Source organism: Thauera sp. (genome assembly GCF_047601425.1).
In the GTDB taxonomy this organism is placed as follows: Bacteria; Pseudomonadota; Gammaproteobacteria; order Burkholderiales; family Rhodocyclaceae; genus Thauera.
Window position 1 is genome coordinate 1,351,205 of sequence record NZ_JASGJL010000001.1, and the last position, 56,579, is coordinate 1,407,783.

A 56,579-nucleotide genomic window follows, 5' to 3' on the forward strand; every position below is an offset into this window, starting at 1 on the left:
GCGATGGGCGTCTATCTGAAGTCCCTGCCCCCGGGCAAGGACGACCTGCCGATGCAGATCGCCCGGGGCCCGGCGCCCAACATCGTGCCGCTGCCGGCCGGCATGGGCGCGGCACCGGAAGACGACGTGCCGACCACCATCTTCATCACCCGCGGCGGCCTGGGCTACCTGCAGTTCTGCGCCGACTGCCACCGCGCCAACGGCAACGGCGTGCCCAACGTGTTCCCGCCGCTGGCCGGCAACCACACGCTGCAGTCGCAGGACCCCGCGACCCTGGTCCACATCATGCTGACCGGCTGGCGCGCGCCGATGACCGAAAGCCACAAGCGCCCGCTGTACATGCCAGCCTTCGCCCAACTGGGCGACCAGGAAATCGCCGACATCCTGAACTTCACCCGCCGCAACTGGGGCCGCGGCGATGCGCGTGAAGTGCTGGCCAGCGACATCGCCAACGGCCGCAAGCACCTCGGCGCCAAGGGCATCAACGAGCGGCCGTTCGAGACGCCACGCCTGGCCGACATGCTGAAGGAACCGAACGCCGAACAGCTCGTGCTCGGCGCCCGCCTGAACATCGACTCCGCCCGCATGCTGCCCAACCACGTCGGCGCGGCGATGAACTGCGCAAGCTGCCACCTAAACGCCGGTACCGTCGCCGATGGGTCGCCCTATGTCGGCGTGTCGGCCTTCTTCCCCAGCTACGGCGCCCGCGCAGGCCGCGAAATCACCCTGGAAGAGCGCATCAACGGCTGCTTCCTGCGCTCGATGAACGGCAAGGCGCTGCCCAAGGAAGGCGAGGAGATGAAGGCCATGGTCGCCTACTTCGACTGGATGAAGCGCGAGACCAAGCCCGAAGACCGCGTCGAAGGCCGCGGCATCGGCAAGATCGACCGCAGCATCGTGCCGAACCCCGAGAACGGCAAGCTGGTTTATGCCGAGCAGTGCGCGATCTGCCACGGCGACGAAGGCGAAGGCATCAAGGACGCCAGGGGCCGCTGGGTCTACCCGCCGCTGGGCGGCGACCACTCCTTCAACATCGGCGCCGGCATGGCCCGCATCTACACCGCCGCGGCCTTCGTCAAGCGCAACATGCCGATCGCCTTCCACGACGGCTTCCCGCTCGGCCAGGGTGGCCTGACCGACCAGGAAGCGGTGGACGTGGCAGCCTGGTTCAGCCACTTCGACCGTCCGGACTTCCCGCCGAAGGTCAAGGACTGGCCCAAGGGCGGCAAGCCTTCGGATGCCCGCTACTGACGAGGGTTTGAGGACTTCTCCTGCGTGAGCTTGGGCCGGCGGAAACGCCGGCCCTTTTCATTCATGGGATTTCGCTTGATCCACACGCAATGCCTTGTCGAAATGCGTCGTGCCATCACCGCTTGCAAAGACCGTGAAGCCGGAGCCTTCCCAGAAGCTGATGGCTTCCGATCGATCGCTGCTGGCATGCAGGTAAAGCGTCTCGAAACCCAGGCGGCGGGCTTCGCTCTCGGCAAAGCTGCTCAACCAGCGCCCGAGCCGCTGCCCGCGATGCTTCCCACCGACATAGACACGCACCAGTTGCGCGACATTTCCGGCATCCGGGTAGCGTGCCGAAAAAGCAGCGGCCAGATCCGGCTTGCGGGCAAGGCAATACAATCCGGCAGTGGCGACGATCCCGCCATCAGCCGTCGTCAGGGCCCAGAACGCCCCGCGCTCATACGAACCGAACCATGATCCCGCACCTTCATCCGCCAGAAGATCGAGATCGGCATGCCAGTCGGCGCGATAGCCGGTGCCGTAAACCTCCTTGATGGTATCGAGACAAAACCGGCGCACCGCCGCACGCCGGCATTGCGGGGCAACGGGCACGAACATGCAGCTCAGGCCGGACGGCAGGCCCGTCTTTGTCGACATGGAAAGTCCTTCCATTCAGGCATGGATTCGAGCGCCCCCCTCGCCGCTCAGTCCAGCGCTTCGGGATCCGCGCGCAGGAAGAGCCGCGCCAGTTCGGCGGCAGAGGAAATACCGGCCTTCTCCATCACGTGCTGGCGATGGATATGCACCGTCTTCTCGCTGATGCCCAGTTCGGCGGCGATCAGCTTGTTGGGCAGGCCGCGCGCGACCAGGTGGGCCACTTCCTGCTCGCGCGGCGACAAGTGGGCAAGCGCGGCGCGGGCGCCGTCGCGCCGCTGCGCTTCGTCGAGCATCGTGGCACAGCGCTTGATGGCCTTGGCCACGGCGTCGATGATCGCCTGGTCGTCGAAAGGCTTCTCGATGAAATCGCAGGCGCCGCATTTCATCGCCTGCACCGCCATCGACACGTCGGCGTGCCCGGTCATGAACAGGATCGGCGCATCGAAGCCGCGCTCGCGCAGCACCTGCTGCAGCTCCAGCCCGCTCATCGCCGGCATGCGGATGTCGAGCAGCAGGCAGCAGGGATGCTCGGGACAGTTGCAGGCGCCGATGCCGGCAAGGAATTCCTCCGCCGAACCGAACAGCCGCACCGGCCAGCCTTCGGCCTCGAGCAGGAAGCGCAGCGAGCGGCACAGCGCGGGGTCGTCGTCCACGACGTAGACGACCGGGTTTTCAGTTTGAAGCGGCATGGCAAGGCAGGGAGAAGGAGAAGCGCATGCCGGACGGTATATTGCTTTCGGCCCACAGGCGACCCCCGTGTGCTTCGACGATGGTCTTGCAGATCGGCAAGCCGAGGCCAAGACCGTCCGGCTTGGTGGTGAAGAAAGGTTCGAACAGACGGGATTGCTGCTCCGCCGTCAGACCGCAGCCCTGGTCGATGACATGCACCAGCAGGCGCTTGTCGGCGGTTTCCAGGCGGATGGTGACGGCCTGGCGTTCCGGCGGCAGCCCTCGTCCGGCATCGATCGCGTTTTTGACCAGGTTCAGCAGCACCTGCTGGATCTGCGGTCCGTCGGCCAGCACCTCGCAACCGGGCGGCAGCTCGTTCTCGCAGACGATCAGGGGCGCATGCAGCAGCATGCCTTCGATCAGTTTGCGTGTACTGTCGGCCAGCGCCGGCATGTCCGCCGGCTCGCGCACCGCCGTACGCTTGCGCGCGAAGTCGCGGATGCGGCGCATGATGCCGCCGGCCCGTTCGGCCTCGCTGCCGATCTCGCCGCAGGCTTCGACCACCGCCGCGTCGGTCAGGCGGCCGTCGGCGTGCCGGCGCAGCAGGCTGCGGGCATAGTTGCCGATGGTGGTCAGCGGCTGGTTGATCTCGTGCGCCAGGCTGCCCGACAGCTCGCCGAGGATGGACAGGCGGGACAGGTGCTCCATCTGCTCCTGATGGCTGCGCACCCTCGCCTCGGCTTCGTCACGGGCGCGCAGCGAGGCGCGCAGTTCGGCGGTGCGGCGCTGCACCAGGTGTTCGACCCGCACCGTATGCACGCCCCAGGCGGTCAGCACCAGGGCGAGAACCAGCAAGGCGGGCCAGAAACGGCGCAGCAGGCCCGCCAGCGTGACATCGCGCAGATGGGCGTATGGACCGGTTCGCAGTTCGCGGTACAGCTCATGCACCGTCTGGTAGTCGGCCGGCACCGTCCACGCCATGCCGGTGTCGGCAGGCATCGACAGCAGGGCCTGGGCCACCTGCTTGGACAGGCTGTGCCCGATGCCGCGCGTCACCGCGATCGGCCAGTCCGGGTACAGCGGCGTGCTCAGGCCGCAGGGAAAAGCCGCCGCGGTGGTGTCCACGCTTCGGCGATCGCCGAGTACCCGGAAGTCCTCCAGCCGCAGCACGCCGCGCGCTGCGGCCTGCTCGATGAAGCAGCTGCGCACCACGCCGGCATCGGCTTCGCCGCGCTGCACGGCGGCAACGATGCGCATCATGGGCACGCCGAGGAAATGGATTTCCTTGAAATGCGACTCAGCGTCGATACCCTGCGCCAGCATCTCCCGCACCACCAGCAGGTAGCCGCCGAACGCGTCCGGCGCCATCGCCGCCAGGCGCTTGCCGCGCAGGTCGGCCAGCGTCTCCAGGTCGGCACGGTCGCTGCGGACGATCAGCGCTGAACCGGTCCCCTTGTCCGGTGACAGCGCCTGCGGGGAATCCAGCGTGGCGATCCGGCTCAGGCCGAACTCGTTCTCCATCGCCACGTAGTAGCCGGGGTTGGTGACGACAAGATCGACGCGCTGCTCACGGATCGCCGCGCGCAGGCTGTCGGCGTCGAAATGTTCGAGATTGAAGCGGTAGCCGGGAACGCGTTCGTTCAGGAAACGGGTCAGCGGCGCCCAGTCCAGCGCTGCTGCCAGTTCCCCCTGGTAGGCGAGGACGCCGATGGTGACGTCCTGGGGACTGCCGCCGTTTTCGGCCTGCACCGGGCCGGACAGCAGGCTGAAGCCGGACAGGATCAACAGACAGAGCCGAATGGCCCGCTGCAGCACGGCCTGGCCGTGAAGCCCGGCTGACGGCTGTCGCCGGTGCAGCCGCATCCCGCTGTAACCGCCGTCGTGCCACATCGGCTAGCTATCCGGCATTGAACGCTCGGACACGCCGAAAGCCGCGCTTCCTCCGCCTGCACCCATTCCCATGCCGCCGCCACCGCCGCCCCGGGCACCGCCCGCAGCCGCACGGCCGCCCGTGCCCGACGGCCGTGCGGGGCCTTGGGCAGGGATTGCCGCATCGGCCGGGACCGGCGCCAGATCCAGCGCCTGGCGGATGAAGTCACGCAGGGAGACGACCAGCTCGTCGGTATGGACGTGCTCACCGGCGACCAGCTGGCGGCTCGCCGCAGCGGCAAGGCGCACCTGTTCTTCGGTACCGAGCAGGATGACGTCGGACAGCGCCGCTTCCACCGCGTCCCGAATCCGCCGGGTGCGCTCGGAACTGGACGCCTGCTGCGCAGCGCTCTCGCCCTCGTCCTCCGCACCGGTTTCGCGACGAAGATCGCGCATGTGGGTGGGGTCGACGGTGAGCGTGCCGGTGAAGGAGCCACCCAGCGTCTTGTAGGCAGCGATCAGCGTCTTCAGGCGTTCGTTGATCTGCCGGTTCACCCGCTCACGCCGCTGCTGGATCGAGAACATCATGACCAGCCGGATACCCATGCTGATCAGCGTGAACAGCGCAAGGCCGATGACGGTCAGCAGCAGGTCGGGCCAGGAGGTGAAGTCGAAGAAGCGCACTTGCGTTCCGGAAGAGTCGTTATCGACGGAAGCACCGGCCTGGGCGCATCCACCGCCCGCATCGAAGCCCTGTCGCAGCCTGGCCGATGAACCGGCCACGGCTGCCGTTCCGCAAGCAGGACCTTACTGCAGCGCTTCCATCCTCAGGCGCGTGACCTTGCCCTGCACCACCGGCAGCGCCTCGATCCGGCCGATCGCAGCGTTGGCGTTGCGCTCGACGGTCTGGTGCGTGAGCATGATGATGTCGGTATGCGATTCGCCTTCCGCCGCTTCCTTCTGCAGCAGCGCTTCGATCGAGATGTCGCTGTCGGCCAGGATGCGGGTGATGTCGGCCAGCACGCCGGGCTTGTCCTCGACCCGCATGCGCAGGTAATAGGAAGTGACGACGTCCTCGATCGGCAGCACCGGCACGTCGCGTACCTGGTCGGGCTGGAAAGCGAGGTGCGGCACGCGGTGCTCGGGGTCGGAAGTGTGCAGGCGGGTGATGTCGACCAGATCGGCGATGACGGCGGAGGCGGTCGGCTCGGCGCCCGCGCCCTTGCCGTAGTACAGCGTGGCGCCGACGGCGTCGCCCTGTACCAGCACCGCGTTCATCGCGCCTTCGACGTTGGCGATCAGGCGCTTGGCCGGGATCAGCGTCGGATGCACCCGCAGCTCGACGCCCTGCTCGCGGCGGCGGGCGATGCCGAGCAGCTTGATGCGGTAGCCGAGCTGCTCGGCATAGGTGATGTCGACCGAATCCAGCTTGGTGATGCCTTCGACGTAGGCCTTGTCGAACTGCATCGGGATGCCGAAGGCGATCGCGCTCATGATCGTCGCCTTGTGCGCGGCGTCCACACCTTCGATGTCGAAGGTCGGGTCGGCCTCGGCGTAACCCAGCGCCTGCGCTTCCTTCAGCACCTCGGCGAAGGGCAGGCCCTTATCGCGCATCTCGGACAGGATGAAGTTGGTGGTGCCGTTGATGATGCCGGCCAGCCACTGGATGCGGTTGGCGGTGAGGCCTTCGCGCAGCGCCTTGATGATCGGGATGCCGCCGGCCACCGCGGCCTCGAAGGCCACCATCACGCCCTTCTTCTGCGCCGCGGCGAAGATCTCGTTGCCGTGCACCGCGAGCAGCGCCTTGTTGGCGGTAACGACGTGCTTGCCGTTCTCGATCGCCTTCAGCACCAGTTCCCTGGCCACGCCGTAGCCGCCGATCAGCTCGATGACGATGTCGATTTCCGGATCGCTGACGACCGCGAAGGCGTCGTCGGTCAGCCTGGCTTCGCCGCCGGTGACCTTGCGCGCAAGCTCCAGGTTCTTGTCGGCCACCGCGGTGATGCGGATCGGACGGCCCGCGCGGCGGGAAATTTCCTCTGCGTTGCGCTTCAGGACGGTGAAGGTGCCGCCGCCTACGGTACCGATGCCCAGCAGGCCAACATTGATCGGTTTCATGCAGTGTGTTCCGTGGTGTGTGAAATGTGTCGGTCGGGAGCGCCGCGCAGCATCAGGCGCTGCGGCGCTTGCGGTAGTTCTCGAGGAATCGGGCGAGGCGGCTGATGGCCTCGCGCAGGTCGTCCTCGTGCGGCAGGAAGACCATGCGGAAGTGCTGGTTGTCCGGATAGTTGAAGCCCGAGCCCTGCACCAGCATCACGCGGGTGGCGCGCAGCACTTCCATGAAGAACTGGCGGTCGTCCTCGATCGGATAGACCTTGGGGTCGAGCCGCGGGAACATGTACAGCGCCGCCTGCGGCTTGACGCAGGTGACGCCCGGGATCGCCGTGATCAGTTCGTAGGCGATGTCGCGCTGGCGGCACAGGCGCCCGCCGGGCTTCACCAGGTCGTTGATGCTCTGGTAGCCGCCCAGCGCGGTCTGGATGGCCCACTGGCCCGGCACGTTGGAGCCGAGCTTGAGGTTGGCCAGCATGTTCAGGCCTTCGATGTAATCCTTGGCATCGTCCTTCGGCCCGGAAATCACCATCCAGCCGGCGCGGTAGCCGCAGGAGCGGTAGGCCTTCGACAGCGAATTGAAGGTCAGCGTCAGCACGTCGGTGGACAGGCTGGCCATCGACGTGAACCTGACGCCGTCGTACAGCACCTTGTCGTAGACCTCATCGACCATCAGCACTAGGCCGTACTCGCGGGCGATCTGGACGATGCCTTGCAGCACGTCGTCGGGATAGATCACGCCGGTCGGGTTGTTCGGGTTGATGACGACGATGCCGCGGGTGCGCGGCGTGATCCGCGCGCGCATGTCGTCGAGGTCGGGCAGCCAGCCCTTGTCCTCATCGCAGCGGTAATGCACCGGCGTGCCGCCGGCGAGGCTGGCCGACGCGGTCCACAACGGGTAGTCCGGCATCGGCACCAGCAGTTCGTCGCCGTCGTTGAGCAGCGCGTTGGTCGCCATCACGATCAGTTCGCTGGCGCCATTGCCGAGGTAGATGTCCTCGAGGGTCACGCCCTCGATGCCGAGCTGCTGGGTGTAGTGCATCACCGCCTTGCGCGCGGCGAAGATGCCCTTGCTGTCGGAATATCCCGCCGAATCCGGCAGATTGCGGATCATGTCCTGCTGGATTTCCTCGGGCGCATCGAAGCCGAACGGGGCCATGTTGCCGATGTTCAGCTTGATGATCTTCTGGCCTTCGTCCTCCATCTGCTTCGCCGCGTCCACGATCGGGCCGCGCACGTCGTACAGCACGTTGTTCAGCTTGACCGACTTGCGGATCGGACGCGCGACGGCGGCGCCCGGCTCGGCCCTGGCGGCCGGTTCGGGGCTGGGCGTTGCGAGTTCGACTGGCTTGTCCGCTTTCATGACTGACCTTTTCGTGCAGGGAGGGAAGGACGGCGGGGAAGAATCCCGGGGATTTACCCCTTGCCGCAAAAGATTGTTATCTTAGCCGCGCTGCCGCACTGCGGCAATTTCCCGGCTCGCACACGAGGCTGCAATGAGGGCCGCATCGAATACCTCATCGAGGCAATGACAAGCGACGAACGATGAAGCTCTACCAGGACAGCAACGACAAGTTCAACGTCGTCACCGGTTATGGCGACGACCACGTGATGGTCAACAAGGTGCGCCACGACGGCAACCTGATCGTGACCGCGGACAGCATCCACACCGGCTGGGCCGCCACTGCCCGCGGCGACCTGGCCGCATTGACGGCCGACGACCTGGCGGCCGTGGCCGAGCTGCGGCCCGAGATCCTCATCGTCGGCACCGGCCGGCGCCAGCGCTTTCCCCCGCCCGCCCTGCTCCGCCCGCTGATCGAGGCCCGCATCGGCTTCGAATTCATGGATCTGCCTGCCGCCTGCCGCACCTACAACATCCTGGTCGGCGAAGGCCGCTCGGTCGCGGTCGCGCTGCTGTTCGACGCCGCGGACTGATCGTCTCCGCTTCGCCCGCATCCCGGCCCAGCGCTCAACAAGCCGCACGGCCGTCGCCGGGCGGACGATTGCGGGCGAAACCTCGCTCCGTTACCCTGCGTCGAAACCCAAGCACGCATGGCAGGGCCACCGCACCCCGCCACCAAGCACGGAATGCCTCTCTTTCCGCTGCGCCCGACACGCGAAGAACATACGGAGAACCGCATGAGCCTTGCCCCCGACTTCACCCTGGCCGCCACGGGCGGCCGCAGCATCACGCTGTCCGGACTGCGCGGCCGCAAGGTCGTGATCTATTTCTATCCGAAGGACAACACCCCCGGCTGCACCAACGAAACCAAGGACTTCGGCGCCCTGCATGGCGAATTCGCCGCCGCCGGCTGCGAAGTTTTCGGCATCAGCCGCGACAGCATCAAGAGCCACGAGAACTTCAAGGCCAAGCTCGAGCTGCCCTTCGAGCTGGTCTCCGATCCGGACGAAGCGGCCTGCGAAGCCTTTGGCGTGATGAAGCTGAAGAACATGTACGGCAAGCAGGTACGCGGCATCGAGCGCAGCACCTTCGTGATCGACGCGGAAGGCTGGATCGCGCGTGAATGGCGCGGCGTGAAGGTACCCGGCCATGCGGCAGAGGTGCTGGCCGTCGTGCAGTCCCTCTGATCCTCGGCGCCCAAGCGTCCCCTTCCCCATTCGAGTCCAGACCATGCCCCCGACCGCCAAGACCAAGGTAGCAAAAGCACAGGCCAAGACCCCGAAAGCCGCCGCGGCCACTTCCGCCAAGCGCGGCAAGACGGTGAAGAAAAACGCCTGCAAGCTCTTCGTGCTGGACACCAACGTGCTGATGCACGACCCCACCAGCCTGTATCGCTTCGAGGAGCACGACATCTACGTGCCGATCATGACGCTGGAGGAGCTGGACAACAACAAGAAGGGCACGACCGAAGTCGCGCGCAACACCCGCCAGGCCAGCCGCATGCTGGACGAGATCGTCAACACCGCGCCCGACGGCATCGACGAAGGAATCGCGCTCGACCTGCCCTCGCGCGGGCTGGCCACCGGCCGCCTGTTCCTGCAGACCGAGGCGATCGACGCCACGCTGCCCGCCGCCCTGCCGACCGCGCGCGGCGACAACCAGATCCTGGCGGTGGTCACCTACCTCGCCGAGCGCCATCCCGAACGCGAAGTCATCCTGGTGTCGAAGGACATCAACATGCGCATCAAGGCCCGCGCGCTCGGGCTGGCGGCGCAGGACTACTTCAACGACAAGGTGCTCGAGGACACCGACCTGCTGTACTCCGGCACGCGCGAACTGCCGGCCGACTTCTGGGAAACCCACGGCCGCGGCATGGAGTCGTGGAAGGAAGAAGGCCATACCTATTACCGCGTGGGCGGGCCGCTGGCGCCCGACATGCTGGTCAACGAGTTCGTGTACGAAACCGCCGGCGACAATCCGCTGCAGGCCTGGGTCAAGGAACGCGACGGCGGCAAGGTGCTGCTCGAGACCCTGGTGGACTACAGCCACCAGAAGAACAACGTGTGGGGCATCACCGCGCGCAACCGCGAGCAGAACTTCGCGCTGAACCTGCTGATGAACCCGGACATCGACTTCGTCACCCTGCTGGGCCAGGCCGGCACCGGCAAGACCTTGCTGACGCTGGCCGCCGGCCTCACCCAGGTGCTGGAAACCAAGCGCTACTCCGAGATCATCATGACCCGCGTGACGGTTTCGGTAGGCGAGGACATCGGCTTCCTGCCCGGCACCGAGGAAGAGAAGATGGCGCCGTGGATGGGCGCGCTGGAGGACAACCTCGACGTGCTCAACGGCACCGCGGGCGAAGGCGGCGACTGGGGCCGCGCCGCCACGCGCGACCTGATCCGCAGCCGGATCAAGATCAAGAGCCTGAACTTCATGCGCGGGCGCACTTTCCTGAACAAGTTCCTGATCATCGACGAAGCGCAGAACCTGACGCCCAAGCAGATGAAGACCCTGATCACCCGCGCCGGCCCCGGCACCAAGGTGGTGTGCATGGGCAACATCGCCCAGATCGACACACCCTACCTCACCGAAGGTTCGTCGGGTCTGACCTTCGTCGTCGATCGCTTCAAGGGCTGGGCGCACTCGGGCCACATCACGCTGCAGCGCGGTGAACGCTCGCGTCTGGCCGACTACGCTGCCGACGTGCTGTAAGGCATCGCCGGCGGGCGCGCAAACCGCCGCAGATTCGCGGCAGTTTGCGCGCGGACAAACCATTGTTGCGGCGGCCCCCTATAATCGGCGCACCTGACCGACGACAGAGCCGTCATGATCGCCAATGCCGCCGACCTGCTGGTGGGAGCCAGCACGGATTTCCTGCGCCACTTTTCGCCCTTCGACCGCATGGAGGCCGACGCCCTCGCCTTCCTTGCGGAACGTGCCGCGCTGGCCTTCCACCCGCGCGGCAGCGAGATCCTGACCCCCGAGATGGGGGTGCCGCGCCATTTCCACATCATCCAGCGCGGCAAGATCCAGGCCCGGCAGGCCGAACCTGCCGTGCTGACCGAATACACCAGCCTGCCGCTCGGTCCGGGCGAATGCTTCCCGATCGGCGCGGTTTCCGCCCAGCGCCCGTCAACCAATGCCTACGTGGCGATCGAAGACAGCTTCTGCTTCCAGATCGGCGCCGACGACTTCCTGCAGCTGATGGAGATGAGCCCGGCCTTCCATCTGTTCTGCACGCAGTACATCGCCAGCCTGCTCAACCAGTCGCGCCAGCAGCTGCAGACCACCTTCGCACAGCGGGCGGCCGAGCAGCAGACGATGACGACCTCGCTGGGCCAGCTGATCAAACACGAGCCTGTCTGCGTCACCGCCGACGTGCCGACGCGCACGGTGCTCGAACAGATGAATGCGCAGCACATCGGCTGCATCGCGGTGGTCGACCCCGAGCGCCATCCCATCGGCATCCTGACGCAGAGCGACCTGCTGCCGCGCGTGATCCTCGCCGCCTTCGACCTGGACAACCCGATCGGCGAGCTGATGACGGCCAACCCGCACCAGCTCGCCGTCACGGCTTCGGCCTACGACGCCGCACTGGCGATGGCCACGCACGGCATACGCCACATGCTGGTGGTCGACGCCGAAGGCCGGCTCAGGGGCGTCGTCTCGGAACGCGACCTGTTCACGCTGCAGCGCATCGGCCTGCGCCAGATCCGCGCCGGCATCGACAACGCGGCGGACATCGAATCGCTGCAGCGCGCGAGCAAGGACATCCGCCAGCTTGCCCTCAACCTCATCGCCCAGGGCATCGGCGCCGAACAACTCACCCAGTTCATCTCGACGCTCAACGACGCACTGACCCGCCGCATCATCCAGCTCGCGCTGGAGAACCATGACCTGACCGGCATCAATTTCGGCTGGATGGCTTTCGGCTCCGAGGGCCGGCACGAACAGACGCTATCCACCGACCAGGACAACGGCATCATCTGGCAATGCGCCGACTGGGAAAACCCGGTATCGATCCGCAGCAGGCTGATCGCCTTCGCCAGGGAGATCAACGCCAACCTTGCCCTCTGCGGCTTTCCGCTGTGCCAGGGCAACATCATGGCAAGCAATCCGGAACTGTGCCTGACACTCGACGAATGGAAGTCGCGCTTCGGCGCCTGGATCCGCGAACCCGACCCGGAAGCCCTGCTCAACGCCTCGATCTTCTTCGATTTCCGTGTGCTGTACGGCAACGAACGCCTCGGTGACCAGCTCCGCAGTTGGCTCAACAAGACCGTGCGCGGCAACGCCGCCTTCCTGCGCATGATGGCCGCCAATGCGCTGTCGGTGACGCCGCCGCTCGGCCGCCTGCGCGACTTCGTCGTCGAGGAGAACGGCTGCATCGACCTGAAGAAATCCGGCGCCCGGCTGTTCGTCAACGTCGCCCGCATCATCGCCCTGCGCATCGGCATCGACTCCAGCAGCACTGCACAGCGCCTGCGCCAGGCCAGCGGCAAGATGGGCGTATCCACCGACGAAGTGTCGGCGATCATCGACGGCTTCCACTTCATCCAGCTGCTGCGCCTGCGCTCCCAGCACCTCGAGACCGAGCATGGCGCGCCGGACGACAACCAGGTCGATCCCGACACCCTCAACGAACTCGACCGCCGCATCCTGAAGGAAGCTTTCCGCCAGGCGCGCAAACTGCAGATTCGCATCAAGCTCGATTACCAGCTATGAGCTCCTGGATAAGCCGTTTTCTCGCCCCATCGTCCACAGAAGAGCCACTCTCGGACGAGGGTACCCTGGCCCTTCAGCGCTGGGCTGAGCAGGCGCCGGCCGACACCGGCACGGCGCATTTCGAGACCCGTTACGTGGTCGTCAACACCGAGGCAAGCGGCCTGGACGTCGACAGGGACCGGCTGATCGCCGTCGCCGCGCTGGCCGTGGACGGCGGCCTGCTCGCCCCACGCGACAGCTATTACGGCACCCTCGCGCCCAACCCTGCATCCACTCTGGCCGAGCTGCTTGGCGTGGCCGGCAAGGCGCCGCTGGTCGTGTTCAACGCCGCCCTCAACCGCAGCCTGCTCGAACACGCGTTCGACAAGCATCTGGGCATCGAGTCGGACGATCTGTGGATCGATCTCTACTTCCTGCTGCCCGCGCTGTTTCCGGAGCGCATCGAGCGCCCGGCAAAGCTCGCAGCCTGGATGGAGAGCTTTGGCATCGAGACCTTCCAGCGCCACCATGCCCTCGGCGACGCCTGGGCCATTGCCCAGCTGTTCCTTGCCGCGCAGGCCCGGGCCGCGGAACAGGGCGCGCATACGCCTCGCGCACTCGCCGAGGTCGAACGCAGCCAGCGGCAGTATCGCAACCGGCTGTAGGCGGAAGCGCCTACAGTGCTGCCCAAGGCTTTGTCCAGTGCGCATGCCACATGCTTGTTTACAAGCATGTTACATCTGCGTATATTCCGCCGAATGCAAATTCGCCCGTTCTTCCTCGTGCTGACCCTTGCCCTTTCGGGGGTCCAGACCGCGCACGCGGAGGAGCCCAGGCAGCAGATGATGGTGGATGCTGCGGCGGACGACGGCAGTGACTACGGTTCGGCCGCCGAACAGCTCGTCGATCAGGCCCTTGCATACCTCGGCGTACGCTACCGCTTCGGCGGCACCTCCCCCGAAACCGGCCTCGACTGCAGCGGCCTGGTATTGAACGTCTTCCGTAACGCGATCGGCTTCGACCTGCCGCGCACAGCCTCCGAAATGTCCCGGATGGGCGACAAGATCGGCCGGCAGGAGCTGAAGCCGGGCGATCTCGTCTTCTTCAATACCATGCGCCGCGCCTTCTCCCACGTCGGCATCTATCTGGGCGACGGCAAGTTCGTGCATGCGCCGTCGTCTGGCGGCAAGGTCCGCGTGGAGGCGCTTTCGAGCAGTTACTGGTCCAAGCGCTTCAACGGCGCCCGCCGCCTGGTCGACGAAGACAGCAGCACCGGCACGGACAGCTTCACCCCCCTCCGCTGACCTGATTCCGGCTTGCTCGGCCCCTTGCCGGATGTGCCCGAGCCATCTCCAGCAATACGTCGGAAAAGCAAAAGGCGCTCGATTGCCTCCCGCACGAGGCAATCGAGCGCCTTTTCATCGCATGTGGCCAAGCCGGCAGGCCGGCCGAGAGTCCGGCACCGTTCCTGCAAGCATCCTCAGTGTTTTTGTCGACACTTCTTTGCCACGGTGCACGTCGAACACTTCTCCGCCATGCGCTGGCCCAATGCCTGCTGCAGCGCGCAGGTCGAGCGCCTGCAGCACACGAACATCACACCTTCGCGGTTGGCGGCCTCACGGAAGCGCTGCATGACGTTGTGGCCGATGAAATCGGTAAACAGGATCACCATGCCGATTCCTGCCGGCAGGGAGCTGCTGCGGCGCTGGTGAGTCGTGTCCCGGCCACTGACATGGCCGGCGATGCGAATGCCGAAGTTCGACAGGATGTCGGGAATGTTGCCGAGACGGTCTGCGCCAACGAGAAGTGCGTCCATGTTCCAGATCCGATAGTTGCGAATGATTATCAATATTAAGACACGAAATCGGCCACTTTGCAACTGCGAACTCTTCTCGTTTAATATTCGGGCTTCAACGATAACCATGGAAGACTGACGCACATGATCAAGAAGGCCACTGTCGTCGCCCTGCTCTCCGCGTTCACCCTTGCAGCCCCGAGTGCGTACGCGGCTGACACCGAACTGAACATCTACTCAGCCCGCCACTACCAGACCGACGAAGCCCTGTACGGCAACTTCACCAAGCAGACCGGCATCAAGGTCAACCGCATCGAAGCCAAGGAAGACGAACTGCTTGAACGCATCCGCAACGAAGGCGCCAACAGCCCGGCGGACATCTTCGTCACCGTGGACATTTCCCGCCTTGCCGCTGCCGACCAGATGGGCATCTTCACGCCGGTGAAGTCGGCGGTGCTGGAAGAACGGATTCCGGCCAATCTGCGCACCGAGCGCTGGTTCTCGTTCTCGCAGCGCGCGCGCATCATCGTCTACAACCCGGAGCTGGTTCAGGCCGGGCAGGTCCAGACCTACGAACAGCTCGCCGATCCGGCGCTCAAAGGCAAGGTGTGCACCCGCTCGGGCAGCCACCCCTACAACCTGTCGCTGGGTGCCGCGCTGATCAAGCACAACGGCGAGGAAGCCACCGCCAAGTGGGCCAGCGGCGTGGTGGAAAACTTCGCCCGCGCGCCCAAGGGCGGCGACACCGACCAGATCAAGGCCGTCGCGGCCGGCGAATGCGGCGTGACGATCGCCAACAGCTACTACCTTGCCCGCCTGATGAATTCGCCTCGCCCGGTGGATCAGGAAGTGGTCGCCAAGGTCAAGGCGGTGTGGCCCAACCAGCAGACCTGGGGTACCCACGTCAACGTTTCCGGTGCCGGCATGCTGAAGACCGCTCCGCACAAGGAAGCCGCGGTCAAGTTCCTCGAGTACCTGGCTTCCGACGAGGCCCAGGCCTATTTCGCCAACGGCAACAACGAATGGCCGGTCGTGCCGTCGGTCAAGGTCGACAACGCCGCGCTCGACAAGCTGGGCGCGTTCAAGGCGGATTCGATCCAGATCGGGGAACTGGCCGACACCGTCGCCGACGCACAGAAGATCTACGATCGTTCGGGCTATCGCTGACAGACAGGACCAGCGGACGAACCCCGATCATCTTCGGGGCGTTCCTCGCTGACGGGCTTCGTGCTTCAGGGCACGAAGCCCGTTTCCTTTTCGCCCTCGGCCCCGCTGCTGCACGCCCGCCCCGCCAGCACCGCACGATTGCGGCCAGTACGCTTGGCCTCATACAGCGCCTCATCGGCGCGGGTGAAGATTTCGTCGAAGCCTTCTGCTTCAGGATCGAGCATGGCGACACCGATGCTCACGGAAAAGCGCAAGGGCCTGCCATCGACGATGGCCGGATTCGACTCGATCAGTTCGCGCAGCCGCCCGGCCGCGCGCAGCGCGCCCGCATCGCCCTCGATGCAGGGCAACAGGACGCCGAACTCCTCGCCGCCCAGGCGGGCGAACACATCGGCCTCGCGCAGATGGAGGGAAACCAGTCCGGAAAAGTGCCGCAACACCTCATCGCCGGCCGCATGCCCGTGTGTATCGTTGATGCGCTTGAAGTGGTCCAGGTCGAGCAGCAGCAGGCAGGCCTGCGAACCATGACGGCGTACCCGGCCCAGTTCGCCATTGACCATCTCGGCGAAATTGCGCCTGTTCCACAGACCGGTCAGCGGATCGCTGGTCGCCAGCAGCAACAGGCTCTCCTCCATCGCCTTGCGCGAACTGATGTCCTGATGCAGGCCGACGGCACGCATGGGCTTGCCTTCGTCATCCCGCTCCAGCACACGCCCGGAATCCTGCACCCACACCCAGCGGCCGTCGGCATGGCGGAGACGGTACTCAGCGCGGTAGGACTCGGTTTCTCCCCGCAGATGGCGTTCCAGCGCGGACTGGATGCCGCTCCAGTCGTCCGGATGCACGAGCACCTCCCAGGACGACACATCCGGCTCGAGCTCCTCGAGCTGCCGACCCAGCATGGATGCCCACAAGGGACTGAAGGACATCCTGCCGGACGGAATGTCCCAGTCCCACACGCCGAGCGAAGCGCTCTCCAGCGCCATCAGCAGGGCGCGCTGCTCCATCAGCGCCATGGGCGGCTCCCTGCGGCAAACGGCACGCAGAGCGCCAGAGCCCGGCGAATCGGCGCAAACCCGGGCGCTTCGCCGGCCGTGCGGGCCAGCGGAGCGGGGGCATGAGTGGGCTTCGTTGCAATCTGCATGTTTTCGCATCGTCCGAAAATGACGGGCGGGTCAAACCGGCAAAAGCGCCTCGCCGGCAAGAAATCTCCCGCGCGATTATCCTCGATGCGAATCAGCCGGGAAAGGCATCAGCATCACGCTCGTGCGCGTCTTCCTTGCAGCCAGCCCGGATCAGTCCTTTCGCCTGCCGCTCTTCAGGATCTGGCGCGACAGCACGATCATCGGCAGCAGGCCGACGACGACGATGGTCAGCGCCGCGGTCGAGGCCTCGGTCAGGCGTTCGTCGGCCGCCAGGGTGTGCGCCTGCGTCGCCAGGGTGTCGAAATTGAACGGCCGGATCACCAGCGTGGCCGGCAGTTCCTTCATCACATCGACGAACACCAGCAGCGCCGCCGACAGCAGGCTGCCGCGCAGGATCGGCACGTGCACCCGGCGCAGCGTCGCCCATTTGCCGAAGCCCAGGCTGCGCGCGGCATCGTCCATGCTGGGCGTGATCTTGCCCAGGCTGGATTCGACCGCATGCAGCGCCACCGCCAGGAAGCGCGCGAGATAGGCATAGACCAGCGCGGCGATGCCGCCGGTCAGGATCAGGCCCGGATTGACGCCGAACACCGCCTGCCAGCCCTGCGCCAGCCAGGCGTCGAGCCGCGTCACCGGGATCAGCACGCCGACCGCGATCACCGAGCCCGGCACCGCATAGCCGAGGCCGACGATGCGGTTCAGCGCCGCCGGCAGCGAAGACCGGGCAAGCCGCGCCGCGTAGGCCAGCACCACTGCCAGCACCACTGCGATCATCGCCGTCACCGCGGCCAGCACGAAACTGTTGCGCGCCAGCTGCAGGAAGCGCGGGCCGAACTGGGCATCGCCTTCGGCGAAGGCCATCTGCAGCAGCAGCCCGGCCGGCAGCAGGAAACCCAGCAGCAGCGGCATGAAGCAGGCGAAGCTCGCCAGCAGCCCCCAGCCCGGCGACAGGCGCTTGCGCGCCGGCGCGCCCTGCTGGCGCGAGGTGTTGTTGAAGCGTGCCCGCCCCCGGCTGGCGAACTCCAGGCTCAGCACGATGACGACGAAGGCCAGCAGCGCGGCGGCAAGCTGGGCCGCGGCGACGCGGTCGCCGAGCGAAAACCAGGCGCGATAGATGCCGGTGGTGAAGGTCTGCACGCCGAAATACGACACGGTGCCGAAATCGGCCAGTGTTTCCATCAGCGCCAGCGCCGTGCCGGCCACCACCGCCGGCCGCGCCAGCGGCAGCGACACGCGCACGAAGCAGGCCCAGGGCCCGAGCCCCAGCGAACGCCCCGCCTCCAGCATGCCGCCGGCCCGTTCCAGGAAGGCGGCACGGACCAGGATGTAGGCATAGGGATAGAGCACGAACATGAACATCGTCACCGCGCCGCCGACCGTGCGCACGTCGGGGAACCAGTAGTCGCCCGCGCGCCAGCCGAACAGCTCGCGCAGCCCGGTCTGCACCGGCCCGACGAACTGCAGGAAGTCGGTATAGACATAGGCCATCACGTAGGCCGGCATTGCCATCGGCAGGATCAGCGCCCATTCGTAGAATCGCCGCCCCGGGAAATCCAGCATCGTCGTCAGCCACGCCGTGGTGACGCCGATCGAAGCCACGCCCAGGCCGACGCCGAGGCACATCACCACGGTATTGACGACGAACTCGCCCAGTACCGTTTCGCTGAGATGCGTCCAGGTTTCGCTCGTCCCCCCCGTGAAGACGTTGGAGAACACCGACAGCACAGGTGCGGCGATCAAGGCCGCGATGATCACCGCGGCCACGGTCAGAGATGACCAGCGCAGGCCCGTTGCGGCCTGCCCTCCCTTGTTGTTCATTCGAATTCCGTCGTTGTCGGACCCGGGCTGCCGCCGTCTGGTCCCTTGCAGAAGAGGAGAATTATAATTGATCGCATTTGCTGCGCGTCGCAATGCAATAATCCACCCTCTCCATCGCCCGACAATCCGACATGGCCCATCTCCAGCTCACCGACATCGACCTCGCCTTCGGCTCCCACCGGATCGTCCGGAAGCTGTCCTTCAGCCTGGAAAAAGGCCAGATCGGCTGCCTGCTGGGCCCATCGGGCTGCGGCAAAACCACCGTGCTGCGCTGCATCGCCGGTTTCGAGAACGTCGCCGCGGGCGAGATCCGGCTCGACGGCCAGGTGGTCAGCACCGCCGGCGAGCATCTGCCCCCCGAACAGCGGCGCATCGGCATGGTTTTCCAGGACTACGCGCTGTTTCCCCACCTGACCGTGGCGGACAACGTCGCCTTCGGCCTGCGCAAGGAAAACGTCGAGGCGCGCAAGACGCGTGTCGGCGAGCTGCTGAAGCTGGTCGGCCTCGGCGACCAGGGCCGCAAGTATCCGCACGAGATGTCCGGCGGCCAGCAGCAGCGTGTCGCGCTCGCCCGTGCGCTGGCACCCCGCCCCAGCCTGCTGCTGCTCGACGAGCCGTTCTCGAACCTCGACGTCGAGCTGCGCGAGCGGCTGTCCCACGAGGTGCGCGACATCATCAAGGCCACGGGCACCACTGCCATCCTGGTCACCCACGACCAGCACGAAGCCTTCGCCGTCGCCGACGAGATCGGCATCATGCACGAAGGCCGCATCCAGCAATGGGACACGCCCTACAACCTCTACCACGAGCCGGCCAACCGCTTCGTCGCCGACTTCATCGGCCAGGGCGTGTTCGTCGACGGCCAGATGCTGGACGAACGCCGCGTCCGCATCGAACTCGGCGTGCTCGACAGCCACGTGCCGCTGTCCTGCGGTGAGCAGAAGGCATGCAGGCCCGACGAGCCGGTCGAGGTGCTGCTGCGCCCGGACGACGTCGTCCACGACGATGCCAGCCCGCTGAAGGCCGAAGTCCTGCACAAGGCCTTCCGCGGCGCCGACATCCTTTACACCCTGCGCCTGGCCAGCGGCGCCCGGGTGCTGTCGCTGGTGCCGAGCCACCACAACCATGCGATCGGCGAACGGATCGGCATCCGTCTGGACGCCGACCACGTCATCACCTTCCAGGACGCACGGGCAACCCAGGCGGCCTGAGCGCGGCATGATTCCCTGGCTGGACGGCCCGCCCGGTTTTCCGCCGGTCGAGCGCGCACTTCGAGAACCGAACGGCCTGCTCGCCGCCGGCGGCGGGCTGAGCCCGGAATGGCTGCTCGCCGCCTACAGGCAGGGCATCTTCCCCTGGTTCAACCCCGGTGAACCCATCCTGTGGTGGAGCCCGGACCCGCGCCTGGTGCTCGCGCCCGAGCAGATCCGCATCAGCCGTTCGCTGCGCAGGATCCTGCGCCGGCGCGATTTCGAGATCCGCTTCGACACCTGCTTCGGCACCGTCATCGACGCCTGTGCGGCGCCCCGCGCGCCCGGCCTCGGCACCTGGATCACACCGGAAATCCGTGCCGCCTACTGCGCCATGCACGAACTCGGCCACGCCCACAGCGTCGAAAGCTGGCGCGACGGCCGCCTGGTGGGCGGGCTGTACGGCATGGCGCTGGGGCGGATCTTCTTCGGCGAGTCGATGTTCTCGCTCGAATCGAACGCCTCGAAGGCAGCGCTCGCCCACCTCGCCCGCTTCCTGCACATGCGCGGCTATGTCATGATCGACTGCCAGATGACGACGGCCCACCTGTTGTCGATGGGTGCAGCCGAGATTCCACGCCGCCAGTTCAGCGACATCCTCGCGAATCACGCCTCGGCCGGCACCACAGCGGCCCGCTGGCCGGCGGACGCCGCGCAGCACATCGACTGGGGCTAGCAACACGGCAGGGAGCGAAGATGCAGAAAGACTACCCCTATGCCCTGATTCAGTTCTACGCCACCGCACCCTATGCCTGCTCCTACCTGGCGGGCCGCAATGCGCGCTCGCAGGTCGCCACCCCCGGCCACCTGATCGACACCCAGGTATACGGCGAACTGGTGCGGCGCGGCTTCCGCCGCAGCGGCGTGTTCACCTACCGGCCCCATTGCGACACCTGCCACGCCTGCGTTCCGGTGCGCATCCCGGTGAAGGATTTCCGCCCCGACCGCAGCCAGCGGCGCGCCTGGGCGCGCCACGCCGGACTGCGGGCAGTGGAACGGCCACTGGCCTTCGTCGAAGAGCACTACCGCCTCTACCAGCGCTACCAGGCCACCCGCCACGCCGGCGGCGGCATGGACCTGGACAACCGTGAGCAATACACCCACTTCCTGCTGCAGACCCACGTCGACACAAGACTGGTGGAGTTCCGCGAGGGCGATGCCCTGTGCATGGTCAGCATCATCGACCGCCTGGAGGACGGCCTGTCCAGCGTCTACACCTTCTACGAACCGGAGCTGGCCAGGGGATCGCTCGGTACCTACGGCATCCTGTGGCAGATCGAAGCCTGCCGCCGCATGGATCTGCCCTATGTGTATCTCGGCTACTGGATCGGCGAGAGTCCGAAGATGGCCTACAAGGCGCGCTTCCATCCGCTGCAGGCGCTGCGGGCCGGCCAGTGGGTGGCAATGGAAACCGTGACCGGAGGCGGTACCCCTCAGGCGTCCCGCCAGGCGCCCGACTCCGATGCCAGCACCCCCGGCACCATCGCCTGACACTCACCGAATCGCTACAATCCGCCGATGCTCTACGACATTGCCCGCCCCCTGCTGTTCTCGCTCGATGCCGAGACCGCCCACGAATACGCCATCCATGCCCTGAACCTCGCCGGCCGCGTGCTGCCCGCCGGCCAGCCCGAACCGGCCGAGCCGGCCGAAGTCATGGGCCTGCGCTTCCCCAACCGCATCGGCCTCGCCGCCGGCCTCGACAAGAACGGCGAAGCCATCGACGGCCTCGCCCGCATGGGCTTCGGCTTCATCGAGATCGGCACCATCACGCCGCGCCCGCAGCCCGGCAACCCGCGTCCGCGCATGTTCCGCCTGCCCGAAGTGCAAGGCGTCATCAACCGCATGGGCTTCAACAACCACGGCGTCGATGTGCTGCTCGCCCACGTCAGGGCAGCCAGGTTCCGCGGCATCCTCGGCATCAACATCGGCAAGAACTTCGACACCCCGATCGAGAATGCCGCCGACGACTACCTCGCCTGCCTCGACAAGGTCTATGCGCTGGCCAGCTACGTCACCGTCAACATTTCCTCGCCCAACACCAAGAACCTGCGCCAGCTGCAGGGCGAATCCGAACTCGACGACCTGCTCGGCCGCCTCAAGGCCGCCCAGACCCGACTGGCCGACAGCCACGGCCGCTACGTGCCGCTGACGCTGAAGATCGCCCCCGACCTCGACGAAGCCCAGGTCATCAACATCGCCGATGCGCTGCGCCGCCACCGCATCGACGGCGTCATCGCCACCAATACCACCATCGCCCGCGACAAGGTGCAAGGCATCCCCTACGGCGACCAGCAAGGCGGCCTGTCCGGCGCACCGGTGTTCGAGGCCTCGACCGCCGTCGTCCGCCAGCTCGCCACGGCACTCGCCGGCGAACTGCCGGTCATCGCCGCCGGCGGCGTGCTCAACGGCAGCAATGCGCTTGCCAAGCTGGACGCGGGCGCAGCCCTGGTGCAGGTCTACAGCGGCCTGGTCTATCGCGGCCCGGCGCTGGTGCGCGAATGCGTGCGCGCCACGCGCAACTGGAAAGCGCCTTCCGCCTGAACCAGGCGATCGCAGCCGGCTCAGAAGCTCGAGCCCGGCTGCTGCAGAAACTCGATTTCCTCGGCGCTGGACTCCCGCCCCAGGATGGCGTTGCGATGCGGATAGCGGCCGAAACGGTCGATGATGGCCTTGTGGCGCAATTCGAAATCGTGGCTGTCCTGCGGCGCCCAGCGCCCGAACAGGCGCTCTGCCTCCACGTGGATCAGCCGCGACTCGCTGTGCATGTACGGCATCAGCAGGAAGGCACGCTCGGCAGGCCCGAGCTCATCCAGCGCGCCGCCTGTGACGGCTTCCTGCGCCAGCACCAGCGCCATGCCGTCCTGTGCGAAAGCGCGCGGCGTGCCACGGAAGATGTTGCGCGAGAACTGGTCGAGCACGATGATCTCGGCCAGCCGGCCGTGGGCGCTGCCGCGCCAGCCATGGCATTCACCCCGCGCCGCGCTTTCCAGCAAAGCCCCGTAACGTTGGCGAAGCCAGGCATCGAAATCCGCCTCGACCTTCCACCACTGTGCCGGCTGGATGTCCTCGAACCAGAAATGCAGGATTTCCTCGTGCATGCTTGCCTCCTTGCCGTGAATCACATGACGGCACAGCTTACCCGGCCAAGCCGGCAGCAGGCCTGGTCGATGGCGCATCTTTTCATGGCCGCTCCAGAACCCTCGGCCCCGCTCCTTGGCTGCAACTGGCAATCAGGAGCTCAAACCCCGCCATTACGGTTTCTTCAGCAGTTCATGACTTCATCTTCACCAGCTCAGGGGTAATTTCGCCATCGCCCGGCAAATTTTAATGCGGTGAGGCAACGGTTTTCCGTGCCATCCAATTGACACGCCTGGCATGGAAAATCTATTCATTCCTCTCCCCTGGAGCTGCAGGTGATCCCTTTCAAGTCACGACTCGTGCCTGGAAGCCGCTGGGTTTTACTGACAGCGATGATCCTCGCCTCGTTTGGCGCCAGTGGCTTCTTCCTGCACGCCCCGTCGACACTCCAGAGTCTCGCGGAAAACTCCGATAGCCGGTCGGAGCTGCTGAAGAACTGGCGCAATGGCGATGTGATTGTCCTGGTGCGCCACGCCGAACGCTGCGATCGCTCCGACGCGCCATGCCTGTCTTCCGCCGATGGCATCACCGTTCGTGCCCGCTCCGTGGCCAGCGATCTCGGACACAGTTTCGACGCGATGGGACTCGCCAATACCGACATCGCCAGCAGCCCGTTGCTGCGTGCCCGACAAACTGCCGAGGGCATGTTCGGCAGCACTCCCGCCGAAGAGGAATGGCTGTTCCATTGCCGCGGCGCGATGCTCGCGCGAGCCCTGCGGTACAAGCAGCCTCATCGCAATCTGATCCTCGTGACGCACAGCGAATGCATCAGGGATCTCGAATCCGCGATGAGTAATCCGTATCCAGCCATAGCGGACTATGCGTCGTCCGTCTTCGTGATCGATAACGGCCGCGAAGCGCCTTCTCTGCTGGGCTACCTCGATGCCGACCAATGGCATGCGGTCGTTTCCACCCGTTGATACAAAAACCAAGGACTGCGGAATGTTTCCGGTTTCTCGTCGTCGTTTTTACCTGCTCAACCTCGGTATTCCGCTTTTCCTGGCCGCGCTGATATTCTGCATTTTCGATCTGACCAGTCTGGACGTATGGATCAGCAACCATCTCTACGATCCCGTCACCCAGACCTTCGTACTCCAGCACGACCGCACTTTCGAAAAGCTGACGCACAAGATGCCGCGGATCCTTCCGGACTCCATGGGCACATTGTCGATCGTCGGGATGATCCTCTCGCTCCTGTGGCCGCTGCTCCGGCGAGCAAGTGGAGGGCGGGAGATCGGGTGGCTGGAGAGTACCCGGCTGGCGCCGATGCTGCGCTGGTTTTCAGACCATCGCCGCGACTTTCTCTTTCTGGTGGTGTCGGTCGCGGTGACCACCGGGATGATCCATTATTTCAAGGCCCACACCAGTGTCTGGTGTCCTGTGCAGACCACGCTCTATGGCGGCGTAAACGAGCACCGAGAATGGTTCGAGACCTTCAATCTCCTGCATGACGTGGGCGGCGGGCGTTGCTGGCCGGGCGGCCACGCATCCAGCGGCTTCACGCTCATCGCGCTGTATTTTGTCGGCCGCCGTCACTGCTGGAAGTTCACCAGGCAACTATTCATCGCCGTCATGATCTTGGGCCTGATCTATGGCAGCACCCGCGTCCCGCAGGGGTGGCACTTCGTCTCGCACACACTCTGGTCGGGCGTTCTGGTGTGGTTGAGCATGTTCGGAACTGCGTTGGCATTCTACGGGCGTGAGCAGTTGAGCAAACCCTCATCGAACAAGCGCCACCTGCCGCATCAAGAACCGGCAGGAAGTTCTGCGTCGGCACGAGCCGCGGCCTGAAAACCCGGCGACGCGCCATTCGAGCGATTTATAATGCCGGCATTGCCCCATCCCTCCAATTGAAATGGGGTTCATCACCTGGCGTCTGCAGCAAGCATGGATTTCCATGGCCCTCCTCGCCACCAAGCGGCTGTTGAATGAGGCTTCCTGCGCCCACGATGAAAACCGCTGACCCCGCATTGCCGCGCGCCGGCTGGCGTGCCGTGCCCGGCAGTGTCTGGGCGCTGGGCTTCGTCTCCATGCTGATGGACATTTCTTCCGAGATGATCCATGCGCTGCTGCCGATCTACATGGTCACGGTGCTCGGCACCTCCGTGCTCGCCGTCGGCCTGATCGAAGGCGTCGCCAATGCCACCGCCTCGATGGCCAAGGTGTTCTCCGGCGCACTGAGCGACCGCTTCGGCAGACGCAAGCTGATGGCGGCCCTGGGCTACGGTCTGGCGGCAGTGACCAAACCGGTTTTCCCGCTGGCCGGGACACTCGACTGGCTGGTCGGCGCACGATTCGTCGATCGCATCGGCAAGGGCATCCGTGGCGCGCCGCGCGACGCGCTGGTGGCCGATGCAACGCCGCCGGAATTGCGTGGCACGGCCTACGGCTTGCGGCAAGCCCTGGACATGGCCGGTGCCGTTGCCGGGCCGCTGCTGGCCATCGGCCTGATGTGGCTCACGGCCAACCACTTCCAGACCGTGTTCTGGGTCGCCGTTCTTCCAGCCTTTCTCGCCGTGGGCGTGCTGCTGCTGTTCGTGCGCGAGCCGAAGCAGCCGGTGGTGGCGTCATCCCGGCCGGGCCCGCCCTTGTCCCGCGCCGCATTGGCACATCTCGGCACAGCCTACTGGTGGGTGGCCGGCATCGGCGTGCTGTCCTCGCTGGCGCGCTTCAGCGAGGCCTTCCTGATCCTGCGCGGCAGCGAAACCGGCCTTTCGCCGATGTGGGCGCCGCTGGTGCCGGTGCTGATGGCCGCGGCCTTCACGCTGTCGGCCTATCCGGCCGGGGCGCTCTCGGATCGTGTCAGTCGGGTGACGGTGCTGGCACTCGGCATGGGGGCCCTGATCGCCGCCGACCTGGTGATGGCCTTCGTGCCCGGACTGGCCGGGCTGGCCATCGGCGTGGTGTTGTGGGGGCTGCACATGGGCTTCACCCAGGGTGTGTTCAGCGCGCTCATTGCCGACAGCGCTCCGGCCGAATTGCGCGGCACGGCCTTCGGGGTCTTCCACCTGCTCACAGGGCTGGCGCTGCTGCTGGCCAGTGTGACAGCCGGGACGCTGTGGGATGCCTGGGGCTACCGTGGGACATTCCTGTGCGGGGCATCGTTCGCAGTCCTGACGCTGCTGGGCCTGGCCACGCTGCGCCGGCGTTCCTTCTTCCCCTCGCGGGGCGAGTAGATCGCCTCCGAGCAAGCACGCCCTGCCCTGCGCACCAAGAAACCATGGCTGGCTGCCCCAAGTACCGTCGGCCCCTCAATGCCGGCAGGCGGCAGCAAGATCGAGCGCGCCATCACGCACCGAGGTGTCGACGTCGAGCAAGCCGAGCACGGTGTGGAAGAGATTATCGTGCGATGCCGCTTGTGCTGTTTGGGCACGAAGGCATTCCTGGTCGAGGCGGTTGCGCGCAGCGAAGCCGGACGAGAACCACATCACCATCGGCACCTTGATCTGCTCGTCGGGGGCGATCGAATACGGCAAGCCATGCAGGTAGAGGCCGTTTTCGCCGAGCGATTCACCATGGTCCGAAACGTAGATCATCGCCGTGTCGTACTGCTTGTCCAACTCCTCGAGCAGATCGATGGTTCGCGCAAGCACATGGTCGGTGTAGAGCAGCGCATTGTCGTAGCTGTTGAGGATCTGCTCACGGCTGCATTTCGACAATTCGTCCTGATCGCATGAGGGCGTGAAGCGGCGGAAAGACTCCGGGTGGCGGCGGAAATATGCCGGACCATGATTGCCGAGCTGATGCAGCACCAGCACGAGATTGCCCTGCGCCTCGCGCAACAGCGCGCGGCTGCTGTTCAACCAGCGCCTCGTCCAGGCAACGGCCGTCGGCGCACAGGGCCGGCAAGGCAGCCGGATCAGGGCGCATGGACTCCACGCCATCGCAAACCCCCTTGCAGCCGGACTGGTTTTCGTTCCATACCACGCGCAAACCCGCATGCTTCAAGGTGTCGAGCAACGACTCGCTGCCGCGGATCGCGTCTTCGTCGTAGTTGCGCCGCCCCTGTACCGAGAACATGCAGGGCAGCGACACCGCGGTATTGGTGCCGCAGCTCGTAACGTCGGGGAAGTTGATCACGCCGCGCCGGGCCAGTTCGGGCGTGGTGTCGCGCGCTGCCGGGTAGCCCGCATTGCGGTTCAGGCCCCAATTGGCGGCACGTGCGGTCTCGCCGACGACGATCACGAACAGCGCGGGCTTGGCGGCCGAAGCCCAGCTCGCTCCGAGCCGGGCATCGGTACCGAGTGGCTGACGCGGCAGATTGGCGGCCTTCACGTCTTTCGTCAGCACATGCGCCATCGACCAGAGCGGTGCGGCAGGCGTGATGAGGTAGCGCACTTCCTTGGCATTGCGCATCTGCGCGGAAAAATCCTTGAACACGCTGCCGAGCGCAGCCACGGCGAGGACCAGGGCAAGCGCAACGGTCGCGGCACGGCGCAGCAGCGCGCGGCCTGGATGCAGGCGCCGCAGCTTCACGCGGGCAAGCACCACCAGCGCGGGCAGCGCGAATCCACCGACATGCAGGAACAGGCCGGGCGTCAGCAGCTCGCCGGCTTCGGCGACATCGGTCTGCAGCACGTTGCGCAACATGCTGGGGTCGAAATACACCCCGAAACGCTGGGCGTAGTAGCTCGCCACCAGCGCGACGAGAAGCAGCAGCACGAGCAGCGGCTTGGTGGTCCAGCGATTGAGCAGCGGCGCGATCAGCAGAAAATGCAGGGCTGTCAGCGCAGTGCCGACGGCCAGGACATAGGCGAGCGCCCCTCCGCCATCGCCTCGGCCGGCCAGCAAGGCCTGCCAGAAAGGCAGGTTGCAGACGAGAACGAAATACAGGCTGAAGCCAAGCAACAGGCCTTCGGACGAGACGGCCGGCCGCCAGTGTGCCAGGCCGCGCCAGCCTGGCGGCGGCGAAACATCGGCGGCAGGGCTGGGTGGGAAGGTAAACGACGGCGGGGCAAGAAAGGGACTCGATTCGGGCATGAGACCGCGCGGGATCGGAATGATCGGCGCAATCTACGCAGCAGCCCATCAGCAAAGCGTGATGCGGATGTGAGGAAAGCGTGAACTCGCCCCGGCACCACTCATCAGCACGCAATGGATCAGCGATACGCCATGCCGACGAGGCCAGCAAGCACCAGCGTACCGCGCCGCTCGCGCGATTTCTTCATGACTTCGTCGTATTCGGAGCCAGCCGCCAGCCGATGCTGTGCACGGTTTCGATGCCGTCGAAACCGTGCCCGGACAGCGCCTTGCGCAGCAGGTGCACCTGGCTGCGCAAGGCGTCGGCCGAAGGCGGCTCACCTTGCCACAGGTATTCCTCCAGCCGGCGGCGCGGCACTACCCGCCCGTCGTATCGCATCAACAGTTCGAGGATCATCAGATTCTTGCGCGTCAGCTTGATCTCCCGCCCATCGACGGTGATGACCTGCTCCGCCACCACATAGCGCAGGGGGCCGTAGTCGAGCACGAAGGCAGTATCGGAAAGCTGCCTGGAACGCCGGATCAGCGCCTTGCTGCGCATCAGCATTTCTTCCAGCGCAAAGGGCTTGACCAGGTAATCGTCGGCGCCGCTGGAAAAACCCAGCGCCTTGTCTTCCAGTGTCGAGCGCGCGGTCAGCACCAGCACGGGTATCGTCAATTGCAGCTCTTCCCGCATCTGCTTGAGCAGGCCATAGCCATCCATGCCGGGCAGACCGATGTCGAGCAGCACCAGATCATAGGGCTCATGCCCCAGCCGTTCGAACGCAACAGTGGCGTTCCGGGCTACACAGGCGCTGAAGCCTTCGCTTTCCAGCGCAAGAAGCAGATTCTCTGCAATAGCCAGTTCGTCCTCGACGATCAGGACGGTATAGGGAATCTGTTGTTTCTTGCGGGGAGGCATTGGTATCTCACGACAACTACGGGGAGCCCACACCAGATGTATCGGTAGGTCAGCGCTTTCGGGCAGGCTATTTGTTTCAGTGCATCTGGGCAGGCTATCAGTTCAAATGTGAAGAAAAGGTCAAATGCGATTGTTTCCCTATCTAATGAGTACTGTTTTCATTATTTTTTCGGTCTGCGTTTATTTTCAGCGGAAATTCGACGTACCGTTTTCTATTCTTGCGCTGTGCCTTGACCCGACAGATCAAACTCGCCTGCGCAGCTTCTGAATGCATATCGGACTGCCGCCCCTGGTGAGCCGGTGTCCCTTTTCTCCAGAATCCGCAAAGGAAGCCAGATATATATGAACCCCAAGGAAAGACCGATCGCGTCCGCCGCCACACTGCTGCCGCTGGAGACCTTTCAGCCGGCCTTCGGACGCTCCGTCCTGAGCGGAGTGGCGATTGCCGGCGCCATTGCCATTGCGCCGGCGGCCCATGCGCAGGGCACAAGCGGTGCCCAGGACCTGACGCTGGGGGAAGTCGTCGTCACCGGGACCAGCGATACCTACAAGGTGAATGAAGGCAGCGCCGCCACCCTGACCGCGCCGCTGCTGGATACGCCGCGCACGATCAAGATCATCACCCAGCGCGAGATCGAAGAGCGCGGCGCCACCTCGGTCGAGGATATTCTGCGCACCACCCCTGGCATCACGCTCGGCAGCGGCGAAGGCGGCACGCCTTTCGGTACGCGGCCCTACATCCGGGGCTTCGAGGCCGCGTTCAACATGGCCGTCGATGGGGTTCGCACGCGCGGGCGCACGACCTATGAAAGCTTCAACATCGAAACCATCGAAGTCAATATGGGTTCGGACGGCGTCACCGCCGGGGCCGGCTCGGCTGCCGGCAGCATCAATCTCAACTCCAAGGAACCGCGCCGGGGCGAAAGCTTCCACGATCTTTCGCTCATGTTCGGCAATGCTTCGCAGAAACGTGCCACCTATGACGGAAACTTCCCTATCGGCGAAGACCTGACCGCGCGCCTGAACCTGCTGTGGCAGGACTCGGACGTTCCCGGCAGCAAGCACGTCGAGGACAACAAGCGCGGCATCGCACCCGCGATTGCCTGGAACATCAGCAACGACAGCAAGCTGACCTTCAAGCTCCAGCACGTGGAAAGCACCGGACGCCCCGGTGGCCGCATGCCTTTTGCCAACGCGACCTGGAACAACAACCGCCATCTCGATGGCTGGAAGGACTACGGCTGGGGCACGCCCGACGATCCGTGGATGCCGCTCGAAAACGTCGACCGGGACAACTACTACGGGGTGCTGGGCCGCGATTTCCGCGAGTCGAACAATTCCAGCGCGAACCTGAAGTTCGAACACGCGCTGAACGACAAATTCCTGCTGACCACGGGCCTGTCCTGGCTCGAGACCGACGTCGAGATGGCCATCATGCGGCCCGCCGTCACCGTCTCGAACGGAAGGTTCGTGGTGAACCGCAACGGCAATGGCGGCTACCGGGCCTCCAAGCGCGCCACCGACACCGCCACCTTCAACACCAACGTCCACGGCCGTTTCGAGCTGGGCGGGCTGGAGCACAGCGTGTCCTTCGGCGTCGAGGTGGCGCGGGACCGGGTACGCAACGGTTCGACGACCACGACCGTGGCAACGCCCAACGGAACGCCGCTGTTCGATCCCGATCCTCGTCCCTCCTTCACCGTCACCGGCAGGTTCGGCCGGCTCGGCACGCCGGTGACGACCAGGACCAAGGCGCTCTACGCCTTCGATACCGTGAAGCTCAACGATCACTGGATGGTCAACGCCGGCTTCCGCGTCGAGAAGTTCGAGATCGACGACGGCGCACGGAACTGGGGCGACACGCTCAAGGACTACCAGGTCGGGATCATGTTCAAACCCCTGCCGAACGCGACCATCTATCTCTCCCGCAACACCACCTCGTCGCCGCCGGGCGCATGCGCCAACCAGGGCGGCAGCAACTGCCCGGGCGACTCGTTCAACGACTTCACCGTCAGCACCAAGGCCGAGGAAACCGAGAACACGGAGCTCGGCATCAAGTGGGATGTACTCGACGGCAAGCTGTCGCTGACGGCGGCCTTGTACAACACCGAGAAGGACAACGCGCGCATCGCCGACGAAGACGGCAACTACACGCTGAACGCCGGCAACCATCGCGGGCGCGGCTACGACCTGGGGGTGGCGGGGCAGATCACGCCCCGCTGGGCGATCACCGCCGGCTACACCTACCTCGACGCCGAGGAGAAGGACAAGGAAACCAGGAATGTACCGATCAATACCGCCGAACACACGTTTGCGTTGTGGACGACCTACGCGATCACCGACCGCTTCACGATCGGCGGCGGGGCCAACCACGTCAGCATGAAATACGTGAATCCGCAGAATACCTACGCAGTGCCGAAATACTGGCGCTACGATGCAATGGCGGCTTATCGGCTGACCAAGGAGGCCACGCTGCAATTGAATGTGACCAACCTGTTCGACGAGGTTTATTTCGACTCGTCCCACGTTGGTTCCTTCGCCACGCTGCAACCGGGCCGAAGCGTCACGGCCAGGCTGAATTACAGATTCTGATTTCCCTTTCGAAACCGGATGTCCGGGTGGCGGAATGCCACCCGGGCTTTCTCCGTAAACTCCGATATGTCCGAGATACGACAATAGGCGCAAACCCGATGATGCTGAGTCCGGAAACCCGCATGCCTTCCCTGGTCCATAACAACGACTCCACCGCCGCCGCCATCAATGCCGTGCGCAAGGCAGGCGTCTCCGTCACCGTGCCCCGTCTGGCGGTATGGACGGTGCTGGCCCAGGCCGACGAGCCGCTGCAGCCCTACGACATCCAGGCCCGCCTCACCGGGAACGGCGTCACCCTGTCGCTGTCGTCGATCTACACCGTGCTGAAGCGCTTCGTCGAAGCGGGTGTGCTGACGCTCCACGCCATCGACGCGGGGAAGTCCCACTACTCCCTGGCAGAAAAGGACTTCCGCCAGCACATCCACTGTGAAGAGACCGATCGCGACTACTGGCTTGCCGATCCCGAGTTAACCTGTGCCATCGAAGCATTCTGTCGCCGGCACGGCTTCGAGCTCTCCACCTATTCGCTGGTTGTGAAAGCCAAGCCGGTGAATCCAGCGACCTGAAACCTGCTCTGGGCGGCATCGCCAAGATCGTTCATGGCAGGCAAATCTCGGCAACCTGCCAGCCGAAGGTTCAACGCCACCCCGATCTGTTCCAGCTAGGCCAGGCTGCGCCTGATGTCCCGTGCCAATGGCGCACACTGCGCCGGCTCCAGGTTCGAAATCGTGATTCTCAGCCCTCGGATGGAGCCCTGGACCGACAGGCTGCTGCCGTGGCGGACCAGCCAGCCGCGCTGGGCCAGGGCGAGGGAAACCGCCTGGTCGTCGGTTTGCAGAGGAATCCACAGATTCAGGCCGTCCCCCCCGGCGAGGAAGCTGATGCCTTCTTCGCGCAGGGCTTGCTCCAGCATGTGCCGCCGCCGGGCGTAATCTTCCCGTGCCAAGGCCATCAGCTCGATGCTCTCCGGCCGGGTGGCGCCTGCTTCGACGAGGTCCTGCAGCAGATGGCTGACCCAGCTGATTCCCGGGGCCAGGCGCAGGCGCAACTGCCTGGAGGTCCTGGCGTCGCTCACCAGCGCGGCGACCCGGATGTCGGGGCCGAGCGCCTTCGAGAACGACCGCACCAGCGCCCAGCGGGCGGCATCGGCAGGAATGACCGAATGGTATTCACGGCGCGACAACAGGGCGAAGTGGTCGTCCACGATCACGAGCACGTCCGAATGCCTTGCCAGAACCTGTGAAAGCGCCCTCGCGCGCTCGGCGCTGAGGCTGCAGCCTGTCGGATGGTGCGCGCGAGGCGTCAGGATGACCGCCCGGGCGCCCTTGCGCAGAGCCTCCTCCAGCTCGTCGGCACGCATTCCCTCCGCATCGACGGAAACGCCCAGGGCCTGCATGCCGAGAGTGCGCAGGATGTTGATGATGCCGATGAAACATGGATTCTCGACCGCCACCTTGTCGCCCGCGACCAGATAGGCGCAAAGCAGGCGGTCGATGGCGTCGACCGCGCCATGCGTCAGATCGATTTCGAAATCCGCGGGGCAGTCCGGTCCCATCCATTGCCGGATGTACTCGAGCAGCCCGGCATTGACGGTCGGTTCACCGTAGAGCCGCGGCCTGTAGGGCCTGGTCCGCAATGCCGCATCGACGTCCGGCAACCAGACGGTATTCGGATTGCCGCAGGCAAGATCCGTCGAACGGCGTATCTGCCAGGGCGCCTTCCTGCTCTCGCGGCTCGTAATGGTTGCGAACGACCGTGCCGAGGCGTCCCTGCGACGCCGTGATGCCGCTCAATGTCAGGCGGCGGTACGCAGCGGCAACCGTGTTCCTGCCGATGCCGAGCGCTTCGGCCAGCTCGCGCACCGGCGGCAAGGCGTTTCCCGGCAGCAATTCCCCGGATTGAGTCAGCGCCCTCACACAGTCGAAGATTTCCGCAGAGGTCTTGCCGCGTATCAGCATGTTGTTCCGTGACGATCATCGGATTCGAATGGGACGGAATTCTGCCACGGCCCGGTGCCGCAAATGGAGCCGGGCACATGGAGGAGTGCCCCAGGGTGGTCAGGCATCGGGGCCGGTGTCGCCCTTCTGCTGGAGGCGGCGATGCGTCTCCTCATCGTCCATGAGTTCGAACCACATCGCGTTGAGCACGGCGAAGGCCGCTGCCAGCGGCAGGCCGAGAAGCCAGGAGAAATACCACATGATCGTTTCCTTTCTTCAGGTTCAATATGAATGGCCCTGGCCCGTGGCGATCGCCACCGGGTTGACCTTGCCGCGCAGGATGCGATACACCCAGGAGGTGTAGGCCAGGATCAGCGGCATGAAGATCAGCACGCACACCAGCATGATGAACAGCGTCATGTGGCTGGACGACGAATCCCATACCGCCAGGCTGACGCGCGGGTCCAGCGACGAGGGCAGGATGATCGGAAACATCGCCGCGCCAACCGTGAGGATGATGCAGGCGATGGCGCCGCCGCTGGACAGCAGCGCCAGCCACTCCCTGCGGCCGCGCATGCCCGTCAGGCTGAGCAGCGGCAGCAGCACGCCGAGCGCGGGCAGCAGCCACAGCGCAGGCTGCGCACGGAAGTTGGCCAGCCACGCGCCCGCCGTCACGCTTACCGTCTTGGCCGCCGGATTGGATGGCCCGGCCGGATCGATGGCGCTGGTGATCTCGTAGCCCGGCACGCCGCCGATCACGATCCACGCGCCGGCCAGTGCGAACAGCACGCTCGTCAGCGCCGCGGCGATGCCGCCCCAGCGAACCGCGCGGACCAACACCTCGCCTTCGGTCTTGAACACCAGCCACGCCGCGCCGTGCATCAGCAGCATGAACAGCGACACCAGGCCGCACAGCAGCGCGAACGGCGTCAGCAGGCCGAAGAACGTGCCTTCGTACCAGATCCTCATGTCCTCGCCCAGGCGGAAGGGCACGCCCAGCAGCACGTTGCCCACCGCGACGCCGAACAGCAGTGCCGGCGCCAGCCCGGTCAGGCACAGCACCCAGTCCCAGGCGTTGCGCCAGCCCGGCTCCTCGCGCTTGCTGCGGAACTTGAAGGCCACCGGGCGCAGGATCAGCGCGGCGAGGATGGCGAACATCGCCAGGTAGAAGCCCGAGAACGACACCGCATAAAGCTGCGGCCAGGCGGCGAAGATCGCGCCGCCGCCCAGGATCAGCCACACCTGGTTGCCCTCCCACACCGGGCCGACCGTGTTGATGACCACGCGGCGCTCGACGTCGGTTTTGGCGGTGGCACGCAGCAGGCCCATGGCGCCGAGGTCGAAGCCGTCCATCACCGCGAAGCCGGCCAGCAGGAGGCCCAGCAGCAGCCACCAGACGACGCGCAGCGTTTCGTAGGAAATCAGTTCATGCAGGATCATGGCAAAGCCCTCCTCGCTCAGCGCGTGCGCGCCAGCTTTTCGATCATCGGCCGGTAGAAGCTCAGGTGCGGTTCGCTGACGTGCGGCGGCCCCTTGCGGATGGCCTTCAGCATCAGCTTCATCTCGATGACGAACAGCACGGTGTAGATCAGGATGAAGCCGGCGATCGTCAGCAGCAGCGTGCCGGCGCCCAGGTTCGACACCGCCATCGCGGTCGGCAGCACGCCTTCGATGACCCAGGGCTGGCGGCCCACTTCGGCGACGATCCAGCCGGATTCGATCGCGATCCAGGGCAGCGGGATCGACCACACGGCGAGCTTCAGCAGCCAGGGATGGGCGTCGAGCCGGTGGCGCGCCGACAGCACGAAGAAGGTGGCCGTCAGCAGGATGAAGAACAGACCCAGGCCGACCATGATGCGGAAGGCCCAGAACAGCGGTCCCACCGGCGGCACGGTATCCATCGCCGCCTGGCGGATCTGCTCGTCGGTGGCATCACGCAGGTCATCGACGTAGCGCTTCAGCAGCAGCGCATAGCCCATGTAAACACCCTTGTCCTCGAAGCGCTTGCGCGCCTCGGCGGGGATTTCCGCCTCGGAACGCGCGGCGCGGATGATCTGCAGCGCATCCCAGGCCTCGATGCCGTCGCGGATGTAGCCTTCGGCATCGTCCACGAGCTGGTTGATGCCGGGAATCTCCTGCGTCAGCGAGCGCGTGCCGATCAGGCCCATGACCCAGGGAATATGCACCGCATAATGGGTTTCGCGCGCCTCGCGGTCGGGGAAGCCGAAGGCGGTGAATGCGGCCGGCGGCGGCTCGGTCTCCCACATCGCCTCGATCGAGGCCAGCTTCATCTTCTGGTGCTCCGAGGACTGGTAGCCGCTCTCGTCGCCGAGCACCACCACCGACAGCGAGGCGGCTAGGCCGAAGGATGCCGCCACCGTCATCGAGCGCTTGGCCAGCGGCACATGGCGGCCCTTGAGCAGATACCAGGCCGACACGCCCAGTACGAACAGCGAAGCCGTCACGTAGCCGGCCGACACCGTATGCACGAACTTGGCCTGGGCCACCGGGTTGGTCAGCACGGCGAAGAAATCGGTCACCTCCATGCGCATCGTCCGCGGGTTGAAGGCCGCGCCGACCGGGTTCTGCATCCAGCCGTTGGCGATCAGGATCCACAGCGCCGAGAAGTTCGAGCCCAGCGCCACCAGCCAGGTGGCGACGAGGTGCTGCACCTTGGTCATGCGGTCCCAGCCGAAGAAGAACAGGCCGACGAAGGTCGCTTCGAGGAAGAAGGCCATCAGGCCTTCGATCGCCAGCGGCGCGCCGAAGATGTCACCGACGTAGTGGCTGTAGTAGCTCCAGTTCATGCCGAACTGGAACTCCATCACCACGCCGGTCGCCACGCCCATGGCGAAGTTGATGCCGAACAGGATGCCCCAGAACTTGGTCATGTCGCGCCATATGGTCCGGCCGGTCATCACGTACACGGTCTCCATGATCGCGATGACGATGGACAGGCCCAGCGTCAGCGGCACGAACAGGAAGTGGTACAGCGCCGTGATGGCGAACTGCAGCCGCGATAGATCGACGATGTCGAGGTCCATGAAAAAACTCCTTTGCTGCGGAATTTCAGCCTTGAATGTGGTCGGCGCGGGGCCTTCCGTCCGGTGAATCGGGTCTGAGCAGCGTCATCAGCGCTTCGTACTCATGCGTGCCGCGCACCGCCTGCCCGGTTATGCACCCGTTCGCGAGCAGGACCAGACGATCCGCCAGCCGGGCCTCGCGCTGCCAGTGCGTCGCCAGCAACAGCGTGCGTCCTGCGGCTGCCTGCGCAAGCCGCCCCAGCACGTCGGCCGCGGTGCCGGCATCCAGCCCTTCGGTGGCTTCGTCCAGCAGCCAGCAGCGGGACGGATGCAGCAGCAGCCGCGCCAGGGCCAGACGGCGTGCCTGTCCACCCGACAGGCCCAGGCCGCCTTCGCCCAGCATGGTGTCCAGGCCTTGCGGCAGCGCCTTGAAATCCCGCGCCAGCCCGGCGGCCTCGAGTGCGTTCCACAAGGCGGTGTCATCGGCATCCGGTGCCGCCAGGTGCAGGTTGCCGCGCAGGCAGTCGTGGAACAGTTCGGTGCGCTGGCCCATCCAGCAGCAGGGCTGGGCCGCTACCACCCCCGAAGCGGCCGGCAGTTCGCCCGCAATCACCGACAGCAGGCTGCTCTTCCCTGCTCCGCTGGCGCCGATCAAGGCGATGCGCTCGCCTTCGCGGATGTGCAGGTCGAGCGGTCCGAGGATCTCGCCTCGTCCCGCATGGGCGATCCTGACCCGGTCCAGTTGCACCGCCAGTCCGGCATCGGGCGGCACGCTTGCGCGGGGCGCTGGATCGTCGCCCTCCGCGACCGCAGCGCCGATCCGGCGCGCGGCCAGCCAGGTGCGGCCGGCTTCGGCCGCACCCCGGCGCAGTCCGGCAAAAGGCTCCATCGCCGACAGCGCCAGCAGGATGCCCAGCGCTGCCACCGCGAGACCGATCTGCTGCCGCTCCACCAGCCAGCCCATGGCGAGCAATGCAGCGCTCAGGCCCAGCGCGGACGCCAGGCCATAGGCCTGCGCGGCACTCGCCTCGGCCCGGTACAGCCGCTCGTCGGCCGCGGCGGCACGTGCATCGCAGGCCTGCACCGCGGCCAGTTGGGCAGGCAAGCGGCCGGCCATCAGCAGTTCGGTCTGACCTGCGACCAGGTCCACGCTTTTCAGGCGCAGGGTTTCCAGCGCCATGGCGCGGCGGATCGCGGCCTTGCGGGTGCGCAGGCCATGCCACAGCGCGATGCCCCAGCCGGCCAGCAGCAGCCACGCCAGGGCCAGCAGGCCGAGCCACCAGCACATCAGGCCGAAGGCCAGTGCGGACATCGATGCTGCGCCGAGTGCCGCGATGGCCGGCACCAGCAGGCGCAGGTACAGGTTGTCCAGCGCATCGACGTCGGCCGTCAGGCGCTGCAGCAGGCGGGCGGGACGCAGCAGCAACTGGCGCGCGGCCTGCGGCCGGGACCAGTGGCGGAACAGCTTTTCGCGCAGCGCGGCGAGCACGGCCAGCGTTGCGTCGTGGGTGACCAGGCGCTCCACGTAGCGTGTGCCGGTGCGGCCCAGCGCCAGCAGGCGGATGCCGGCCGAGGGCATGAAGACGTCGAACATCAATGCCGTGGCCGGCACCAGCCCGGCCAACGCGGTGGCGGCGATGAACCAGCCCGACAGGCCGAGCAGCGCCATGCCCATCAGCACGGTCGAGGCCGCCAGCAGTGCGCCGCCCAGCCACAGCCGGCGCCCGGCCATGGCATCCAGCGTGTGCAGCAAGCGCTTCAGGTCGTGGCGGCGTTTCATGCTGCCTTCCTTTCCGCCGCCGGTCGTTCATCCAGCGATGGCAGGTGGATCACCCGGTCCATGCGCTGCGCCAGACGGGCATCATGGGTCGCGACGATCAACGTGCGGCCGCGGGCGATGTGCAGCAGGCCGTCGGTGATCTGCTGCGCGGTCGCCGGGTCCAGGTGCGCGGTGGGTTCGTCGACCAGCAGCAGCCCGGCCTCCCGGTTCACCGCCAGCCGCGCCAGCGCCAGGCGCAGCACCTCGCCGCCCGACAAACCGCAACCGCCCTCGCCCAGGCTCGCGGCCGCACGCGCCTGCAGCACGGCGCCCAGCGCCGCCTGCTCGCTCGCGGCGCGGATCTCGTCTGCACCGATATGGGAACGCCCCAATGACACGTTGCGCTGCATCGAGGCGGCAAAGACGTGGGCACGCTGGCCCATCCACGCCATGCGCGAACGCAATGCCGCGGCGTTTTCGGCGTTCAGGGGCTGGCCGTCGATGCGTATCTCGCCCCGCTCCGCCGGCACCAGGCCCGCAAGCTGTGCCAGCAGCACCGACTTGCCGCTGCCGCTGGGACTCCACAAGGCCACATGCTCACCGGCTTCCACGCGCAGGCTCAGCAGCGTAAGGCGCGTTTCACTGCCGGGGGCACGGACTTCGATACCGGCGATCTCGACCTCTGCCGGCGCGGCGGACGGCGTGCCGCCGGCCTCGATGCTGCCGACGATGGGTGCCGCCTGGTGGCAAAGGCTCTCCAGGGCATCTAGCGCTGCCTCGCCGGCTGCGCGGTCATGCCAGACAGCGGACAGTTCGCGCAGGGGCTCGAAGAACGCAGGTGCCAGCAGCAGCACGAACAAGGCCTGGCCCAGGCTCAACTGCTGCCCCCAGGCGCCGAACGGCAAGGTGCCGAGCAAGTGGAAACCCACATAGACTGCCACCATCGCCACCCCCAGCGCGGAAAACAGTTCCAGCACGGCCGAGGACAGGAAGGCGATGCGCAGCACCCGCATCGTGCGCTGGCGAAGGGTTTCGGCGTGCTGGCGCAAGCTCTGGGCGGACGCGTCCACCGCGCCCAGCGCCCGCAGAGTGCCGAGACCGCGCAGGCGGTCGAGCATGAAGGCGTTCATGCCGCCCATTTCGGCCAGTTGTTCCTCGCTGGCGGCACGGGCGCGCCAGCCGACGATGGCCATGAACAGCGGAATCAACGGCGCAGCGAAGATCAGGATCAGTGCCGCCACCCAGCTCTGGCTGGCCACGGCGACGGCGAACACCAGCGGCACCACGCGCACGCGCCACATCGCAGCCTGGTAGCGTGCCAGCCACGGCACCACGGCTTCGGCCTGTTCGGCCAGCACGCTGGCGGCCTGGCCCGACGACGGCCGCGCCTTGTCCAGCGGCGAGACATGGGCCAGCACCTGCAGCGCCCGGACACGCAGTCGGCTCAATGCCGCACGCGCAGCACGATTGACGCGCAGCACGCCGGCGCCGTCGCTCCATGCCCGCAGCACGCCCAGCGCCAGCACACCGGCTGCCGCTGCCAGCAGGCGCTGCCTCGGCTGGCCGTCCGCCATCTGCTGCAGCGCCCAGGCGAGCAGTCCGGCCTGGGGCAGCCACAGCAGGGCCGCGGCCAGCTGCAGCAGCGCGCCGCAGCGGGAAGAAGTGGCTATGTCAGGATCGGCAGACGCATCCATGACCAGCTCTGTCGGGGTATGTGCGAGATGAACATGCGGTCCGCACCAGTCGGCATTCTGGCGATGCCGTTGCAAATGAAGATCCAGCCTCCGGACGGGTGGCGGCAGCTTGCGACTGTCACTCATCCGGTCATCGATCCGGGAGCTGCGAAATCCCTCCAGGTGGAGGCGCGGGCTGGAATCGAACCAAGCTGAACGGATCTGCAATCCGCCGCCTGGCCACTTTGCTACCGCGCAATTTTGTCACGGGACAAATAATATTATGATCCGAGTCAAATTCCGGAGCAAGGAAATTTCAGGCCGACGCAGCGGACGGCGCCTTGAGCGGGACCGGCTCGTGCGCCATGCTCCGGCGTGTCTGCACCAGATCGCGGGCATCGGCATGGCCGCCGGGCCGGCGCGAGGCGTCGTCCAGCCAGGCGGCCCGCTCCCCTCTCTATTCTTCGCTGGGCCGGATCGGCGGCCCGTCGGCAGTCTCTTCGTCATCGGCCGGCTGGCCGGCAATCAGGCAGGCAGCCAGCGCGGTGGCGATGCCGTCGGCCATGCGGGCGATGCGCGCGGAGTCGCGCAGCAGCATTTCCTCGTCGCGGTTCTTGATCACGCCGGCTTCGAACAGCAGCGCCGGCATCCGTGCATGGCGCAGCACCGCCAGGCCGTCGTAGTAATGCACGGCATGCAGCGGGTCGGCATAGGCGCGGCGGCGACCGTTCTTGTGGGTGGGCTCGAAGCCCAAACGCTGCAGGCGGGTGCCGATGATGCGGGCGCACAGGATGCTGCGCGCGGTGTCCGGGTTGTCGCGCGAGACGAACAGCGAATGGCCGGCGAAGTCGTCGTTGTAGTCCAGCGCCTGGCCTTGCCATTCCCAGGGCTTCAGTTCGAAGGCGTTGACCGAATCGTGGTGGATCGACAGCAGCAGGGCCACGCCTTCGGCGGCCTGCGGCCTGGCCTTGAGGCTCGGGATCAGGCCGTCCTCGTTGATCAGGCGCGCAGAAAAACCCCGCGCCTGCAGCGCTGCCACCACCTGGCGCGCAAGGTCGAGATTGAATTCGAATTCACTGCGTCCGCGCGCACTGGTCGCCCCTGGCGCGGCCAGGGTGTGGCCCACATCCACCGCGATCTCACCATCCGGCACCGCAATCGCCGGCAAGGCCGGCATCGCAAGCAAGGCCATGCAGGCGCGATGTGCGGCGGATGCCGCCCGCTTCATGTTCATCCCCGTTCTCCAGCCCAGTCGCCGCGCGCATTTCGGCCGCCTGGTCAATCTTGATTCAAATCATGGTTGAGGGACATCCCGCTCCCTACCATTCGCTCACCATCGGCACGGCCGTGGAATGTAGTCCCCCTGACCACTGACACCAATCCTGAAAACGAGACCAATGATGAGGAGTGCGCGATGAGCGGCATTTTCACAAAATCGATGGCGCGGAACATCTTCTATGGGGGGACGGTTTTCTTCTTCCTCCTGTTCCTGGCGCTGACCTTCGACACCGAGCGCGAGCTGCCATCGCGCGACAACTCGCACAACATCACCCCGGCAGTCGCCGCCGGCAAACATATCTGGGAAACACGAAACTGTATCGGATGCCACTCCCTGCTGGGCGAAGGCGCCTATTTCGCGCCTGAACTCGGCAACGTCTATGTCCGCCGCGGTCCGGATTTCATCAAGGCCTGGATGCAGGCAATGCCGACGATGGCGCCCGGCCGTCGTCAGATGCCCAATTTCAATCTGACCGACGAGGAGCTGGATCAACTCGTCGAGTTCCTGAAATACACCTCCGAGATCAATACCGCCAACTGGCCGCCGAACATCGAAGGTTGAGCCACAGAACCGCTGACGCAATAGGGGATCATCCATGCAATACAAATCACAAGCGGTCGCCATGCCCTACTTCATCGCGGCGATCGGTCTATTCGTGGGGCAAATCATCTTCGGCCTGATCATGGGCATGCAGTACGTCGTCGGCGATTTCCTGTTCCCGGAAATCCCGTTCAACGTGGCCCGCATGGTCCATACCAACCTGCTGATCGTGTGGCTGCTGTTCGGCTTCATGGGCGCGGCCTACTACATGATTCCGGAAGAAGCGGAAACCGAACTGTTCAGCCCGAAGCTGGCGCTGGCGATGTTCTGGATCTTCCTCGTCGCCGGTGCCGCCACCATCCTCGGCTACCTGCTGGTGCCCTATGCCACGCTGGCCGAGATGACGGGTAACGACATCCTCGCCACAATGGGGCGCGAGTTCCTCGAGCAGCCCTTGCTGACCAAGATCGGCATCGTCATCGTCGCCCTCGCCTTCCTGTTCAACATCACCATGACCTCGCTGAAAGGCCGCAAGACCGCCATCAGCATGGTGCTGCTGCTCGGCCTGTGGGGTCTGGCGATCTTCTTCCTGTTCTCCTTCTACAACCCGGTGAACCTGGTCCGCGACAAGTTCTACTGGTGGTGGGTGGTGCACCTGTGGGTGGAAGGCGTGTGGGAACTGATCCTCGGCGCGCTGCTGGCCTTCGTGCTGATCAAGGTCACCGGGGTCGACCGCGAAGTCATCGAGAAGTGGCTGTACGTGATCATCACGCTGGCCCTGGTCACCGGCATCATCGGTACCGGCCACCACTACTACTGGATCGGTGCGCCGGAATACTGGCAATGGTGGGGTTCCATCTTCTCCGCGCTGGAGCCGCTGCCCTTCTTCGCCATGACCGTCTTCGCCTTCAACATGGTCAACCGCCGCCGCCGCGAGCATCCGAACCGCGCTGCCGTGCTGTGGGCCCTGGGCACCGGCGTGATGGCCTTCCTCGGCGCAGGCGTGTGGGGTTTCCTGCACACCCTGGCTCCGGTGAACTACTACACCCACGGTTCGCAGATCACCGCCGCCCACGGCCACATGGCCTTCTACGGTGCCTACGTGATGGTCGTGCTCACCATCATCAGCTACGCGATGCCGATCCTGCGCGGCCGTGCCGCCAACTCGAACAAGTCGCAGGTGCTGGAGATGTGGGCCTTCTGGCTGATGACGATCGCGATGGTCTTCATCACCCTGTTCCTGACCGCCGCCGGCATCCTGCAAGTGTGGCTGCAGCGCGTGTCCGATACGCCGATGTCCTTCATGGCAGCCCAGGACCAGGTCACCCTGTTCTACTGGATGCGTGAATGGGCGGGCGTGATGTTCTTCATCGGCCTGCTGATCTACGTCATCAGCTTCTTCGTCAAGGGTGAGACCCAGCCCGCAAAGGCATGACGATGACCGGTGTCTCTCCGCAGTAACTCCTGGGCGACCAGGGGAAGGGGTTGGGGCGGCTTTGGCCGCCCCTTTTTTGGTCCACGATCCGGCGCCGCGAAGGCTTGGCCCTTGCCTGCCGCGCCACAGCCTGTACGATCGCTGCTTTCCGAGACATCCAGCACAGGAACCCGCACATGCAGACCCATGGTTATGCCGCCTACAGCAAGGACACGCCGCTGGCGCCCTACCGCTTCGAGCGCCGCGCGCTGCGGCCGAACGACGTCGCGATGGAAATCCTCTACTGTGGCGTGTGCCATTCGGACCTGCACACCGCGCGCAACGACTGGGGCAAGAGCCAATACCCGATCGTGCCGGGGCACGAGATCGTCGGCCGCGTCACCCGGGTCGGCGCCGGCGTCACCCGCTACAAGGTCGGCGACCACGTCGCCGTCGGTTGCATGGTCGACAGCTGCATGGAATGCGACCTGTGCCAGCGGGGCGAGGAACAGCTCTGCCGCAAGGGCTGCACCGGCACCTATGGCGGGCGCGACCGCATCACGCAGGAGCCGACGCAGGGCGGTTATTCCAAGCATCTGGTGGTGCGCGAGGAGTTCTGCCTGCGCGTGCCCGAAGGGCTGGATCTCGCCCGCGCGGCGCCGCTGCTGTGCGCCGGCATCACCACCTGGTCGCCGCTGCGCACCTGGCAGGCCGGCCCCGGCAGCCGCGTGGCGGTGATCGGCCTGGGCGGGCTCGGCCACATGGCGGTCAAGCTGGCGGTCGGCCTGGGCGCCGACGTCACCGTGCTGAGCCGCAGCAAGGACAAGGAAGCCGACGCGCTGGCGCTGGGCGCGCACCGCCTGCTGGTGTCGGCGGATGCCGAGGCGATGCGCGCGGCATCCAGCAGCTTCGACCTGATCATCGACACCGTGCCGGTCCGGCACAGCCTCAAGCCCTATCTGCCGCTGCTGGAAATCGACGGCACGCTGGTACTGGTCGGCCAGATCGGCCCGCTCGACGAATTGAGCACGGTGCCCCTGCTGTTCGGCCGCCGCCGCATTGCCGGCTCGCCGATCGGCGGCATCCGCGAAACCCAGGAAATGCTCGATTTCTGCGCCGAAAGGAACATCCTGCCGGACTGCGAGATGATCCGCATGGAGCAGATCAACGAGGCCTTCGAGCGCATGGAGAAGGCCGACGTGCGCTACCGCTTCGTGATCGACATGGCGTCGCTGGCCGACAGCGACTGATGGCGCTGCAGCTTCGCCGGCCGCCTGTTCTCCTTCATCCGTGTCGCCAGCAATGGAGGCCGGCACATCAACCGTTAGAATGCCGCCTCTCTCCAGATCCGCTCACCGGAAGCCGCCGTGTCCCGCACCATGCTCCACATCCCGCCCCGCCCGCAGCGCATCGCCATCAACGGCTACGGCCGCATCGGGCGCTGTTACCTGCGCGCACTGCACGAGGCCGGGATGGCGCAGCAGTTCCGGGTCGTGGCGATCAACGAACCGGCGGATCTGGCGAGCATCGCCTACCTGACCCGCTTCGACTCAACCCACGGCCGCTTTCCCGGCCGGGTCGAGACGCGCGACGGCCGGTTGCTGATCGACGGCCAGGCCATCGCGGTCTCGCATGCGAGCACGCCCGAAGCGGTCGACTGGACGGCCGGGGGTATCGACCTGGTGGTCGAATGCTCCGGGCAATACGGCAGCCGCGCCGAGCTCGAACGCTTCCTGCATGCGGGCTGCCCGCGCCTGCTGCTGTCGCAGCCGGGCAACAGCGCCGACGACGTCGACGCCACCATCGTGCACGGCATCAACGACGACAGCCTGCGCGCCGATGCCCGGCTGGTATCGAACGCGTCATGCACCACCAATGCCGCAGTGCCGGTGCTGGCCCTGCTGCATCGCGAACTCGGCCTCGAGAACGTGCTGCTGACCACGCTGCATTCGGCAATGAACGACCAGCCGCTGATCGACGGCTACCACCACGCCGACCTGCGCCGCACGCGCTCGGCGATGCAGTCGATCATCCCGGTGTCAACCGGCCTGGCGCGCGGCGTCGAGCGCCTGCTGCCCGAGCTCGCCGGCAAGGTGCAGGCCAAGGCCATTCGCGTGCCGACGCACAACGTCTCGGCCATCGACATGGTGCTGCAGCTCGCCGGCGATACCGACGCAACGCAGATCAACCATCTGCTGCGCGCCGCCGCCGAAGGCGCGTGGCGCGGACTGCTGGCATGGTCGGACGACCCCCACGCCTCGATCGACTTCAACCACGACCCGCATTCGGCGATCGTCAACGGCGGCCAGACCCGCATGATCGGGCCGCGGCTGCTCAACCTGGTGGTATGGTTCGACAATGAATGGGGCTTTGCCAACCGCATGGCGGACGTGACGCGGTATTGGCTGGGCAGCGCGGCCGAACTCCGCGCGGAAAGGCTCAGTTAACCACGATCAAGTTAATTCCATGCCCCGCTGCCTAGACTTCGGCGCATGGAACAGGACACTCTACCCGCTGCTGCAACGCCGTCGGACGCCACCGAACCCCGGCTCGCGGGCGATCTGGCGATCTGGTTCTTCATCCTCGCCGAGCTGCTGGCCTTCGGCGTGTTCTTCGCCGCCTACGCCTTCACCCGTGCCAACAACATCGAACTGTTCGACGCCGAGCAGGCCGCGCTGAACCGCAACGCCGGCGCGCTCAACACCGTGCTGCTGCTCACCGCCAGCTATTTCGTCGTGCGCGCGGTGCAGGCCGCCGAACACAGCCTGTCGCAGCCCTGCGCACGCTGGCTGCTGGCCGCGATCGCCTGCGGCGCCGGCTTCCTGGTGGTCAAGATGTTCGAGTACGCGGCTGCTTTCGAGCACAACATCAGCCTGTCGAGCAGCCCCTTCCACATGTTCTACCTGTCGCTGACCTTCTTCCACTTCATGCACGTGATCCTCGGCATGGTGATCCTGGTCGCGATGTGGAACGGCGCACGCCAGGGCCGCTACCGGCCGGGCGAGATGAACGGCATCGAGACCGGCGCCGCCTACTGGCACATGGTGGATCTGGTGTGGCTGATCCTGTTCCCGCTGGTCTATGTCATCCACTGAGGAGGTGAACATGAGCTCCGACGTACATGGCACGCCGCGGCGCGCCACCCTGCTGTGGGCGACGCTGATCGTCGCCACGCTGCTGACCTGGGGCATGGGCGCGCTGGGCGCCACCGGCACCGGCGCGATCGCCGTGCTGGCCGCGATCTCGTTCTGGAAGGGCGCGGTGATCATCCTCGACTTCATGGCCCTACGCCATGCGCCGGCATTGTGGCGCATGCTGGCGCTGGGCTGGATGGTCCTCGTCTGGGCGCTCATCGCCATCGCATACATCAAAGGAATGCCGTAATGAACATGGACAACCGCGCCGAGACGCAACAGCTCGACATCCCCTACTACCAGGCTGCCGGCGACGAAGTCGCGGTGTTCGAGCATGCCTGGAAGAACCGCCTGCCGCTGCTGATCAAGGGCCCCACCGGCTGCGGCAAGACCCGCTTCGTCGCCCACATGGCCGCCCGCCTGGGCCTGCCGCTGCATACCGTGGCCTGCCACGACGACCTCACCGCCGCCGACCTCGTCGGCCGCCACCTGATCGGCGACGGCAAGACCGTATGGTGCGACGGCCCGCTGACCCGCGCGGTGCGCGAAGGCGGCATCTGCTACCTGGACGAAGTGGTCGAGGCGCGCAAGGACACCACGGTGGTGCTGCACCCGCTGGCCGACGACCGCCGCATCCTGCCGATCGACCGCACCGGCGAACTGCTCGAGGCGCCGCCCAGCTTCATGCTGGTGGTGTCCTACAACCCTGGCTACCAGAACCTGCTGAAGGGCATGAAACCCTCGACCCGCCAGCGCTTCGTCAGCCTGCGCTTCGACTTCCCGCGCGCCGAGCAGGAAGAAGCGATCCTGATCGGCGAAACCGCCTGCCCGCCCGACCTCGCCCGCCGCCTGGTGGCGATCGCCGGCGCGCTGCGCGCGCTGAAGGACCGCGACCTCGAGGAAGCCGCCAGCACCCGGCTGCTGATCTATGCCGCACTGCTGATCAAGGACGGCATGGATCCGGTCGCCGCCTGCCGCGTCGGCATCGTCGAGAGCCTGACCGACGACCGCGAAGTCGCCGAGGCACTGATGGAAGTCGTGTCGGCCACTTTCGGCCGCTGACCCGAACGGCCATGTCAACCGAACGCCCCGATCCGCTTCGCCACGCCGTACCCGGCCCGCATCTCGCCATCGCCGCCGAGGCGCTGTTCCTGATCAACCTGATGCTGGCGCCGGGCCTGGCCTTCCTCGCATTGATGTTCCTGTGGGCCAAGTACCACAAGCATCCCGATCCGCTGGTACGCAACCACCTGCGCCAGACCGGCTGGACCTGCATCTGGGGCGGCACGCTGCTGGTGAGCCTGAGCGTCGCCATCTTCGTCCTCGGCGGCTTCGACAACCCCTGGTCGTGGGTGATCGGCGTGCTCTACTTCACCTTCGTCCATTCCGGGCTGATCCTGCTCGGCGTGCTCGGCCTGTCGCGCGCGGTCAATGGCAAGCCCTGGCGCTATCCGATCTTCGGGCCGCGCGAAGCGGATCTGGAGCGCTGAACCATGGAAGAAACCGTCGGCAAGCTCTGGCACCGCTTCATCACCCGCGCCGCGGGCGGGCATTTTCCGCAGGCCGCGGTCAGGCTGAAGGAAATCGAACGCATGACCGGCGTGTTCTTCCGCGCCCTCGGCGGCGACCCGGGCCTGCGCGTCGCCGCCGCCACGGCCGACGTGCATGGCGCGCGCCGCAGCCTGCTGTCGCGCATTGCCGGCAGCGACGAACGCACGGCCCGTGCGCGCATGGACGCCGTCACGCTGCGCCTGCCGATGGAGCTCGACGCCCTGCCCGAGCGCAGCCTGAACCGCGACCTCTACCTGTGGCTGGCCGCGCTTGCGGCCGCCAGCGGCCCGACCGCCAACGCCGAGGACGAAGCCGCGCTGGCCGAAGCCCAGGCCCGGCTCGCGCCGCTGCCCGAAGGCGCCAGCGCCGATCCAGCCACGCTCGAACTGCGCCTGAACCAGCTCGCCACGCTGCGCGCGCTGCTGCGCTGGCCCGGCCTGCAGCCGCGCTACGAGCGCCTGGTGGCCGCAGCCATCCAGCAGCGCATCGAGCCCGCCCGCCTGCCGCCGGTCGAAGCCGAACGCGAGAACCTGATCCGCCAGGCGCTGCGGCAGCCCGGCAGCGTCGCCGTCCTGCCGCCCTTGCCGCCCAAGGGCATGCCGCAGCAGCCGGTGCTGCTGTGGCTGGGTGACCTGATGCCGGGCGAGGCCGCCACCGCCCGCGGCGGGCGCGGCGCCGAGGCCAGCGCCAACGCACAGAACAAGCGCGACGAGCGCGAAACCGAGCGCCAGGCCCACCGCGTCGAACGCGTCGACCAGCCGCAGGAAAAGCACGGCCTGCTGATGATCTTCCGCGCCGAGAGCCTGCTGTCGGTGGCCGAATTCCTCAAGGTCAAGCGCAGCACCGACGACGACCCCGACGACAACGCCGCCGACGCCGCCGCCAACCTCGAACAGCTCGCGCTGTCGCGCGACGAGGAGCGCGTCGCCTCCAAGGTGCGCTTCGACCTCGACCTGCCTTCCGCCGCCGAGGACGACGTCGTGCTCGGCGACGGCATTCCGCTGCCGGAATGGGACTACCGCAAGGGCCTGCTGCGCGAGGACCACGTCCGCCTGCAGGAGTTCACCGCCTCGCCACACGACCCGCGCGCCGCACCGACGCCGCTGCCGCCCCACCTGCACCGCACCGCGCGCCACCTGCACCGCCAGTTTGCCGCGCTGCAGCCCGGCCGGCGCTGGCTCAAGGGCCGCATCGACGGCAGCGAGCTCGACCTCGACGCGGTGGTGCGCGCCGCCACCGACCGCGCCATCGGCCAGCATCCGTCCGATCAACTCTACCTGTCGCTGGAAAAGCGCGAACGCGACCTCGCCTGCCTGGCGCTGGCCGACCTGTCGCTGTCCACCGATGCCTGGATCTCGTCGGAGGCGCGCGTCATCGACGTCATCCGCGATTCGCTGCTGCTGTTCGGCGAGGCGCTGTCGGCCACCGGCGACGGCTTCGCCCTGTGCGGCTTCTCCTCGGTCAAGCGCAGCAACGTCCGCTTCCACCACCTGAAGACCTTCTCGCAGCGCTTCGACGACGCCGCGCGCGGCCGCATCATGGCGATCAAGCCGGGCTACTACACCCGCCTCGGCGCGGCGATCCGCCACGCCACCAGCGTGCTCGAAAAACAGGCCGCCGCGCGGCGCGTGCTGCTGATCCTGTCCGACGGCAAGCCCAACGACCTCGACCTCTACGACGGCCGCTACGGCATCGAGGACACCCGCGTCGCCGTCGTCGAGGCGCGCGGCCGCGGCATCGTGCCCTTCTGCGTCACCATCGACCGCGAAGGCGCCAGCTACCTGCCCCACCTGTTCGGCCCCGGCGGCTACGCGGTGATCCGCCAGCCCGACGAGCTTCCCGCCCGGCTGCCGATGTTCTATGCCCAACTGACCCGCTGACGCATGAGACCAAGGCCATGAATCATTGCGACATCCCGTGCCAGGAGGCATTGCGCGAGGCGAGCCCGCCTGCCGATGCGCCTCCCTTGACGCCCGAGGTCGAACGCCTGTGCCGGCTGCTGCGCCATGCCTCGCTGTTCCAGGGCCTGAGCTGTGAAGACATCGCCCGCTTCGCCCGCGGCGTGCGTGAGCTGAAGGCAGCCAAGGGCGAAATCCTGTTCCATCGCGGCGATGCCTGCACCGGCTTCCATCTGATCCTGTCCGGCCAGATCAAGCTCGCCTTCACCTCGTCCGAAGGCAACGAGAAGGTGGTCAACATCCTGCGCCCCGGCCAGAGCTTCGGCGAAGCGGTGATGTTCATGGACAAGCCCTACGTCGTGATGGCGCAGGCGCTGACCGACAGCACGCTGCTGCACATCGGCAAGCAGGTGTTCTTCGAGGAGATGGGCAGCGATCCGAAGTTCTGCCACAAGATCATCGCCGGCCTGTCGCAGCGCCTGCACCGCCTGATGGGCGACGTCGAAAGCTATTCGCTGCGCTCGGGCCGAGAGCGCATCATCGGCTACCTGCTGCGCGAGGAAGAATTGAGCGGCGAATGCAACGGCAGCGGCCGCGTCTCGATCCGCCTGCCCACCAGCAAGGGCACCATCGCCTCGAGACTGAACCTGACGCAGGAGCACTTTTCCCGCATCCTGCACGAACTGACCAGTTCCGGCCTGATCGAGGTCGAAGGCCGCACCATCCACATCCCGGACATCGAGCAGCTACGCGGCAGCCTGGATTGAGAACGGTCAGACTCATGCTTTCGAGCTGAACGGCACGGTTTGCGGTACACAACAAAAACCAGCCAAATCGGCTGGTTTTTGTTGTGTAGAACCAGGTGGGCCGCACAAACCCTTGACGCCCCCTCCTCAACCTGCCTTGCCATCCACCCTTGCCTTAAGCAGGAAGGGCGTGTAGCGCCACAGGTAGAGGCCGAAGCCGATCGCCCACAGCGTGGCCGCGGCATGGATGCCGCCGATCAGGCCGGCGGGAATCGCTGCCACGGTCAGCACGCGGGCCAGCGCGGCCAGTTGCACGACCACGTAGGCGGCGGTTTCGATCGGGCCGGCCACCAGCATGCGGCCGGTGTGGCCGAGCGCGGTGCGGGTGATCATGCCGATGATCAGGCCACCAGTGGCGCCGATCGCCAGCGCATGGACTCCCGCAGAGCGCGGCAGCAGTTCGAGCTGGGCGAAACCGGTCAGGGCCAGCCCGATCGGAATCCACAGGTAGGACAGGTGCAGGATCCACAGCAGCGGCACCTTACGCGTCGCCCACGGATTCCAGCCGCCGACGCGCAGCAGCTGCAGCACCGCGGCGGCGAAGGACACCACGGCGGCCCATGCCCCCGCCCCGGTCGCCCACAGCAGCAGCGCGATGCCGGTGGAAACGGCCGCGGCCCAGTCGAGACGAACGTCGCGCCACTGCTTGATGCCGCGGATCACGTTGAAGGTGAACATCGGAATCACCCGGCCGCCGATGATGGTTTCCAGCACCACGATCAGGCCCAGCGCGAGGTGCATCGCCGCCAGCGGATCGGCATCGATCAGTTGCAGCACCGCGAGGTGGAACACCAGGTTGGCCAGCGACAGCAGGCCGGGCAGCACGCCGACGAAGTAGTTGCGCTTGCTCTTGGCGCGGACCAGCACGCGCAGCAGCAGCGCGGCGGCCACCGGCAGGAAAGCGAGGTCGATCACCGCCACCCACGCGCCGCTGCCGAAGGCCATCGCCAGCCGCCCGGCGAGCCACAACGCGGCCAGGGCGGCCAACTGGCCGCCGGCCGGCGTGTCCAGCCCGGTCCAGTTGCGTGCTGCGGTGAACAGGAAGCCGATGATGACCGCCGCCGCGAAGCCGAAGATCATCTCGTGCGCATGCCACCACATGCCGGGGATCGGCGTCTGCAGCGCACCGGAATAGACCACCGCCCACAGCGGCACCGCAATCGCGGCGAAGGCCGCCGCCAGCAGGTAGAAGGGGCGGAAGCCGAGCGCCCACAGCGAGAAGGTGTCGGGCGGGATGCGTTTGGTGGTCGGTTCTTCGAGGGGGATCAGGGCCATGGTTTCAATCGTCGTTTGGGGAGATACGGGAGCACTCGTGCCGGCCTGACTTCGAGGCGATGACTGCGTTGCTCAGCCTTGCCGTGCCACGGCACTGTCTGCGGCTGCGCGCCTTGTCCTCGCCTCGAATGCAAACCGGTTTCAGTGGCTGGTGCCCTCTTCGCGTGTGATCTTGTTCCACACATTGTATTTGCCGACCGGTTTCCTCATCGGCAGGCGCTTCACTTCCTCGAGGGTCTGCGCGTCATAGACGATGACCGCGCCCTCGTCTTCCCACAGGCTGGCCAGCGCATAGCGGCCGTCGCGGGTGAATTCGATGTGGGCCAGGGTCTTGCCCGGTTCGCCGGTGATTTCCTTGACCACTTCCAGCGTCTGCTTGTCGATGGCCTGCAGGATGTGCTTGGCCTGCGGGCTCATCATCGAATCGACGAAAGCATAGCGGCTGCTGGCGTGGCTGCGCAGGAAGAAGCCGGGGCCTCGGGTGGGGATGCGCTTGATGACCTCCCAGGTCTTCATGTCGATCACCGTGACTTCGCCCGCCTTCAGGTTGGTGCTCGCCATCACCGTGCGCGGCTTGCCGTCGGTGCCGGTCCACTCCCAGGTGATGCCGGAACCCAGGTGCGGCATGCCGTCCAGCGGCAGGTCGGCGATCTTGCGGCGGATGTCGAGGTTGACCACCTGGCCGACGCCTTCGCGCGAGGCGCCCATCAGCTCGGCATAGTCCTGGGTGAAGAAGAAATCGTCCAGCACTTCCTGCAGCACGGTGCGGCGCGGGTTCAGGTAGCCGGGGATGAAGCTGCCCTCCTTCTGCGCATAGTCGTGGATGAAGCCTGTGGGAATGTCTTCGGCCGCCTTGGTGTAGCTGATCTCCCACACTTCCGGCACGTCCTTCAGCGCGGCGATGAAGGACTGGCGCGGCGTGGCGTCATACACCGCCGACACGCGCGAGCTGTGCTTGCCGTCGCGGTCGGTGGCGGCGATGGTCTTGACCAGGTTCAGGTCGCCGTCGAGCAGCACCAGCGTATTGGGCAGATAGTTGGCCACCGCGACGTGCTGGCCGTCCGGCGACGCGGCGACGTTGCGGGTGTTGATGCCCGCCCTCACCTCCGCCACCATCTTCAGGTTCCACAGGTCGTACTTGGTGATCCAGCCGTCGCGCGAGCCGAAGAACACGTAGCGCCCGTCGGCGGCGAACTTCGGGCCGCCGTGCAGCGCGAAGCGCGACTGGAAGCGGTGGATGGGTTCGAGCTTGTCGCCGTCCAGCACGCTGACGTGGTGGTCGCCGCCCTCGACGACGAGGAAGACGTTCATCGGGTCGGCATCGAACACCGGCTTGTCCGACAGCGTGGCCGGATCGACATGCCGGATGTAGGACGCGCGAATGTCTTCGTCGGTCCACCGCGGCGGCGGCTCGACCGGGCTGTAGATCCAGTCGACCAGCGCGGCAATCTCGTCCTTGTTCAACTGCCCGGCGAAGCCCAGCATCTGCGTCGCGGTGCGCCCCTCGGCGACGATCTTCAGCGCCTCGGGCTTGCGCAGGCGGGACAGGTTGTCCGGCAGCAGCGCCGGCCCCATGCCGCCGAGACGATCAGGCGCATGGCAGGCGGCGCAGTGCTGAGCGTACAGCGCGGAGACGTCGGGACGGGCCGCGTCGGCTGCGTTGCCGTCGCCGGCCGCCAGCATCGCGGCGCCGAACAGGATCGCGCCCAGCGACGTCTTCATCGCCGGACTGCCCCAGGACGAAAACATCCCCTCAATGGGCAGCGCCGCTGCATTGCTGCTAGCGCAGGAATTCTTTCTCATGCCGGCACCTTCGCGATACGCGTCCAGGGTGTGGTGACGACGCGCTCGCCGCCGCCGGCGAAGCCGATCTCGTCGTCGTCCAGATAACAGCCCGGATCTTCCGCCCACGGGTTGCCGGTGATCTGCGAGGCACGCACGCGCGAACTGCCGTTGCAGATGTCCAGGTAGCGGCAGCCGCCGCAGCGGCCTTCGAGCAGACGTGGATGCTGCTTCAGCCCGGCCAGCAGCGGGTTGTCCAGATCGTTCCAGATCTCGCCAAAGGCACGCTTGCGCACGTCGCCCAGCGGCACGTGCCACCACATCGTGTCCGGATGCACGATGCCGAGGTTGTCGATGTTGGCCACGTTCACGCCGCTGGCGTTGCCGCCCCACTGGCGCAGCTTGGCCTCGATGTGGGCGGCGCGCTCGGGGAAGCGGCGCTGCACCCACTGCAGCAGGAAAGGCCCGTCGGCATCGTTGTTGCCGGTGACGAAATCCTTCTCGATGCCGCGCCGGTGCAGCTCCAGACAGGTCTCGAACAGCAGCTCCATCGCCTCGCGCGTGGTGCGGTGGCGGGCATCGCCGGCACGGTTCTTGTTGCCGCGGCCGGCGTAGTTGAGGTGGGAGAAGTAGAACTTGTCGATGCCCTCGTCCTCGACCAGCTTCAGCAGCGCGGGCAGGTCGTGGGCATTGCCTTCGGTCATGGTGTAGCGCACGCCGACCTTGATGCCGCGCTCCAGGCACAGCCGGATGCCGGCCATCGAGGCCTCGAAAGCGCCCTGCTTGCGGCGGAAATGGTCGTGCGTGGCGCCGATGCCATCCAGGCTGACGCCGACGTAGTCGAAGCCGATGTCGTCGATCGCATCGATGTTCGAAGCGTCGATCAGCGTGCCGTTGGACGACAGCGCGGTGTAGAAGCCCATGCCCTTGGCGCGGCGGGCGATGTCGAAGATGTCCGGCCGCAGCAGCGGCTCGCCGCCCGACAGGATCAGCACCGGCACCCGCGCGGCCTTCAGGTCGTCCATGACCTTGAACACTTCGGCCGTGTTCAGCTCGCCGGGGAAGTCCTTGTCCGCCGAGATCGAGTAACAGTGTTCACAGGTCAGGTTGCAGCGGCGGATCAGGTTCCAGATGACCACCGGGCCGGGCGGATTGCGGCGCGGGCCGACGGGCGTGGGCTGATCGAGTTCGCGGATGAAGTTGGCGATGCGGAACATGGGGGCTCTCCTGATTGGAGCCCATTAGAGCCGAGCGCCCGGCGGGGAAAAATGACCAGCGTCAAGGGAAGGCCGGGTACAGGCCGCCGCCCCAGCCCTGCTCCCGCGATCAGCCGAGCAGGTCCGCCACCGCCTTGCCCATCACCGTCGTATCCGCCACGCCGCCCAGGTCCGGCGTGTGCGGGCCGTGCTCCAGCACCTGTTCGATCGCACGCAGAAGTTCCTGCGCCGCCACGCCGCAGGCGGGCTGGCGCTCGCCGAGGAATTCGAGCATCAGCGCCGCCGACCAGATCATGCCCACCGGGTTGGCGATGTTGCGGCCATAGATGTCCGGCGCGGAGCCATGCACCGGCTCGAACAGCGAGGGGAAACGACGTTCCGGGTTCAGGTTGGCCGACGGCGCGATGCCGATGGTGCCGGTGCAGGCGGGGCCGAGATCGGACAGGATGTCGCCGAACAGGTTGGACGCCACCACCACGTCGAAGCGCTCCGGCGACAGCACGAAGCGCGCCGACAGGATGTCGATGTGGTACTTGTCCCAGCGCACCCCGGGATGGCGGGCGGCAACCGCCTCCAGGCGCTCGTCCCAGTACGGCATGCTGATCGCGATGCCGTTGGACTTGGTCGCCGATGTCAGGTGCTTGCGCTCGCGCCGAGCGGCAAGCTGGAAGGCGTATTCGAGCACGCGGTTGACGCCGTGGCGCGAGAACACCGCTTCCTGGATGACGATCTCGCGCTCGGTGCCGCCGTAGATGCGGCCGCCGAGGTCGGTGTATTCGCCTTCGGTATTCTCGCGCACGACCAGGAAGTCGATGTCGCCCGGCTTCTTGCCGGCCAGCGGGCACGGCACGCCGGGCATCAGCCGCACCGGGCGGAGGTTGATGTACTGGTCGAATTCGCGGCGGAACTTCAGCAGCGAACCCCACAGCGAGATGTGGTCCGGCACGACCTCGGGCCAGCCGACGGCGCCGAACAGGATCGCATCGAAGCCCTTCAGGCGCTCGAACCAGTCCGGCGGCAGCATCTCGCCATGCTGCTGGTAGTACTCGGCGCAGGCCCAGTCGAAATGCTCGAACATCAGTTCGAGGCCGTGCCGCCGCTGCAGCACCTCCAGCGCGCGCATCGCTTCGGGCATGACTTCCTTGCCGATTCCGTCTCCCGGGATGACGGCGATCCTGAGTGCGGGCATTTCCTTGTTCCTTGTCTGGGCGGTCGATGATTCCGGCACATCCTAAGGTCCCGCAGGAAGCCGGACAAGCTGTCATGCCGGCAAGCAGGCCGGCGGCAAGCAGGCCGGCGGCAAGCAGGCCGGCGGCACCAGGACGGCCACGGCCGGACAGCCTCTCGCGGAGGGACAAGCCTCTTCCGCCGTCAATACCGCCCCGCCCTCGCTATACTCTCGCCACACATCCATCCACAGGGGAGACCCGTCGCATGAAGCTCGAAACCATCGCCGTGCATGGCGGCTATTCGCCGGAACCCACGACCAAGGCGGTCGCGGTGCCGATCTACCAGACCACGTCCTACGCCTTCGACGACACCCAGCACGGCGCCGACCTGTTCGACCTCAAGGTGGCGGGCAACATCTACACGCGCATCACCAATCCGACCAACGCGGTGCTCGAGGAGCGCGTGGCCGAGCTGGAAGGCGGCATCGGCGCGCTGGCGGTGGCTTCCGGCATGTCGGCGATCACCTACGCGATCCAGACCATCGCCGAAGCCGGCGACAACATCGTCTCGGCGACGGCGCTGTACGGCGGCACCTACAACCTGTTCGCCCACACCCTGCCCCAGTTCGGCATCGAAGTGCGCTTCGCCGACTCCGGCGACCCCGACAGCTTCGCCGGGCTGATCGA

At 66.2% G+C, this 56,579-nt stretch carries 53 protein-coding genes (2 of these 53 running past the window's edge); 28 read left to right on the plus strand and 25 right to left on the minus strand.

The window, feature by feature from the left end:
• On the plus strand, window positions 1-1,251 hold the 3' portion of the coding sequence (locus QM748_RS06605; RefSeq protein ID WP_415246229.1) for a c-type cytochrome. 819 nt of this gene lie to the left of the window's left edge; the window shows 1,251 of its 2,070 coding nt (coding positions 820-2,070); the start codon falls outside the window, past its left edge; it ends in the stop codon at window positions 1,249-1,251.
• Between the two features lie 57 nt (window positions 1,252-1,308).
• Here QM748_RS06605 and QM748_RS06610 read toward each other — a convergent pair whose 3' ends face one another.
• From QM748_RS06610 to QM748_RS06635, 6 genes are read right to left on the minus strand one after another with little or no spacing between them, the layout of a single operon-like run.
• Entirely contained in the window at window positions 1,309-1,887 is a 579-nt protein-coding gene (locus tag QM748_RS06610; protein ID WP_415246230.1) for a GNAT family N-acetyltransferase, read from the minus strand.
• 47 nt (window positions 1,888-1,934) lie between these two features.
• Window positions 1,935-2,576: a response regulator transcription factor gene (locus QM748_RS06615; protein ID WP_415246231.1), complete on the minus strand. Its 642-nt coding sequence runs from the start codon at window positions 2,574-2,576 to the stop codon at window positions 1,935-1,937.
• Window positions 2,560-4,446, minus strand: a complete 1,887-nt coding sequence (locus QM748_RS06620; protein WP_415246232.1) for a PhnD/SsuA/transferrin family substrate-binding protein — start codon at window positions 4,444-4,446, stop codon at window positions 2,560-2,562. Before QM748_RS06620 ends, QM748_RS06615 begins: the two co-directional genes overlap by 17 nt.
• A 3-nt stretch (window positions 4,447-4,449) precedes the next feature.
• On the minus strand, window positions 4,450-5,208 hold the full coding sequence (locus QM748_RS06625; RefSeq protein ID WP_415246233.1) for a hypothetical protein: 759 nt from the start codon (window positions 5,206-5,208) through the stop codon (window positions 4,450-4,452).
• A gap of 24 nt (window positions 5,209-5,232) precedes the next feature.
• Window positions 5,233-6,543, minus strand: coding sequence for a homoserine dehydrogenase (locus tag QM748_RS06630; protein ID WP_415246234.1), 1,311 nt, complete (start codon window positions 6,541-6,543; stop codon window positions 5,233-5,235).
• 52 nt (window positions 6,544-6,595) lie between these two features.
• Window positions 6,596-7,900 (minus strand): pyridoxal phosphate-dependent aminotransferase, encoded by a 1,305-nt coding sequence (locus QM748_RS06635; protein WP_415246235.1) that lies wholly within the window; start codon window positions 7,898-7,900, stop codon window positions 6,596-6,598.
• 182 nt (window positions 7,901-8,082) lie between these two features.
• On the opposite strand from QM748_RS06635, the gene QM748_RS06640 reads away from it, so the two are divergent.
• From QM748_RS06640 to QM748_RS06665, 6 genes are all read left to right on the plus strand, one after another.
• Window positions 8,083-8,472, plus strand: a complete 390-nt coding sequence (locus QM748_RS06640; RefSeq protein WP_415246236.1) for an Mth938-like domain-containing protein — start codon at window positions 8,083-8,085, stop codon at window positions 8,470-8,472.
• A gap of 204 nt (window positions 8,473-8,676) precedes the next feature.
• Window positions 8,677-9,126, plus strand: coding sequence for a peroxiredoxin (locus QM748_RS06645; RefSeq protein ID WP_415246237.1), 450 nt, complete (start codon window positions 8,677-8,679; stop codon window positions 9,124-9,126).
• 43 nt (window positions 9,127-9,169) lie between these two features.
• Window positions 9,170-10,654: a PhoH family protein gene (locus QM748_RS06650; RefSeq protein ID WP_415246238.1), complete on the plus strand. Its 1,485-nt coding sequence runs from the start codon at window positions 9,170-9,172 to the stop codon at window positions 10,652-10,654.
• A 114-nt stretch (window positions 10,655-10,768) separates the two neighbouring features.
• Window positions 10,769-12,667: a DUF294 nucleotidyltransferase-like domain-containing protein gene (locus QM748_RS06655; protein ID WP_415246239.1), complete on the plus strand. Its 1,899-nt coding sequence runs from the start codon at window positions 10,769-10,771 to the stop codon at window positions 12,665-12,667.
• Window positions 12,664-13,311: a PolC-type DNA polymerase III gene (locus tag QM748_RS06660; protein ID WP_415246240.1), complete on the plus strand. Its 648-nt coding sequence runs from the start codon at window positions 12,664-12,666 to the stop codon at window positions 13,309-13,311. The genes QM748_RS06655 and QM748_RS06660 overlap by 4 nt, the downstream gene beginning before the upstream one ends.
• A gap of 93 nt (window positions 13,312-13,404) precedes the next feature.
• Entirely contained in the window at window positions 13,405-13,950 is a 546-nt protein-coding gene (locus QM748_RS06665; RefSeq protein WP_415246241.1) for a C40 family peptidase, read from the plus strand.
• A gap of 176 nt (window positions 13,951-14,126) precedes the next feature.
• Here the strand turns inward: QM748_RS06665 and QM748_RS06670 are convergent, their stop codons facing one another.
• Window positions 14,127-14,462: a DUF2325 domain-containing protein gene (locus tag QM748_RS06670; RefSeq protein WP_068635153.1), complete on the minus strand. Its 336-nt coding sequence runs from the start codon at window positions 14,460-14,462 to the stop codon at window positions 14,127-14,129.
• 123 nt (window positions 14,463-14,585) lie between these two features.
• Between QM748_RS06670 and QM748_RS06675 the strand changes: the two genes are divergently transcribed.
• A complete protein-coding gene (locus QM748_RS06675; protein WP_415246242.1) occupies window positions 14,586-15,608 on the plus strand; it encodes an extracellular solute-binding protein in 1,023 nt (340 codons plus the stop codon).
• Window positions 15,609-15,673: 65 nt separating this feature from the next.
• Here QM748_RS06675 and QM748_RS06680 read toward each other — a convergent pair whose 3' ends face one another.
• On the minus strand, window positions 15,674-16,624 hold the full coding sequence (locus tag QM748_RS06680; RefSeq protein ID WP_415246243.1) for a GGDEF domain-containing protein: 951 nt from the start codon (window positions 16,622-16,624) through the stop codon (window positions 15,674-15,676).
• A 279-nt stretch (window positions 16,625-16,903) separates the two neighbouring features.
• Window positions 16,904-18,571, minus strand: a complete 1,668-nt coding sequence (locus tag QM748_RS06685; RefSeq protein ID WP_415246244.1) for an ABC transporter permease — start codon at window positions 18,569-18,571, stop codon at window positions 16,904-16,906.
• A gap of 131 nt (window positions 18,572-18,702) precedes the next feature.
• On the opposite strand from QM748_RS06685, the gene QM748_RS06690 reads away from it, so the two are divergent.
• The 4 genes from QM748_RS06690 to QM748_RS06705 are packed head-to-tail and all read left to right on the plus strand — an operon-like array spanning window position 18,703 to window position 22,365.
• Window positions 18,703-19,782 (plus strand): ABC transporter ATP-binding protein, encoded by a 1,080-nt coding sequence (locus QM748_RS06690; protein WP_415246245.1) that lies wholly within the window; start codon window positions 18,703-18,705, stop codon window positions 19,780-19,782.
• Window positions 19,783-19,789: 7 nt separating this feature from the next.
• On the plus strand, window positions 19,790-20,497 hold the full coding sequence (gene aat, locus QM748_RS06695) for a leucyl/phenylalanyl-tRNA--protein transferase (RefSeq protein ID WP_415246246.1): 708 nt from the start codon (window positions 19,790-19,792) through the stop codon (window positions 20,495-20,497).
• A 20-nt stretch (window positions 20,498-20,517) separates the two neighbouring features.
• A complete protein-coding gene (locus QM748_RS06700; protein WP_415246247.1) occupies window positions 20,518-21,312 on the plus strand; it encodes an arginyltransferase in 795 nt (264 codons plus the stop codon).
• Window positions 21,313-21,339: 27 nt separating this feature from the next.
• On the plus strand, window positions 21,340-22,365 hold the full coding sequence (locus QM748_RS06705) for a quinone-dependent dihydroorotate dehydrogenase (RefSeq protein ID WP_415246248.1): 1,026 nt from the start codon (window positions 21,340-21,342) through the stop codon (window positions 22,363-22,365).
• A gap of 20 nt (window positions 22,366-22,385) precedes the next feature.
• Here the strand turns inward: QM748_RS06705 and QM748_RS06710 are convergent, their stop codons facing one another.
• Window positions 22,386-22,922, minus strand: a complete 537-nt coding sequence (locus QM748_RS06710; RefSeq protein WP_415246249.1) for a DUF924 family protein — start codon at window positions 22,920-22,922, stop codon at window positions 22,386-22,388.
• 315 nt (window positions 22,923-23,237) lie between these two features.
• Here QM748_RS06710 and QM748_RS06715 point away from each other — a divergent pair, with 315 nt between their 5' ends.
• The 3 genes from QM748_RS06715 (at window position 23,238) to QM748_RS06725 (ending at window position 26,138) form a co-directional block, all read left to right on the plus strand.
• Window positions 23,238-23,882: a hypothetical protein gene (locus tag QM748_RS06715; RefSeq protein ID WP_415246250.1), complete on the plus strand. Its 645-nt coding sequence runs from the start codon at window positions 23,238-23,240 to the stop codon at window positions 23,880-23,882.
• A complete protein-coding gene (locus QM748_RS06720; protein WP_415246251.1) occupies window positions 23,845-24,753 on the plus strand; it encodes a phosphatase PAP2 family protein in 909 nt (302 codons plus the stop codon). The genes QM748_RS06715 and QM748_RS06720 overlap by 38 nt, the downstream gene beginning before the upstream one ends.
• 158 nt (window positions 24,754-24,911) lie before the next feature.
• On the plus strand, window positions 24,912-26,138 hold the full coding sequence (locus QM748_RS06725; RefSeq protein ID WP_415246252.1) for an MFS transporter: 1,227 nt from the start codon (window positions 24,912-24,914) through the stop codon (window positions 26,136-26,138).
• A 75-nt stretch (window positions 26,139-26,213) separates the two neighbouring features.
• Here QM748_RS06725 and QM748_RS06730 read toward each other — a convergent pair whose 3' ends face one another.
• The 3 genes from QM748_RS06730 to QM748_RS06740 all read right to left on the minus strand — a co-directional run bounded on the left by QM748_RS06730 (window position 26,214) and on the right by QM748_RS06740 (window position 28,843).
• The gene (locus QM748_RS06730) at window positions 26,214-26,720 is read right to left on the minus strand and encodes a phosphoethanolamine transferase (RefSeq protein ID WP_415246253.1); all 507 of its coding nucleotides are present in this window, start codon (window positions 26,718-26,720) and stop codon (window positions 26,214-26,216) included.
• Entirely contained in the window at window positions 26,602-27,942 is a 1,341-nt protein-coding gene (locus QM748_RS06735; protein ID WP_415246254.1) for a phosphoethanolamine transferase, read from the minus strand. Before QM748_RS06735 ends, QM748_RS06730 begins: the two co-directional genes overlap by 119 nt.
• Window positions 27,943-28,126: 184 nt before the next feature.
• Entirely contained in the window at window positions 28,127-28,843 is a 717-nt protein-coding gene (locus QM748_RS06740; protein ID WP_415246255.1) for a response regulator transcription factor, read from the minus strand.
• Window positions 28,844-29,185: 342 nt separating this feature from the next.
• Between QM748_RS06740 and QM748_RS06745 the strand changes: the two genes are divergently transcribed.
• A complete protein-coding gene (locus QM748_RS06745; RefSeq protein ID WP_415246256.1) occupies window positions 29,186-31,435 on the plus strand; it encodes a TonB-dependent receptor in 2,250 nt (749 codons plus the stop codon).
• A 122-nt stretch (window positions 31,436-31,557) separates the two neighbouring features.
• Window positions 31,558-32,001 carry a Fur family transcriptional regulator gene (locus tag QM748_RS06750; RefSeq protein WP_415246257.1) on the plus strand — a complete coding sequence of 148 codons (444 nt, stop codon included), beginning with the start codon at window positions 31,558-31,560 and terminating at the stop codon, window positions 31,999-32,001.
• Window positions 32,002-32,096: 95 nt separating this feature from the next.
• Here QM748_RS06750 and QM748_RS06755 read toward each other — a convergent pair whose 3' ends face one another.
• The 8 genes from QM748_RS06755 to QM748_RS06790 all read right to left on the minus strand — a co-directional run bounded on the left by QM748_RS06755 (window position 32,097) and on the right by QM748_RS06790 (window position 41,061).
• Window positions 32,097-33,092, minus strand: coding sequence for an aminotransferase class I/II-fold pyridoxal phosphate-dependent enzyme (locus QM748_RS06755; protein WP_415246258.1), 996 nt, complete (start codon window positions 33,090-33,092; stop codon window positions 32,097-32,099).
• Window positions 33,034-33,393, minus strand: a complete 360-nt coding sequence (locus tag QM748_RS06760; protein ID WP_415246259.1) for a GntR family transcriptional regulator — start codon at window positions 33,391-33,393, stop codon at window positions 33,034-33,036. Before QM748_RS06760 ends, QM748_RS06755 begins: the two co-directional genes overlap by 59 nt.
• A 99-nt stretch (window positions 33,394-33,492) precedes the next feature.
• The gene (gene cydX, locus QM748_RS06765; protein ID WP_415246260.1) at window positions 33,493-33,633 is read right to left on the minus strand and encodes a cytochrome bd-I oxidase subunit CydX; all 141 of its coding nucleotides are present in this window, start codon (window positions 33,631-33,633) and stop codon (window positions 33,493-33,495) included.
• Between the two features lie 21 nt (window positions 33,634-33,654).
• Complete coding sequence (gene cydB / locus QM748_RS06770; protein WP_415246261.1) at window positions 33,655-34,812, minus strand: cytochrome d ubiquinol oxidase subunit II; 1,158 nt, start codon at window positions 34,810-34,812, stop codon at window positions 33,655-33,657.
• A 17-nt stretch (window positions 34,813-34,829) separates the two neighbouring features.
• Complete coding sequence (locus QM748_RS06775) at window positions 34,830-36,416, minus strand: cytochrome ubiquinol oxidase subunit I (RefSeq protein ID WP_415246262.1); 1,587 nt, start codon at window positions 36,414-36,416, stop codon at window positions 34,830-34,832.
• Between the two features lie 25 nt (window positions 36,417-36,441).
• Window positions 36,442-38,175 (minus strand): amino acid ABC transporter ATP-binding/permease protein, encoded by a 1,734-nt coding sequence (locus QM748_RS06780; protein ID WP_415246263.1) that lies wholly within the window; start codon window positions 38,173-38,175, stop codon window positions 36,442-36,444.
• On the minus strand, window positions 38,172-39,848 hold the full coding sequence (gene cydD / locus QM748_RS06785; protein ID WP_415246264.1) for a thiol reductant ABC exporter subunit CydD: 1,677 nt from the start codon (window positions 39,846-39,848) through the stop codon (window positions 38,172-38,174). Before cydD ends, QM748_RS06780 begins: the two co-directional genes overlap by 4 nt.
• 436 nt (window positions 39,849-40,284) lie before the next feature.
• Complete coding sequence (locus tag QM748_RS06790) at window positions 40,285-41,061, minus strand: N-acetylmuramoyl-L-alanine amidase family protein (RefSeq protein WP_415246265.1); 777 nt, start codon at window positions 41,059-41,061, stop codon at window positions 40,285-40,287.
• Between the two features lie 180 nt (window positions 41,062-41,241).
• Between QM748_RS06790 and QM748_RS06795 the strand changes: the two genes are divergently transcribed.
• From QM748_RS06795 to QM748_RS06840, 10 genes are all read left to right on the plus strand, one after another.
• Complete coding sequence (locus QM748_RS06795; RefSeq protein ID WP_341644573.1) at window positions 41,242-41,667, plus strand: cytochrome c; 426 nt, start codon at window positions 41,242-41,244, stop codon at window positions 41,665-41,667.
• A 34-nt stretch (window positions 41,668-41,701) separates the two neighbouring features.
• Complete coding sequence (locus QM748_RS06800) at window positions 41,702-43,081, plus strand: cbb3-type cytochrome c oxidase subunit I (protein ID WP_415246266.1); 1,380 nt, start codon at window positions 41,702-41,704, stop codon at window positions 43,079-43,081.
• Window positions 43,082-43,257: 176 nt separating this feature from the next.
• On the plus strand, window positions 43,258-44,310 hold the full coding sequence (locus QM748_RS06805; RefSeq protein ID WP_415246267.1) for an NAD(P)-dependent alcohol dehydrogenase: 1,053 nt from the start codon (window positions 43,258-43,260) through the stop codon (window positions 44,308-44,310).
• A 129-nt stretch (window positions 44,311-44,439) separates the two neighbouring features.
• Window positions 44,440-45,507 (plus strand): type I glyceraldehyde-3-phosphate dehydrogenase, encoded by a 1,068-nt coding sequence (locus tag QM748_RS06810; RefSeq protein WP_415248031.1) that lies wholly within the window; start codon window positions 44,440-44,442, stop codon window positions 45,505-45,507.
• Window positions 45,508-45,552: 45 nt separating this feature from the next.
• Window positions 45,553-46,155 carry a cytochrome c oxidase subunit 3 family protein gene (locus QM748_RS06815; protein ID WP_341644566.1) on the plus strand — a complete coding sequence of 201 codons (603 nt, stop codon included), beginning with the start codon at window positions 45,553-45,555 and terminating at the stop codon, window positions 46,153-46,155.
• Between the two features lie 10 nt (window positions 46,156-46,165).
• Entirely contained in the window at window positions 46,166-46,444 is a 279-nt protein-coding gene (locus QM748_RS06820) for a cytochrome C oxidase subunit IV family protein (protein WP_341644565.1), read from the plus strand.
• Window positions 46,444-47,256: a CbbQ/NirQ/NorQ/GpvN family protein gene (locus QM748_RS06825; RefSeq protein WP_415246268.1), complete on the plus strand. Its 813-nt coding sequence runs from the start codon at window positions 46,444-46,446 to the stop codon at window positions 47,254-47,256. The genes QM748_RS06820 and QM748_RS06825 overlap by 1 nt, the downstream gene beginning before the upstream one ends.
• 11 nt (window positions 47,257-47,267) lie before the next feature.
• Window positions 47,268-47,684: a hypothetical protein gene (locus tag QM748_RS06830; protein ID WP_341644564.1), complete on the plus strand. Its 417-nt coding sequence runs from the start codon at window positions 47,268-47,270 to the stop codon at window positions 47,682-47,684.
• A gap of 3 nt (window positions 47,685-47,687) precedes the next feature.
• Complete coding sequence (locus QM748_RS06835) at window positions 47,688-49,625, plus strand: nitric oxide reductase activation protein NorD (protein WP_415246269.1); 1,938 nt, start codon at window positions 47,688-47,690, stop codon at window positions 49,623-49,625.
• 17 nt (window positions 49,626-49,642) lie between these two features.
• A complete protein-coding gene (locus QM748_RS06840; protein ID WP_415246270.1) occupies window positions 49,643-50,410 on the plus strand; it encodes a Crp/Fnr family transcriptional regulator in 768 nt (255 codons plus the stop codon).
• Between the two features lie 126 nt (window positions 50,411-50,536).
• Here QM748_RS06840 and QM748_RS06845 read toward each other — a convergent pair whose 3' ends face one another.
• The 4 genes from QM748_RS06845 to QM748_RS06860 form a co-directional block, all read right to left on the minus strand.
• Complete coding sequence (locus tag QM748_RS06845) at window positions 50,537-51,724, minus strand: NnrS family protein (RefSeq protein ID WP_415246271.1); 1,188 nt, start codon at window positions 51,722-51,724, stop codon at window positions 50,537-50,539.
• Window positions 51,725-51,865: 141 nt separating this feature from the next.
• Entirely contained in the window at window positions 51,866-53,446 is a 1,581-nt protein-coding gene (locus tag QM748_RS06850; protein WP_415246272.1) for a cytochrome D1 domain-containing protein, read from the minus strand.
• A 77-nt stretch (window positions 53,447-53,523) separates the two neighbouring features.
• Complete coding sequence (gene nirJ, locus QM748_RS06855; protein ID WP_415246273.1) at window positions 53,524-54,723, minus strand: heme d1 biosynthesis radical SAM protein NirJ; 1,200 nt, start codon at window positions 54,721-54,723, stop codon at window positions 53,524-53,526.
• Between the two features lie 109 nt (window positions 54,724-54,832).
• The gene (locus tag QM748_RS06860; RefSeq protein WP_415246274.1) at window positions 54,833-55,912 is read right to left on the minus strand and encodes a tartrate dehydrogenase; all 1,080 of its coding nucleotides are present in this window, start codon (window positions 55,910-55,912) and stop codon (window positions 54,833-54,835) included.
• A gap of 245 nt (window positions 55,913-56,157) precedes the next feature.
• Between QM748_RS06860 and QM748_RS06865 the strand changes: the two genes are divergently transcribed.
• Window positions 56,158-56,579, plus strand: the 5' portion of a protein-coding gene (locus tag QM748_RS06865) for an O-acetylhomoserine aminocarboxypropyltransferase/cysteine synthase family protein (protein ID WP_415246275.1). It continues 850 nt past the right edge of the window; the window shows 422 of its 1,272 coding nt (coding positions 1-422); the start codon lies at window positions 56,158-56,160; its stop codon lies off the right edge, out of view.

Excerpts from the sequence above, each read along its gene's own strand:
- QM748_RS06610 (WP_415246230.1), bottom strand. The coding sequence starts at position 1,887 with ATGTCGACAAAGACGGGCCTGCCGTCCGGCCTGAGCTGCATGTTCGTG.
- QM748_RS06615 (WP_415246231.1), bottom strand. The coding sequence starts at position 2,576 with ATGCCGCTTCAAACTGAAAACCCGGTCGTCTACGTCGTGGACGACGAC.
- QM748_RS06620 (WP_415246232.1), bottom strand. The coding sequence starts at position 4,446 with ATGTGGCACGACGGCGGTTACAGCGGGATGCGGCTGCACCGGCGACAG.
- QM748_RS06630 (WP_415246234.1), bottom strand. The coding sequence starts at position 6,543 with ATGAAACCGATCAATGTTGGCCTGCTGGGCATCGGTACCGTAGGCGGC.
- QM748_RS06635 (WP_415246235.1), bottom strand. The coding sequence starts at position 7,900 with ATGAAAGCGGACAAGCCAGTCGAACTCGCAACGCCCAGCCCCGAACCG.
- QM748_RS06640 (WP_415246236.1), top strand. The coding sequence starts at position 8,083 with ATGAAGCTCTACCAGGACAGCAACGACAAGTTCAACGTCGTCACCGGT.
- QM748_RS06645 (WP_415246237.1), top strand. The coding sequence starts at position 8,677 with ATGAGCCTTGCCCCCGACTTCACCCTGGCCGCCACGGGCGGCCGCAGC.
- QM748_RS06650 (WP_415246238.1), top strand. The coding sequence starts at position 9,170 with ATGCCCCCGACCGCCAAGACCAAGGTAGCAAAAGCACAGGCCAAGACC.
- QM748_RS06655 (WP_415246239.1), top strand. The coding sequence starts at position 10,769 with ATGATCGCCAATGCCGCCGACCTGCTGGTGGGAGCCAGCACGGATTTC.
- QM748_RS06660 (WP_415246240.1), top strand. The coding sequence starts at position 12,664 with ATGAGCTCCTGGATAAGCCGTTTTCTCGCCCCATCGTCCACAGAAGAG.
- QM748_RS06665 (WP_415246241.1), top strand. The coding sequence starts at position 13,405 with ATGCAAATTCGCCCGTTCTTCCTCGTGCTGACCCTTGCCCTTTCGGGG.
- QM748_RS06670 (WP_068635153.1), bottom strand. The coding sequence starts at position 14,462 with ATGGACGCACTTCTCGTTGGCGCAGACCGTCTCGGCAACATTCCCGAC.
- QM748_RS06675 (WP_415246242.1), top strand. The coding sequence starts at position 14,586 with ATGATCAAGAAGGCCACTGTCGTCGCCCTGCTCTCCGCGTTCACCCTT.
- QM748_RS06680 (WP_415246243.1), bottom strand. The coding sequence starts at position 16,624 with ATGGCGCTGATGGAGCAGCGCGCCCTGCTGATGGCGCTGGAGAGCGCT.
- QM748_RS06685 (WP_415246244.1), bottom strand. The coding sequence starts at position 18,571 with ATGAACAACAAGGGAGGGCAGGCCGCAACGGGCCTGCGCTGGTCATCT.
- QM748_RS06690 (WP_415246245.1), top strand. The coding sequence starts at position 18,703 with ATGGCCCATCTCCAGCTCACCGACATCGACCTCGCCTTCGGCTCCCAC.
- aat (WP_415246246.1), top strand. The coding sequence starts at position 19,790 with ATGATTCCCTGGCTGGACGGCCCGCCCGGTTTTCCGCCGGTCGAGCGC.
- QM748_RS06700 (WP_415246247.1), top strand. The coding sequence starts at position 20,518 with ATGCAGAAAGACTACCCCTATGCCCTGATTCAGTTCTACGCCACCGCA.
- QM748_RS06705 (WP_415246248.1), top strand. The coding sequence starts at position 21,340 with ATGCTCTACGACATTGCCCGCCCCCTGCTGTTCTCGCTCGATGCCGAG.
- QM748_RS06710 (WP_415246249.1), bottom strand. The coding sequence starts at position 22,922 with ATGCACGAGGAAATCCTGCATTTCTGGTTCGAGGACATCCAGCCGGCA.
- QM748_RS06720 (WP_415246251.1), top strand. The coding sequence starts at position 23,845 with ATGCCGACCAATGGCATGCGGTCGTTTCCACCCGTTGATACAAAAACC.
- QM748_RS06725 (WP_415246252.1), top strand. The coding sequence starts at position 24,912 with ATGAAAACCGCTGACCCCGCATTGCCGCGCGCCGGCTGGCGTGCCGTG.
- QM748_RS06735 (WP_415246254.1), bottom strand. The coding sequence starts at position 27,942 with ATGCCCGAATCGAGTCCCTTTCTTGCCCCGCCGTCGTTTACCTTCCCA.
- QM748_RS06740 (WP_415246255.1), bottom strand. The coding sequence starts at position 28,843 with ATGCCTCCCCGCAAGAAACAACAGATTCCCTATACCGTCCTGATCGTC.
- QM748_RS06745 (WP_415246256.1), top strand. The coding sequence starts at position 29,186 with ATGAACCCCAAGGAAAGACCGATCGCGTCCGCCGCCACACTGCTGCCG.
- QM748_RS06750 (WP_415246257.1), top strand. The coding sequence starts at position 31,558 with ATGCCTTCCCTGGTCCATAACAACGACTCCACCGCCGCCGCCATCAAT.
- QM748_RS06760 (WP_415246259.1), bottom strand. The coding sequence starts at position 33,393 with ATGCTGATACGCGGCAAGACCTCTGCGGAAATCTTCGACTGTGTGAGG.
- cydX (WP_415246260.1), bottom strand. The coding sequence starts at position 33,633 with ATGTGGTATTTCTCCTGGCTTCTCGGCCTGCCGCTGGCAGCGGCCTTC.
- cydB (WP_415246261.1), bottom strand. The coding sequence starts at position 34,812 with ATGATCCTGCATGAACTGATTTCCTACGAAACGCTGCGCGTCGTCTGG.
- QM748_RS06775 (WP_415246262.1), bottom strand. The coding sequence starts at position 36,416 with ATGGACCTCGACATCGTCGATCTATCGCGGCTGCAGTTCGCCATCACG.
- QM748_RS06780 (WP_415246263.1), bottom strand. The coding sequence starts at position 38,175 with ATGAAACGCCGCCACGACCTGAAGCGCTTGCTGCACACGCTGGATGCC.
- cydD (WP_415246264.1), bottom strand. The coding sequence starts at position 39,848 with ATGGATGCGTCTGCCGATCCTGACATAGCCACTTCTTCCCGCTGCGGC.
- QM748_RS06790 (WP_415246265.1), bottom strand. The coding sequence starts at position 41,061 with ATGAACATGAAGCGGGCGGCATCCGCCGCACATCGCGCCTGCATGGCC.
- QM748_RS06795 (WP_341644573.1), top strand. The coding sequence starts at position 41,242 with ATGAGCGGCATTTTCACAAAATCGATGGCGCGGAACATCTTCTATGGG.
- QM748_RS06800 (WP_415246266.1), top strand. The coding sequence starts at position 41,702 with ATGCAATACAAATCACAAGCGGTCGCCATGCCCTACTTCATCGCGGCG.
- QM748_RS06805 (WP_415246267.1), top strand. The coding sequence starts at position 43,258 with ATGCAGACCCATGGTTATGCCGCCTACAGCAAGGACACGCCGCTGGCG.
- QM748_RS06810 (WP_415248031.1), top strand. The coding sequence starts at position 44,440 with ATGCTCCACATCCCGCCCCGCCCGCAGCGCATCGCCATCAACGGCTAC.
- QM748_RS06815 (WP_341644566.1), top strand. The coding sequence starts at position 45,553 with ATGGAACAGGACACTCTACCCGCTGCTGCAACGCCGTCGGACGCCACC.
- QM748_RS06820 (WP_341644565.1), top strand. The coding sequence starts at position 46,166 with ATGAGCTCCGACGTACATGGCACGCCGCGGCGCGCCACCCTGCTGTGG.
- QM748_RS06825 (WP_415246268.1), top strand. The coding sequence starts at position 46,444 with ATGAACATGGACAACCGCGCCGAGACGCAACAGCTCGACATCCCCTAC.
- QM748_RS06830 (WP_341644564.1), top strand. The coding sequence starts at position 47,268 with ATGTCAACCGAACGCCCCGATCCGCTTCGCCACGCCGTACCCGGCCCG.
- QM748_RS06835 (WP_415246269.1), top strand. The coding sequence starts at position 47,688 with ATGGAAGAAACCGTCGGCAAGCTCTGGCACCGCTTCATCACCCGCGCC.
- QM748_RS06840 (WP_415246270.1), top strand. The coding sequence starts at position 49,643 with ATGAATCATTGCGACATCCCGTGCCAGGAGGCATTGCGCGAGGCGAGC.
- QM748_RS06845 (WP_415246271.1), bottom strand. The coding sequence starts at position 51,724 with ATGGCCCTGATCCCCCTCGAAGAACCGACCACCAAACGCATCCCGCCC.
- QM748_RS06850 (WP_415246272.1), bottom strand. The coding sequence starts at position 53,446 with ATGAAGACGTCGCTGGGCGCGATCCTGTTCGGCGCCGCGATGCTGGCG.
- nirJ (WP_415246273.1), bottom strand. The coding sequence starts at position 54,723 with ATGTTCCGCATCGCCAACTTCATCCGCGAACTCGATCAGCCCACGCCC.
- QM748_RS06860 (WP_415246274.1), bottom strand. The coding sequence starts at position 55,912 with ATGCCCGCACTCAGGATCGCCGTCATCCCGGGAGACGGAATCGGCAAG.